The sequence below is a fragment of the Aeromonas sp. DSM 116730 genome, from assembly GCF_046581335.1.
GTDB classification, from domain to species: domain Bacteria; phylum Pseudomonadota; class Gammaproteobacteria; order Enterobacterales; family Aeromonadaceae; genus Aeromonas; species Aeromonas rivipollensis.
In genome coordinates this window covers 4,390,001-4,444,991 of sequence record NZ_CP144265.1, presented here as the reverse complement: position 1 = coordinate 4,444,991, position 54,991 = coordinate 4,390,001, and the positions used below count along the sequence as shown (strand labels likewise).

At 62.4% G+C, this 54,991-nt stretch carries 55 protein-coding genes (2 of these 55 cut by a window edge); 28 read left to right on the top strand and 27 right to left on the bottom strand.

Annotation, left to right across the window (positions count from 1 at the left end):
• Positions 1-1,420: the 5' portion of a guanosine-5'-triphosphate,3'-diphosphate diphosphatase gene (gene gppA / locus Aeroheme_RS20475; protein ID WP_111913021.1), read on the bottom strand. It extends 71 nt beyond the left edge of the window; only the first 1,420 of its 1,491 coding nucleotides appear in the window; it begins with the start codon at positions 1,418-1,420; its stop codon lies off the left edge, out of view.
• A 13-nt stretch (positions 1,421-1,433) separates the two neighbouring features.
• Positions 1,434-2,723: an ATP-dependent RNA helicase RhlB gene (rhlB, locus tag Aeroheme_RS20470; RefSeq protein ID WP_106885407.1), complete on the bottom strand. Its 1,290-nt coding sequence runs from the start codon at positions 2,721-2,723 to the stop codon at positions 1,434-1,436.
• 113 nt (positions 2,724-2,836) lie between these two features.
• Between rhlB and trxA the strand changes: the two genes are divergently transcribed.
• The 5 genes from trxA to fre all read left to right on the top strand — a co-directional run bounded on the left by trxA (position 2,837) and on the right by fre (position 8,104).
• Positions 2,837-3,163 carry a thioredoxin TrxA gene (gene trxA, locus Aeroheme_RS20465; protein WP_025328829.1) on the top strand — a complete coding sequence of 109 codons (327 nt, stop codon included), beginning with the start codon at positions 2,837-2,839 and terminating at the stop codon, positions 3,161-3,163.
• Positions 3,164-3,369: 206 nt separating this feature from the next.
• A complete protein-coding gene (gene rho, locus Aeroheme_RS20460) occupies positions 3,370-4,635 on the top strand; it encodes a transcription termination factor Rho (RefSeq protein ID WP_041206691.1) in 1,266 nt (421 codons plus the stop codon).
• A 108-nt stretch (positions 4,636-4,743) separates the two neighbouring features.
• Positions 4,744-5,748 (top strand): hypothetical protein, encoded by a 1,005-nt coding sequence (locus tag Aeroheme_RS20455; RefSeq protein ID WP_163155222.1) that lies wholly within the window; start codon positions 4,744-4,746, stop codon positions 5,746-5,748.
• A gap of 33 nt (positions 5,749-5,781) precedes the next feature.
• Positions 5,782-7,251, top strand: coding sequence for a 4-hydroxy-3-polyprenylbenzoate decarboxylase (gene ubiD / locus Aeroheme_RS20450; protein WP_025328827.1), 1,470 nt, complete (start codon positions 5,782-5,784; stop codon positions 7,249-7,251).
• Between the two features lie 154 nt (positions 7,252-7,405).
• Positions 7,406-8,104: an NAD(P)H-flavin reductase gene (fre, locus tag Aeroheme_RS20445; protein WP_025328826.1), complete on the top strand. Its 699-nt coding sequence runs from the start codon at positions 7,406-7,408 to the stop codon at positions 8,102-8,104.
• Between the two features lie 179 nt (positions 8,105-8,283).
• Here the strand turns inward: fre and ubiK are convergent, their stop codons facing one another.
• The gene (gene ubiK / locus Aeroheme_RS20440; protein ID WP_025328825.1) at positions 8,284-8,541 is read right to left on the bottom strand and encodes a ubiquinone biosynthesis accessory factor UbiK; all 258 of its coding nucleotides are present in this window, start codon (positions 8,539-8,541) and stop codon (positions 8,284-8,286) included.
• A gap of 302 nt (positions 8,542-8,843) precedes the next feature.
• On the opposite strand from ubiK, the gene Aeroheme_RS20435 reads away from it, so the two are divergent.
• The gene (locus Aeroheme_RS20435; RefSeq protein ID WP_411166470.1) at positions 8,844-11,264 is read left to right on the top strand and encodes a VolA/Pla-1 family phospholipase; all 2,421 of its coding nucleotides are present in this window, start codon (positions 8,844-8,846) and stop codon (positions 11,262-11,264) included.
• A gap of 204 nt (positions 11,265-11,468) precedes the next feature.
• Here Aeroheme_RS20435 and glpG read toward each other — a convergent pair whose 3' ends face one another.
• Both glpG and glpE read right to left on the bottom strand, forming a co-directional pair.
• On the bottom strand, positions 11,469-12,302 hold the full coding sequence (gene glpG / locus Aeroheme_RS20430; protein WP_234677020.1) for a rhomboid family intramembrane serine protease GlpG: 834 nt from the start codon (positions 12,300-12,302) through the stop codon (positions 11,469-11,471).
• Between the two features lie 29 nt (positions 12,303-12,331).
• Positions 12,332-12,655 (bottom strand): thiosulfate sulfurtransferase GlpE, encoded by a 324-nt coding sequence (gene glpE / locus Aeroheme_RS20425; RefSeq protein ID WP_025328822.1) that lies wholly within the window; start codon positions 12,653-12,655, stop codon positions 12,332-12,334.
• Between the two features lie 167 nt (positions 12,656-12,822).
• Between glpE and Aeroheme_RS20420 the strand changes: the two genes are divergently transcribed.
• Positions 12,823-13,416, top strand: coding sequence for a LysE family translocator (locus Aeroheme_RS20420; RefSeq protein ID WP_025328821.1), 594 nt, complete (start codon positions 12,823-12,825; stop codon positions 13,414-13,416).
• Here the strand turns inward: Aeroheme_RS20420 and Aeroheme_RS20415 are convergent.
• From Aeroheme_RS20415 to Aeroheme_RS20390, 6 genes are all read right to left on the bottom strand, one after another.
• Positions 13,395-14,240 carry a helix-turn-helix domain-containing protein gene (locus Aeroheme_RS20415; protein WP_411166469.1) on the bottom strand — a complete coding sequence of 282 codons (846 nt, stop codon included), beginning with the start codon at positions 14,238-14,240 and terminating at the stop codon, positions 13,395-13,397. The genes Aeroheme_RS20420 and Aeroheme_RS20415 overlap by 22 nt on opposite strands.
• A gap of 2 nt (positions 14,241-14,242) precedes the next feature.
• The gene (locus Aeroheme_RS20410) at positions 14,243-14,944 is read right to left on the bottom strand and encodes an ABC transporter ATP-binding protein (RefSeq protein WP_106885413.1); all 702 of its coding nucleotides are present in this window, start codon (positions 14,942-14,944) and stop codon (positions 14,243-14,245) included.
• A gap of 10 nt (positions 14,945-14,954) precedes the next feature.
• Positions 14,955-15,740 (bottom strand): high-affinity branched-chain amino acid ABC transporter ATP-binding protein LivG, encoded by a 786-nt coding sequence (livG, locus tag Aeroheme_RS20405; RefSeq protein WP_106885414.1) that lies wholly within the window; start codon positions 15,738-15,740, stop codon positions 14,955-14,957.
• Positions 15,737-17,005 carry a high-affinity branched-chain amino acid ABC transporter permease LivM gene (locus tag Aeroheme_RS20400; RefSeq protein WP_411166468.1) on the bottom strand — a complete coding sequence of 423 codons (1,269 nt, stop codon included), beginning with the start codon at positions 17,003-17,005 and terminating at the stop codon, positions 15,737-15,739. The genes livG and Aeroheme_RS20400 overlap by 4 nt, the downstream gene beginning before the upstream one ends.
• On the bottom strand, positions 17,002-17,928 hold the full coding sequence (gene livH / locus Aeroheme_RS20395; RefSeq protein WP_111913037.1) for a high-affinity branched-chain amino acid ABC transporter permease LivH: 927 nt from the start codon (positions 17,926-17,928) through the stop codon (positions 17,002-17,004). Before livH ends, Aeroheme_RS20400 begins: the two co-directional genes overlap by 4 nt.
• Before the next feature lie 66 nt (positions 17,929-17,994).
• The gene (locus Aeroheme_RS20390; protein ID WP_162520030.1) at positions 17,995-19,116 is read right to left on the bottom strand and encodes a branched-chain amino acid ABC transporter substrate-binding protein; all 1,122 of its coding nucleotides are present in this window, start codon (positions 19,114-19,116) and stop codon (positions 17,995-17,997) included.
• A gap of 435 nt (positions 19,117-19,551) precedes the next feature.
• Between Aeroheme_RS20390 and Aeroheme_RS20385 the strand changes: the two genes are divergently transcribed.
• Positions 19,552-20,556 (top strand): substrate-binding domain-containing protein, encoded by a 1,005-nt coding sequence (locus Aeroheme_RS20385; protein ID WP_106885418.1) that lies wholly within the window; start codon positions 19,552-19,554, stop codon positions 20,554-20,556.
• Positions 20,557-20,632: 76 nt separating this feature from the next.
• Here the strand turns inward: Aeroheme_RS20385 and norR are convergent, their stop codons facing one another.
• Positions 20,633-22,156: a nitric oxide reductase transcriptional regulator NorR gene (gene norR, locus Aeroheme_RS20380; protein WP_411166467.1), complete on the bottom strand. Its 1,524-nt coding sequence runs from the start codon at positions 22,154-22,156 to the stop codon at positions 20,633-20,635.
• Between the two features lie 171 nt (positions 22,157-22,327).
• Here norR and norV point away from each other — a divergent pair, with 171 nt between their 5' ends.
• The 10 genes from norV (at position 22,328) to Aeroheme_RS20330 (ending at position 32,662) form a co-directional block, all read left to right on the top strand.
• Positions 22,328-23,863, top strand: a complete 1,536-nt coding sequence (gene norV, locus Aeroheme_RS20375) for an anaerobic nitric oxide reductase flavorubredoxin (RefSeq protein WP_411166466.1) — start codon at positions 22,328-22,330, stop codon at positions 23,861-23,863.
• Entirely contained in the window at positions 23,860-25,026 is a 1,167-nt protein-coding gene (gene norW / locus Aeroheme_RS20370) for an NADH:flavorubredoxin reductase NorW (RefSeq protein ID WP_411166465.1), read from the top strand. Before norV ends, norW begins: the two co-directional genes overlap by 4 nt.
• Before the next feature lie 51 nt (positions 25,027-25,077).
• On the top strand, positions 25,078-25,431 hold the full coding sequence (locus Aeroheme_RS20365; protein WP_111913045.1) for a DUF1971 domain-containing protein: 354 nt from the start codon (positions 25,078-25,080) through the stop codon (positions 25,429-25,431).
• 141 nt (positions 25,432-25,572) lie between these two features.
• Positions 25,573-26,790, top strand: coding sequence for a 4Fe-4S binding protein (locus Aeroheme_RS20360; protein WP_411166464.1), 1,218 nt, complete (start codon positions 25,573-25,575; stop codon positions 26,788-26,790).
• A gap of 133 nt (positions 26,791-26,923) precedes the next feature.
• Positions 26,924-27,007, top strand: coding sequence for a tryptophanase leader peptide (tnaC, locus tag Aeroheme_RS20355; protein WP_080675260.1), 84 nt, complete (start codon positions 26,924-26,926; stop codon positions 27,005-27,007).
• 202 nt (positions 27,008-27,209) lie between these two features.
• Positions 27,210-28,676, top strand: a complete 1,467-nt coding sequence (gene tnaA / locus Aeroheme_RS20350; RefSeq protein WP_290069987.1) for a tryptophanase — start codon at positions 27,210-27,212, stop codon at positions 28,674-28,676.
• A gap of 69 nt (positions 28,677-28,745) precedes the next feature.
• The gene (locus Aeroheme_RS20345; RefSeq protein WP_106885424.1) at positions 28,746-29,960 is read left to right on the top strand and encodes an aromatic amino acid transporter; all 1,215 of its coding nucleotides are present in this window, start codon (positions 28,746-28,748) and stop codon (positions 29,958-29,960) included.
• Between the two features lie 238 nt (positions 29,961-30,198).
• A complete protein-coding gene (locus Aeroheme_RS20340; RefSeq protein ID WP_106885425.1) occupies positions 30,199-31,416 on the top strand; it encodes an aromatic amino acid transporter in 1,218 nt (405 codons plus the stop codon).
• 160 nt (positions 31,417-31,576) lie between these two features.
• Positions 31,577-31,957 (top strand): amino acid-binding protein, encoded by a 381-nt coding sequence (locus Aeroheme_RS20335; protein WP_106885426.1) that lies wholly within the window; start codon positions 31,577-31,579, stop codon positions 31,955-31,957.
• A 24-nt stretch (positions 31,958-31,981) separates the two neighbouring features.
• Positions 31,982-32,662 (top strand): ArsR/SmtB family transcription factor, encoded by a 681-nt coding sequence (locus Aeroheme_RS20330; RefSeq protein WP_106885427.1) that lies wholly within the window; start codon positions 31,982-31,984, stop codon positions 32,660-32,662.
• A 160-nt stretch (positions 32,663-32,822) separates the two neighbouring features.
• Here the strand turns inward: Aeroheme_RS20330 and Aeroheme_RS20325 are convergent, their stop codons facing one another.
• A complete protein-coding gene (locus Aeroheme_RS20325) occupies positions 32,823-33,050 on the bottom strand; it encodes a lipoprotein (protein ID WP_159392280.1) in 228 nt (75 codons plus the stop codon).
• 521 nt (positions 33,051-33,571) lie between these two features.
• Positions 33,572-34,522, bottom strand: a complete 951-nt coding sequence (locus tag Aeroheme_RS20320; RefSeq protein WP_404839715.1) for a transposase — start codon at positions 34,520-34,522, stop codon at positions 33,572-33,574.
• 263 nt (positions 34,523-34,785) lie between these two features.
• Here Aeroheme_RS20320 and Aeroheme_RS20315 point away from each other — a divergent pair, with 263 nt between their 5' ends.
• On the top strand, positions 34,786-35,100 hold the full coding sequence (locus Aeroheme_RS20315; protein ID WP_411166463.1) for a hypothetical protein: 315 nt from the start codon (positions 34,786-34,788) through the stop codon (positions 35,098-35,100).
• 75 nt (positions 35,101-35,175) lie between these two features.
• Here the strand turns inward: Aeroheme_RS20315 and glyS are convergent, their stop codons facing one another.
• A complete protein-coding gene (gene glyS, locus Aeroheme_RS20310) occupies positions 35,176-37,245 on the bottom strand; it encodes a glycine--tRNA ligase subunit beta (RefSeq protein ID WP_411166462.1) in 2,070 nt (689 codons plus the stop codon).
• Positions 37,246-37,254: 9 nt separating this feature from the next.
• Complete coding sequence (gene glyQ, locus Aeroheme_RS20305; RefSeq protein ID WP_005320598.1) at positions 37,255-38,178, bottom strand: glycine--tRNA ligase subunit alpha; 924 nt, start codon at positions 38,176-38,178, stop codon at positions 37,255-37,257.
• 221 nt (positions 38,179-38,399) lie between these two features.
• On the opposite strand from glyQ, the gene Aeroheme_RS20300 reads away from it, so the two are divergent.
• A complete protein-coding gene (locus tag Aeroheme_RS20300; protein ID WP_411166461.1) occupies positions 38,400-38,981 on the top strand; it encodes a DNA-3-methyladenine glycosylase I in 582 nt (193 codons plus the stop codon).
• 63 nt (positions 38,982-39,044) lie between these two features.
• On the opposite strand, the gene Aeroheme_RS20295 is transcribed toward Aeroheme_RS20300, so the two are convergent.
• On the bottom strand, positions 39,045-39,605 hold the full coding sequence (locus Aeroheme_RS20295; RefSeq protein WP_411166460.1) for a cysteine hydrolase family protein: 561 nt from the start codon (positions 39,603-39,605) through the stop codon (positions 39,045-39,047).
• 293 nt (positions 39,606-39,898) lie between these two features.
• Between Aeroheme_RS20295 and Aeroheme_RS20290 the strand changes: the two genes are divergently transcribed.
• The 4 genes from Aeroheme_RS20290 to Aeroheme_RS20275 all read left to right on the top strand — a co-directional run bounded on the left by Aeroheme_RS20290 (position 39,899) and on the right by Aeroheme_RS20275 (position 41,755).
• Complete coding sequence (locus tag Aeroheme_RS20290) at positions 39,899-40,153, top strand: hypothetical protein (protein ID WP_106885432.1); 255 nt, start codon at positions 39,899-39,901, stop codon at positions 40,151-40,153.
• A gap of 175 nt (positions 40,154-40,328) precedes the next feature.
• Positions 40,329-40,571 carry a hypothetical protein gene (locus Aeroheme_RS20285; RefSeq protein ID WP_106885433.1) on the top strand — a complete coding sequence of 81 codons (243 nt, stop codon included), beginning with the start codon at positions 40,329-40,331 and terminating at the stop codon, positions 40,569-40,571.
• Between the two features lie 120 nt (positions 40,572-40,691).
• Positions 40,692-40,934 carry a hypothetical protein gene (locus Aeroheme_RS20280; RefSeq protein WP_005323913.1) on the top strand — a complete coding sequence of 81 codons (243 nt, stop codon included), beginning with the start codon at positions 40,692-40,694 and terminating at the stop codon, positions 40,932-40,934.
• Positions 40,935-41,098: 164 nt separating this feature from the next.
• Positions 41,099-41,755: an OmpA family lipoprotein gene (locus tag Aeroheme_RS20275; protein WP_106885434.1), complete on the top strand. Its 657-nt coding sequence runs from the start codon at positions 41,099-41,101 to the stop codon at positions 41,753-41,755.
• Between the two features lie 77 nt (positions 41,756-41,832).
• On the opposite strand, the gene Aeroheme_RS20270 is transcribed toward Aeroheme_RS20275, so the two are convergent.
• On the bottom strand, positions 41,833-42,177 hold the full coding sequence (locus tag Aeroheme_RS20270) for a RidA family protein (RefSeq protein ID WP_262113954.1): 345 nt from the start codon (positions 42,175-42,177) through the stop codon (positions 41,833-41,835).
• Positions 42,178-42,198: 21 nt separating this feature from the next.
• A complete protein-coding gene (gene tusA, locus Aeroheme_RS20265; RefSeq protein ID WP_106885436.1) occupies positions 42,199-42,444 on the bottom strand; it encodes a sulfurtransferase TusA in 246 nt (81 codons plus the stop codon).
• A 281-nt stretch (positions 42,445-42,725) separates the two neighbouring features.
• On the opposite strand from tusA, the gene Aeroheme_RS20260 reads away from it, so the two are divergent.
• Positions 42,726-42,917 (top strand): hypothetical protein, encoded by a 192-nt coding sequence (locus Aeroheme_RS20260; RefSeq protein ID WP_025328793.1) that lies wholly within the window; start codon positions 42,726-42,728, stop codon positions 42,915-42,917.
• A 45-nt stretch (positions 42,918-42,962) separates the two neighbouring features.
• Here Aeroheme_RS20260 and Aeroheme_RS20255 read toward each other — a convergent pair whose 3' ends face one another.
• The 8 genes from Aeroheme_RS20255 to Aeroheme_RS20220 all read right to left on the bottom strand — a co-directional run bounded on the left by Aeroheme_RS20255 (position 42,963) and on the right by Aeroheme_RS20220 (position 52,465).
• On the bottom strand, positions 42,963-44,219 hold the full coding sequence (locus Aeroheme_RS20255) for an ABC transporter substrate-binding protein (RefSeq protein WP_234691437.1): 1,257 nt from the start codon (positions 44,217-44,219) through the stop codon (positions 42,963-42,965).
• On the bottom strand, positions 44,216-44,350 hold the full coding sequence (locus tag Aeroheme_RS20250; RefSeq protein WP_267966785.1) for a hypothetical protein: 135 nt from the start codon (positions 44,348-44,350) through the stop codon (positions 44,216-44,218). Before Aeroheme_RS20250 ends, Aeroheme_RS20255 begins: the two co-directional genes overlap by 4 nt.
• Positions 44,347-44,481 carry a hypothetical protein gene (locus tag Aeroheme_RS20245; RefSeq protein WP_290030811.1) on the bottom strand — a complete coding sequence of 45 codons (135 nt, stop codon included), beginning with the start codon at positions 44,479-44,481 and terminating at the stop codon, positions 44,347-44,349. Before Aeroheme_RS20245 ends, Aeroheme_RS20250 begins: the two co-directional genes overlap by 4 nt.
• 5 nt (positions 44,482-44,486) lie before the next feature.
• Positions 44,487-45,932 carry an ATP-binding protein gene (locus Aeroheme_RS20240; RefSeq protein ID WP_106885438.1) on the bottom strand — a complete coding sequence of 482 codons (1,446 nt, stop codon included), beginning with the start codon at positions 45,930-45,932 and terminating at the stop codon, positions 44,487-44,489.
• Between the two features lie 51 nt (positions 45,933-45,983).
• On the bottom strand, positions 45,984-46,706 hold the full coding sequence (locus Aeroheme_RS20235; protein WP_025328790.1) for a response regulator: 723 nt from the start codon (positions 46,704-46,706) through the stop codon (positions 45,984-45,986).
• A 284-nt stretch (positions 46,707-46,990) separates the two neighbouring features.
• The gene (gene fadA, locus Aeroheme_RS20230) at positions 46,991-48,154 is read right to left on the bottom strand and encodes an acetyl-CoA C-acyltransferase FadA (protein WP_411166459.1); all 1,164 of its coding nucleotides are present in this window, start codon (positions 48,152-48,154) and stop codon (positions 46,991-46,993) included.
• Positions 48,155-48,175: 21 nt separating this feature from the next.
• Positions 48,176-50,323 (bottom strand): fatty acid oxidation complex subunit alpha FadB, encoded by a 2,148-nt coding sequence (gene fadB, locus Aeroheme_RS20225; protein WP_411166458.1) that lies wholly within the window; start codon positions 50,321-50,323, stop codon positions 48,176-48,178.
• Between the two features lie 204 nt (positions 50,324-50,527).
• Positions 50,528-52,465 carry an acetoacetate--CoA ligase gene (locus Aeroheme_RS20220; protein ID WP_411166457.1) on the bottom strand — a complete coding sequence of 646 codons (1,938 nt, stop codon included), beginning with the start codon at positions 52,463-52,465 and terminating at the stop codon, positions 50,528-50,530.
• A gap of 197 nt (positions 52,466-52,662) precedes the next feature.
• Here Aeroheme_RS20220 and pepQ point away from each other — a divergent pair, with 197 nt between their 5' ends.
• The 3 genes in view from pepQ to Aeroheme_RS20205 are tightly spaced (at most 36 nt apart) and all read left to right on the top strand, a layout consistent with a single transcriptional unit that may run on beyond the window.
• A complete protein-coding gene (pepQ, locus tag Aeroheme_RS20215; protein WP_168236159.1) occupies positions 52,663-53,985 on the top strand; it encodes a Xaa-Pro dipeptidase in 1,323 nt (440 codons plus the stop codon).
• Entirely contained in the window at positions 53,985-54,602 is a 618-nt protein-coding gene (locus tag Aeroheme_RS20210; protein ID WP_411166456.1) for a YigZ family protein, read from the top strand. The genes pepQ and Aeroheme_RS20210 overlap by 1 nt, the downstream gene beginning before the upstream one ends.
• Positions 54,603-54,638: 36 nt before the next feature.
• Positions 54,639-54,991: the start of a TrkH family potassium uptake protein gene (locus Aeroheme_RS20205; RefSeq protein ID WP_106885444.1), read on the top strand. The gene runs 1,105 nt beyond the window's last position; the window shows 353 of its 1,458 coding nt (coding positions 1-353); the start codon lies at positions 54,639-54,641; its stop codon lies beyond the right edge, outside the window.

Sequence of the window (54,991 nt, the reverse complement as noted above, 5' to 3'; positions counted from 1 at the left end):
CGCGCAGGTAGTGTTCGTCCATCCACCCCTTGGGCAGGGTCAGGGTCAGCGACTCCTCCTCGGCCTGCAGGGTGAAGCTGGGCACTGTGCCCTGGGTGCGGCGCATGCAGAGGATGAGCGCGATGCGCAGGATGCGGGCCAGCCGGATCGCCTGACGACCGGTGACGGCGCCCTGCTTCTCCAGGGTGTCCAGCTTGAATTCGTCCCGCTGGTTGAACAGCAGGGCCGACAACAGCTTCTTCTGCGCCGGGGTGAAGCCCGGCATGTCGATGTTGTCGATGATGTAGGCGGCGTGTTGCGGCGCCTTCTTGTACTCGATGCAGAGACCGATCTCGTGCAGCAGGGCCGCATAACGCAGGATGGGGCGGCCGTAACGCTTGGAGAGTCGCCAGGCCGGTTGCAGCTGGTTGAAGGCCTCGACGGCGGTGTCGCGCACCCGCTCGGCGTGCTCTTTATCCAGCTGATAGCGGCTGATCAGGCTGTCGGCGGTTCTGTCCCTGGCATCACAGTCGTGATTGTTGCCGAGCAGGCCGTAGATAAGGCCTTCCCGCAGGGCGCCACCCGCCAGCGTCATGCTCTCTATGTTCAGGGTCTCGAAGATGGCGATCAGGATGGCGAGGCCGGAGGGGAACACGGTCAGCCGCTCGGCGGCCAACCCTTCCAGCTGCAGCCGATCCAGCCTGCCGCAGGCGATGGCCTGACCCATCAGCTCCTGCAGCTTGGGCAGGGTGACCCGCTCGCTCTTCCCTTGCGCCAGCATGATCTCCTGCAGCGCCTGGACAGTGCCGGAGGCGCCGACGCAGGTGCGCCAGCCGAGAGCGCGGTAATCTTCCGCCACTTTCTCCAGTACCGTCTTGGCGGCGGCAATGGCCTGCTGGAAACGGGCCTCGGAGAGCTCGCCATCACCGAAGTGATTGTTGAGCCAGGTGACGCAGCCCATGTGCAGGCTGTTGAGCAGTTTGGCTTCGCTGTGTTCGCCTATCACCAGCTCTGTGCTGGCGCCGCCGATGTCGATCACCAGGCGGTTGCCTTCCCCGGCGGAGGTCCAGGAGACCCCCTCGTAGATGGTCTTGGCCTCTTCCTCGCCCGAGATGATCTCGATGCTGTGGTTGAGCACCCGTTCCGCTTCGCTCAGGAACTCGTCGACGTTGGTGGCGAGGCGCAAGGTGGCGGTACCCACCACCCGGATGTTGTCGGACGGAATGTCCTGCAACTGCTCGGAGAACAGACGCAGGCAGTCCCAGCCCCGCTCCATGGCGGCACGGCTGAGACGAAATTCCGGGTCGAGACCGGCGGCGAGGCGCACCTTGCGCTTGACCTTGGTGACGGTGCGCAGGGCACCGGCGACCTCGCGCACCACCAGCATGTGAAAGCTGTTGGAGCCGAGGTCGATGGCGGCATAGAGCGGCGAGTTGTGCAACTGGGCCAGTCCCTTAGTTCTTGCGTGGCGGACGGCGGCGGTTGTTGCTGTTGCCACCACCCTGGCGATCCCGCATGTTGCGGTTCACCGGCTGGCGGTTGCGGAACACCCGTTTCGGGGCTGTCACATCATCCAGCAGGGAGTCGCGATCGTACTTGCTGACCGGGATGGCGTGATGGATGTACTCCTCGATGGCCGGCAGGTTGAAGGCATAGTCTTCACAGGCCAGGCTGATGGAGTGACCGCTCTTGCCGGCACGACCGGTACGACCGATACGGTGTACATAGTCTTCGGCGTCGTCGGGCAGGTCGTAGTTGAAGACGTGGGTCACGTCGGGGATGTGCAGACCACGGGCGGCCACGTCGGTGGCGACCAGGATGTCCAGGGTGCCCTTGGTGAAGTCTTCCAGGATCTTCATCCGCTTCTTCTGCGGCACGTCACCGGTCAGCAGGCCGACGCGGTGGCCGTCATTCTCCAGCCACGCATGCACGTCTTCGCAGACATGCTTGGTGTTGGCGAAGACGATGGCTTTTTCCGGCCACTCCTCTTCCATCAGGGAGAGCAACAGCAGCATCTTGTCTTCGTTGGAGGGGTAGAACAGCTCCTCCTTGATGCGCACGCCCGTCATCTGTTCCGGCTCTATCTGCACGTGTTCCGGGTGGTTCATGTGCTCGTAGGCCAGCTCCTGCACCCGCAGGGAGAGGGTGGCGGAGAACAGCATGCTCAGACGCTCGGTGGCGGGGGGCATGCGGCGGAACAGGAAGCGGATGTCCTTGATGAAGCCGAGATCGAACATGCGATCCGCTTCATCCAGCACCACGACCTGGATGTTGCCCAGATCGATCACCTTGGACTTGAAGTAGTCGATGATGCGGCCTGTGGTACCGATCAGGATGTCGACACCCTGTTCCAGCACAGCCAGCTGCTTGTCATAGCCTTCGCCACCATAGGCGAGACCGAGCTTGAGCCCGGTGGAGGCAGACATGCCTTCTGCATCGTTGTAGATCTGGACCGCCAGCTCCCGGGTCGGGGCCATGATGATGGCGCGGGGCTGGTTGACGAGGCGCGGCCTGGTCAGGGGATGGGTCAATAAATAGTTGAAGGTCGCGGCCAGGAAGGCAAGGGTCTTGCCGGTTCCCGTCTGGGCCTGACCGGCGAGGTCATGGCCTTCTACCAGCAGGGGCAGAGACAGTGCCTGGATGGGCGTACAATAGTGAAATCCCTTTGATTCCAGACCAGCCAGAACTTCGGGTTCGAGGCCCATTTGGGCGAATTTTTCGGTCGTTAGATGTGTTTTGCTCATGGCGGTAGGTTATCAGGTTAGGCTTGCAATAATAAACAGGATCATTTCAAATAGGGCAACTATTGCCTTTGTTGAACCATCAATAAAGCCTTAATTACTGACTGGAGTTGGAGATGAGTGACAAGATTGTTCAGCTGAGCGATGCCAGCTTCGAGGCCGATGTAATCAAAGCCGACAGCCCCGTTCTGGTCGATTTCTGGGCTGAATGGTGCGGTCCGTGCAAGATGATTGCCCCGATCCTGAACGAAGTCGCCCAAGAATATGCCGGTCGCGTGACAGTGGCGAAATTGAACATCGATCATAACGCCGACACTCCGCCCAAGTATGGCATTCGCGGTATCCCGACCCTCTTGCTGTTCAAGAATGGCGAAGTGGCAGCGACCAAGGTCGGCGCCCTGTCCAAGACTCAGCTGAAAGAGTTCCTGGACGGTAACCTGTAATAATCAAGAAGGAGCGCATTGCAATAATGCGCTCCTTGTGTTTTATCACCTAGACGCTCATCCCGATTGGTGCTAGTTTATCGCTCGTTTGCTAACCTTTTTGCCTGACTCCTTGCTTAACAGCAGCCTGGCAAGTCAAATCCGATCAGCATCAATCCAGCAGACTGTCTCCTCATTTCAATCCTTGCTTACAGACTTTCACCACTATGAATCTGACTGAACTAAAGAACACTCCTGTGTCTGAGCTGGTACAGCTTGGCGAATCCATGGGGTTGGAAAATCTGGCTCGGGCGCACAAGAAAGACATCATCTTCGCGATCCTCAAGGCGCACGCCAAGGGTGGCGAGGATATCTTTGGCGACGGTGTGCTGGAAATCCTGACCGACGGCTTTGGCTTCCTGCGCAGTGCAGACGGCTCCTATCTGGCCGGCCCGGACGATATCTACGTCTCCCCGAGCCAGATCCGCCGTTTCAACCTGCGAACCGGCGATACCGTTTCCGGCAAGATCCGGCCACCGAAAGAGGGCGAACGTTATTTCGCGCTGCTCAAGGTCAACGAGGTCAACTACGACCGCCCGGAAAACGTCCGCAACAAGATCCTGTTCGAGAACCTGACTCCGCTGCACGCCAACGAGCGTCTGCGCATGGAGCGTGGCAACGGCTCGACCGAAGACATCACAGCCCGCGTGCTGGACCTGGCTGCCCCCATAGGTAAAGGCCAGCGTGGCCTGATCGTGGCGCCGCCCAAGGCCGGTAAGACAATGCTGCTGCAGAACATCGCCCAGAGCATCGCCTACAACCACCCGGACTGTGAACTGATCGTGCTGCTCATCGACGAGCGTCCCGAAGAAGTGACCGAGATGCAGCGCATGGTGAAGGGTGAAGTGATCGCCTCTACCTTCGACGAACCTGCTTCGCGCCACGTTCAGGTTGCCGACATGGTGATCGAGAAGGCCAAGCGTCTGGTCGAACACAAGAAGGATGTGGTCATCCTGCTGGACTCCATTACCCGTCTGGCGCGTGCCTACAACACCGTCATCCCCTCATCCGGCAAGGTACTGACCGGTGGTGTGGATGCCAACGCCCTGCACAGGCCCAAGCGCTTCTTCGGTGCCGCCCGTAACGTTGAGGAAGGCGGCAGCCTGACCATCATCGCCACCGCACTGGTGGATACCGGCTCCAAGATGGATGAAGTCATCTACGAAGAGTTCAAGGGTACCGGTAACATGGAACTGCACCTCTCGCGCAAGATTGCCGAGAAGCGTGTCTACCCGGCCATCGACATCACCCGCTCCGGCACCCGCAAGGAAGAGCTGCTGACCGCGCCGGACGAGCTGCAGAAGATGTGGATACTGCGCAAGATCATTCACCCCATGGGCGAGATCGACAGCATCGAATTCCTCATCGACAAGCTGGCAGCCACCAAGACCAATGACGAGTTCTTCGACTCCATGAAGCGTCAGCAGAAATAACTGCATCTTGGAATGACAGAACCGCGGCCCAGGTCGCGGTTTTTGTTTATCTATTTCACGGCTGGCTTAGTAGTATGTGAGCCTCGATGTCACAAGGACAGGGACGTCATGAAGCTGGTATTTCTCATAGGGCTCTGCTGGATGCTGGCCGCCCCGGTGCAGGCCGATTCGCTCCCGCCGCAGCGGGCGCCGCTGGTGGCTGACGAGGGGTTGCAAGGTCACAGTGAATATCTGAACGGCCGGCTGGCCCTCGGCCAGTTTGACGCCATGGATGCCCTGCTGGAGAGTCTGGCGGTGGGGCAGCGGGAGTATTTGCTGCATCAGCTGCTGAGCGGGCTCAAGTCATCGAATGCCCCCAGCCCCGATCTGCTGGCCTGGGTGCGCAAGCAGGCCGCCAAGGCGCCGCAATGGCTGGTGGAGGGGGAGGTGGACGGCTTCCTGGTCCAGCTGCCCGCCTATGATTTTGCCGCCGAGGCCCGGCTGGTGCTCAACCACTGGCAGCAGCTGGCCTGGCAGGACAACTACCGCCAACTGCTCGAGCAGAACCGCTTCGACTACAAGCAGGTCTACTACAGCCGCAACCCTGAGCTGACCCGGCAGCAGCAGGCGCTGCTGAGCGTGCTCGATGATCAGCCCACCCCGGTGCTGCGGCGCGAGGCCGACCGGCTCGCCTCCCTCAACCTCTTCCTGCCTGACAACCAGTTGCTGCTGCACCTCATCGAGCGGACCGGCGATACCGCGCTCTACCTGAAGCTGTGGCGTCAGCCTGTGGATCACGACAGCCTGACGGCCCTGCACTCCATTCCCCGCTTCCATACCGGCCAGGAGGCGAGCGATCTGCTGATCGCCGCCAGCCGCAACGGGCGGTTGATGATCCCCGCCCTGCAGCAGCTCAGCCGGCTCTCTCCGCTGCCGGACGGTGCCCAGCAATATCTGCTGGCGGAGCTAGGCAAGCACCAGTATGGCGGCCTGGTGGCCGGTCTCTTGCTGCAAATGGACGAGCCCAGGCTGCTGGGTCAGCTGGCGGACAGGCTCACCCGGCAGGAGCGACGTCACGCCTCGTCCGTCATGCTGCCCGATACGGGTACACCGGATGCGCGGCCAGGGTTATAATGCGGAACCTCCTGACCCCGCTAGGGTACCTGCATGAAATACAAGGACTTGCGTGATTTCATCGCGCAGCTGGAACAAACCGGACAGCTCAAGCGCATCAGCCGCGAGATAGACCCCTATCTGGAGATGACCGAGATCAGCGACCGCACCCTGCGTGCGGGCGGCCCGGCCCTGCTGTTCGAGAATCCCAAAGGCTACTCCATGCCGGTGCTGACCAACCTGTTCGGCACCCCGGATCGGGTCGCCATGGGCATGGGCCAGCCCAACGTCGGTGCCCTTCGCCAGGTCGGGGTCTGGCTCTCCTACCTGAAAGAGCCCGAGCCGCCCCGTGGTCTCAAGGAGCTGATGGAGAAGCTGCCGATCTTCAAGCAGGTGCTCAACATGCCGACCAAGCGGCTCTCCTCCGCCCCCTGTCAGCAGGTGGTGCTGGAGGGGGACGCGGTGGATCTGGACCAGATCCCCATCCAGCACTGCTGGCCCGGCGATGTGGCGCCCCTGGTGACCTGGGGGCTGACCATTACCCGAGGCCCCTACAAGAAGCGCCAGAACCTCGGCATCTACCGTCAGCAGAAGATCGGCAAGAACAAGCTCATCATGCGCTGGCTGGATCACCGCGGCGGCGCCATCGATTTTCGCGAGTGGCAGGAGGCCCACCCGGGTGAACGTTTCCCGGTGGCGGTGGCGCTCGGCGCCGATCCTGCGACCATACTCGGCGCCGTGACGCCGGTGCCGGACAGCCTCTCCGAGTACGCCTTCGCCGGCCTGCTGCGGGGCAGCCGCACCGAGGTGGTGAAGGCCCTGAGCTGCGATCTCGAGGTGCCCGCCAGCGCCGAAATCGTGCTGGAAGGCTATCTGGAGCCGGGGGAGATGGCACCCGAGGGTCCCTACGGGGATCACACCGGCTACTACAACGAGGTGGACGAGTTCCCGGTGTTCACCATCACCCACATGACAATGCGCCGCGATGCCATCTATCACAGCACTTACACCGGCCGTCCGCCCGATGAGCCGGCTGTGCTCGGGGTGGCGCTGAACGAGGTGTTCGTGCCGCTGCTGCAGAAGCAGTTCCCCGAAATCGTGGACTTCTACCTGCCGCCGGAAGGCTGCTCCTACCGGATGGCGGTGGTGACCATCAAGAAGCGCTATCCCGGCCATGCCAAGCGGGTGATGCTGGGGGTCTGGTCCTTCCTGCGCCAGTTCATGTATACCAAGTTCGTGATCGTCTGCGACGACGACATTAACGCCCGGGACTGGAAGGACGTGATCTGGGCCATCACCACCCGGATGGACCCGGCGCGGGACACCACCTTGATCGAACACACGCCCATCGACTATCTCGACTTCGCCTCGCCGGTCTCGGGGCTCGGCTCCAAGATGGGGCTGGATGCCACCAACAAGTGGCCGGGGGAGAGCAACCGGGAGTGGGGTCAGCCCATAGTCCAGGACGAGGCGGTGAAGCAGAAGATCGACGGGATCTGGGACGAGTTGAAGATCCTCGACTGAGCGACCCGCCCGGGTTGGCGGCCATGTCGACGCAAAAGTGCGGTATTGCCGTGCCGAATTGGGTATGCTCGACTGACTTGACCACAAGCTGGTCGCCAGAAAACAGTGAAACCATGAGCGAAGCGGGCCGGGCAGGCCCCTCACAAGGACAAGAATGCAACGTATCAAGTGCCGCGTAGAGGAACTGCGCGAATATGTCGACACCATCTGGCACGTGGCCCTGACGCCGCAGCAAGCGGTGAGCTTCAAGCCTGGCCAGTATCTGCTGGTGGTGATGAGCGATTCGGACAAGCGCCCCTTCTCCATCGCCAACTCGCCGACCCGCTCCGGTGTGCTGGAGCTGCAGATCGGTGCCACCCCGGAGAACGCCTACGCCGGTCAGGTGCTGGCCCGCATGCGCGAGCAGGGGGAGATCGAGATCGAACTGGCGGCGGGCAAGGCCTTCCTGCGTGACGAATCGCCGCGCCCCCTGATCCTGATGGCGGGTGGCACCGGCTTCTCCTACGCCCGCGCCATCCTGGAGTATCTGATCGATACCGGCAGCAAGCGCCCGGTGTTCCTCTACTGGGGCGTGCGCCAGGCGCACTGGCTCTATGAACAGGGGCTGATGCAGCAGTGGGAGCGCGACTATGCGCCGCTGACCTTCATCCCCGTGGTGCAGGAGCCACAAGCTGACTGGACCGGCAAGACCGGCCTGGTGCACAAGGCCATCATGGATGACTTCGTCAGCCTGCATGACTACGACATCTATGTGGCCGGTCGCTTCGAGATGGCGGGTGCCGCCCGCGAGGAGTTCAAGGTGCTGGGGGCTGAGCCAGAGCGCATCTTCGGCGACGCCTACGAGTTCATCTGATCACCGTCTAGCCGAGGAACGCCGATCTGCTCCCTTCTCCCCTCGCGGGAGAAGGGGTGGGGATGAGGGGGTGAGCAACCTGGTTTGCCAGCCCGTATCGGCCCCCCTCGGGCATCAGAAACAACAAACCCCAGCCAGGCTGGGGTTTGTTTTATGTGCCGACGGGACGTCGAGCCGTATTACTCGCCCTTGGCGCCGAGTTGCTGTTCCAGCTGGGCCAGCTTGGCCTCGAGGGCAGTCAGCTTCTCCCGGGTGCGCAGCAGCACCTTGGTCTGCACGTCAAACTCTTCGCGGCTCACCAGATCCAGCTTGTTCAGCTGGGCCTGCAGCACCTGACGGGTCTTCTTCTCCACCTCTTCACCCATGCTGCGAATGCCGGGCGGCAGGGCGTTGTGTATCTGTTTGGCGATCTCTTCCAGTTTTTTCGGGTCGATCATGGGGTTCTCCTTAAGCAATGGCGCCATTCTACCGACAAATCCCCCCCTTTGCCGAGATCGGGGTGGCTTTTTGCGCCACTGGCGCTGAAAGGTTCTGGTCGGGTCTGGTGATAAGGGGAAGGTTGTTACCCTCTGGCGCCGGGGATCAATTCCAATTCCTTGATGTTGTACACAAAAAAATCAGATCAGATGACCGACCAGAGGCTTATTAATTGTTGCGTTGCTGTTAATATGACTCGGTCGGGTTTGGACCCTACCCCGTCAGGCTCATCATGGATAACAACATATAAAGAGATAAGGATATGAAAAAGAAGCTAATTTACGCGGCAGTCGTCAGTGCGCTGCTGAGCGGTTGTGGTGGCAGTGACGAAAACAAAGGCGATACCTCAAGCTATCTCGATTATTTGCTGAGCGGCACCAATGCGGCGCGCCCCAGCGCCCTGGCCGCCCGTGCCAGTGACGGCACCCTGAAGTTCTCGACCGAAACGGCCGATCTCTCCAATCCAGTCTCAGCCCTCTCCACCCTGGATGGCTGGTCCACTACCCAGGCGATCCAGATAGTGCCAGTGACTGCCTCGGGCATCACAGTCAAGGCGCCGTCCGCCGCCGAATTCGGTGCCTCAGTGGCCCCGCTCTACCTGCTGGAGCTGGAATTCGACAGCGCCGCCCTGCGCCCGAGTGGTGTGAAGAAGGTGCTGGCCTACGGGGTGGACTTCGTGGTCGCCGAGTCGGCGGGCAAGCTGAACCTGGTGCCGCTCAAGCCGCTCAATCCCTCTTCCTACTACATGATAGTGGCGACCGATTCGCTCAAGGACAGCAGCGGCAACCCTCTGCGGGCGGGCAGCGACTATAGCAACTACAAGAGCACCACCGGCAGCAATGCCCAGGAGCAGACCATCAGCGGCCTGATAGCGCTGCAGGAAGAGCTGTTCAAGGCGGCCACCGGCATCACCAGCGATCATGTGATCTTCTCCGACTGGTTCGGTACCCAGTCCGGTGCCGACGTGCTGGTAGCGGTGAAGGGCGCGGCCGCTTCCGTGCTCAAGAGCCCGACCCTGGACGCTGCCGCCCTGTGGAAGCAGGATGCCCTGGGCAACACCAGCCTGCCCGGCACCTACACCCTGGCCGTGACCGGCAGCAATACCTTCCTGACCCAGCTGGATGCGGAGCAGTTCCTGCCGCAAGAGCAGAAAGATGCCATTGCCGCAGCCTTCGGCACCGGCACCCCGCTCAACGGCCTGGCCAAGGCGGCCACCGTCTACAGCGGTACCGTCAAGCTGCCCTACTTCCTCTCCTCACCGGCCACCGCCGGCTCCTGGGACAAGGCCAGGACCCAGTCCTGGCATGGTGCCATCCCCAGCCTCTATGCCATCGCCAATGCGCTGAAGGCACAGGATGCCGAGGTGATCGGCGGTCTGGTGGGCGCCGGTGTGGATCCGGCCCTGCTGGGCGAGCTCATCGCCGATCCGAGCCGTCAGGCCGAGTTGCTGGCGGAGGCGAGCAAGCTGATCGGGGTGACCCTCACCTCCGGCGGCAAGGCGCTGGATCCCGAGATGAACATAGGCCGCTTCAACCCGCTGCCCAAGCTGGAAGAGGTGCAGTCCGTGCCGATGCGGATCTTCGCCGCAACCAATGACCTGAAGACCATCACAGATGTGATCATCTATCAGCACGGCGTCACCTCGGTGAAGGAGAACGCCTACGCCCTGGCGCTGGGCCAGATCGGTGCCGGCGCCCAGGCAAAGAAGAACGTGGCCGTGGTGGTGATCGACCATCCGTTGCACGGGGAGCGTGGCTTCGCCCTGACCGGCAGTCCGGACTCGGTCACCACGGATAAAAACCCGACTCCCTACCTGAACCTGAGCTATCTGACGGTGGCGCGGGACAACCTGAAACAGAGCGTGGCGGATCTGCTGGGCCTGCGTCTGGCGGTGGGTCTGGCCAATAAGGCAGGAGCCATCGGGACTGCCGGCAACCTCAAGGTGCACTTCCTGGGTCACTCCCTGGGTGCCATCGCCGGGGCCAACCTGCTGGCGGTGGCCAATCAGCCCATCGGCAACGCCCAGGCGGATGCCCTGTTCAAGTTCACCACCGGTGGCCTGGCCATGCCGGGGGGCGGCATTGCCCCGCTGCTGCTGAACTCGCCGACCTTCGGACCGACCATCCAGATGAGCGTGCTGACCGGTGGCAGCGCCGCCCTGAAGACGGCCTTCACCGCCTATGCGCCGAACTGCAAGACGGCGGCGCCGACCTGCTTCGTCAACGAGTTCCTGCCGAGCCTGGACGCTGCCACCCAGGCGAGCGCGGCCGGTACCCTGCAGAGCTACAGCTTCGCGGCCCAGTCGGTGCTGGATTCGGCTGATCCGATCAACCTGGGTCGCGGGATAGCGGCGGACTTCCCGCTATTTGCCACCGAAGTCGTCGGCGACGGCGCCCTGAGCCTGTCGGATCGGGTGATCCCGAACAGCATTGCCACCGCCCCCCTGGGTGGCACCGAGCCGCTGTTCAAGGTGCTGGCCCTGCAACCCCTGAGTGCGACCGGTGCGGCCAACCACCACGCCACCCGCTTCGTGGCCGGTGGTCACAGCTCGCTGCTGGCACCGGACGAGAACTTCGATCCGACCGGCGCCGTCACCACAGAGATGCAGACCCAGTTCGGCAGCTTCTTCGCAAGCGGCGGTAATGCGGTCAAGGTGACCGACGCCAGCCTGCTCAAGCAGTAAACCAGCTGGATCATAAAAACGCCGCCCTTAGGGGCGGCGTTTTCGTTTCTGGTGATGGTGCCAGCGAGGAAGTGCGTCACGCTGGTCTGTGATGCCTGTCCAGCCAGCCTTGCAGCAGGCCGCGACCAGCAGACCGACCAGATGGGCCATGTTGGCGGTAGCTATGGCTGCCGAGCGGGCCGTAGCAATCGCGACGATGAGACGTCAGGCGGGCCTGTGATGCCTGTCCAGCCAACCTTGCAGCAGGCCGACCAGCAGGCCGACCAGATGCGCCATGTTGGCGGTGGGAGTGCCGAGCATGTCGAAGAAGCCGAGCACCAGCCAGATCAGCATGAAGCCCATCAGGGCCGGCGGCATGGTGAGGCCGCAGGCGGGCTGCAACCTGGCCCGCATCCAGCTGTAGCCGAGCAGGGCATAGACCACCCCGGAGAGGCCGCCAAAGCGCGGGCCACTCACGAAGAACTCGGCGATATTGGGCAGCGCAGCCCCGACCAGCAGCAGGATAAACAGCTTGCCGCTGCCGAGCCGCTGCTCGATCTGGCCGCCGAGATACCACCACCACAGCAGGTTGAACACCAGGTGCAGCACCGAGAAGTGGATAAAGGCCGGGGTGACGTAGCGCCAGGCCTGCCAGTCGGTGAACTGGGCCAGGGTCGGGTGGAACGCCAGCTCGTCGAAGATGGGCAGGCCTATGGCGTCGAGGGCATAGATGGCCAGGCAGGCGATGATGACCACCAGGGTCAGGGGGCCTGCCTGATGGAGGAAGTCGGTGACGGGATCCGTCATCCCCTTACTGTAGTCGATGCGGGCATCCGCCCGGCCGGACTGCCAGGAGGCTTCCATGTAGCGGGGGTGGTTGGGCTCGGCCAGAAAGCGCTTCACCTCCAGCTGGGCCTGGGCGAGGCGCTGCTCGTTCGCCAGCCAGACGGAGACACCGAGCTCGGACTGGGTCAGCTCGCACGAGATGCCCAGGGTGGCGAGGTAATCCACCAGCGCCTGGGCCATGCGGGCGTCACCCAGTACCAGCAGCTGGATCATGCCGGCCGGGGAGGAGTGGCCCGCCCCTGTCATGCGTCGCCTGCCTGGATCGGGAACTCCCTGCGCCAGGCCTCGAAGCCGCCGTCCAGGCTGTAGACGGCGTCATAGCCCTGTTGCAGCAGATACTGGGCCGCTCCCTGGCTGCTGTTGCCGTGATAGCACATCACGATCACCGGGGTATCGAAGTCCACCTCGTTCATGAAGCGAACCAGGGAACCGTTGGTGAGGTGGAAGGCGCCGACCGCGTGGGCCGTCTCGAAGGATTGGGGATCGCGAATGTCCACGAGACGGGCCTCACCGGCCTCCAGCTTCTGGTGGGCATCCTGGGCGCTGATATGGGCAAACTGGTCCATTGAGATGTCCTGCAAATAGATGATTGAGGGCCAGTTTACCGCAAGCCGTGGCTAGCGCTAAGCCCGCAATGTGCCTTGCCATGTGCCGCGGGATCGCAATTTCCTTCAATATCGGCTCGGGCGGGCCGGGTAGGCTGGTGGCTCAATCCTTTGCGTGAGCATCATCCATGGAAATCAGTCTGTTGTTGTCCATGTCCGGGTTTGCCCTGGCCATGTCCATCTCCCCGGGGCCAGTCAACCTGGTCGCCCTCGGCACCGGTGCCCGCTACGGCTTCCCGGCCAGCCTGCGCCACGTGGTGGGGGCGACCCTGGGCTTCATCCTGCTGCTCCTGCTGATGGGGCTGGGCCTCGGCGGTGCCCTGTCCCGGTGGCCGGTGGCGGCGGGCGCCATCCACTGGGGCGGCGTGCTCTTTCTCTGTTACATGGCCTGGCAGCTGCTGGTGGACAGGGGGCAGCTGGAGCGGGTCGAGGGGGCGCCACCCGCCTTCTGGTACGGGGCCCTGATGCAGTGGCTCAATCCCAAGGCCTGGCTGGCGGCCAGCATGGGGATGGGGGCCTACGGGGTCGCGGGCGGGCTGGGGCAGATCGCCCTGTTTACCTCTGTCTATCTGGTGATCTGCCTCGGCTCAATCGCCTGCTGGGCCTATGCCGGCAGTTGCATGCAGGGGTTGCTGCTCGTGCCTCGCCGACTGCGCTGGTTCAACCGGGCCATGGCGCTCTTGCTGCTGCTCAGCGCCGCCTATCTGGTGCGTTCAGCCTGACGGGCGAGCTGGGTCCTGTACTGGCCCGGGGTGGCGGCGACCCTGCGCTTGAACTGGCGCTGGAAGTGGGCCTGATCCGCAAAGCCGCTGGCCAGGGCGACCTCGGCCAGGGGCTGCCCCTGTTTGAGCAGGGTGCGGGCGTGGCGGATGCGCCTGTCCAGCAGATAGGCGTGGGGGGTCATGCCGTAATGGTGGCTGAAGGCGCGCACGAAGTGGGAGGGAGTGAGCCCGGCCACGGCGCTCAGCTGTGACAGGCTGAGGGGGCTGGCGCTGTCGTCCTGCATCAGCTCGGCGGCCCGTTGCAGGTGCTGGGGCGGGCGATCGTCCCAGCGTGCCGGGGTGAGCCTGGCCAGCAACTGGCGACTGAACAGGTGGCAGGCCACCTCGCGGGCCAGGGGATCCGGCGCCTGCACCAACTGGTGATGGAGGTGCTGCAAGCCCTGGTAGAGCAGGGGATCCCGGCTCGCCGTCATGTCGAAGGGCCTAAACTCGCTGCCGAGGCCGGCCTCCTCCTGCTGACCGCGCAGCCAGTCGGTATCGAGGTAGAACATCAGATAGGACCAGGGCTGGTCGGCGATGGGGTTGCAGGCGTGCACCTCCTCCGGATTCATCAGCACCAGGGAACCCGGGCCGACCTCCTGCCTGCTGCGCTGGTTGAGGTAGTGGCTGTGGCCGCCGGTGATGGCGCCGATGGAGAAGTGGGCGTGGCTGTGCTTGTCGTAGCAGACGTGGCGGCCATCCTGCACCGCCCGCGCCTCGATGAAGGGCAGGGCAGGGTCGTGCCAGAAGCTGTGTCTGTCCGGCCCTGCCTCTGTCCTGCTCATGATCAGCCGCCGAGATAGGCCTGGCGCACTGCCGGGTTGGCGAGCAGGGCCGCCCCCGTGTCTTGCAGCACCACCCGGCCGTTTTCCAGCACATAGCCCCGATCCGCCAGCTTGAGCGCCTGGTTGGCGTTCTGCTCCACCAGGAAGATGGTCATCCCCTTCTGGCGCAGCTGCTCTATGGTGTCGAAGATCTGCTGGATGATGATGGGGGCCAGCCCCAGGGAGGGTTCGTCCAGCAGAAGCAGGCGCGGCTTGCTCATCAGGGCCCGGCCTATGGCCAGCATCTGCTGCTCGCCGCCGGACATGGTGCCCGCCCGCTGCTCCAGCCGCTCGTGCAGCCGGGGGAACATGGTGAACACCTGATCCAGCAGGGCAGGTTGCTCGGCTTTGTCGACGAAGAAGGCCCCCATCAGCAGGTTCTCCTGCACCGTCAGGCGGGCGAAGATGCGGCGCCCCTCAGGCACCACTGCGATGTCCTTGCGCATGATGCGGGCCGTGCTGAGGGAGTCTATCTGCTCCCCCTCGAACCAGATGCTGCCGCTGCTGGGCTTGGGTTCGCCGCAGAGCGTCATCAGCAGGGTGGTCTTGCCGGCACCGTTGGCGCCGATCAGGGTGACGATTTCCCCCTCTTTTATCTCGACGCTGACGTCGTGCAGCGCCTGGATCTTGCCGTAGTGGGTCGATACGTTGCGAAGTTCTAACATCTTGATTTCCTTACGACTCGCCCAGATAGGCCTTGATCACGGCCGGGTTGTTGCGGATCTCGTCCGGTTTGCCATGGGCCAGCGGGGTACCCTGATTCACCACGAAGATGCGGTTGGAGATCTCCATCACCAGCTTCATATCGTGCTCTATCAACAATACTGACACCCCAAACTCGTCCCTCAGGTTGGAGATGAGGTCGTTGAGCTCGTCGGTCTCGTGCGGGTTGAGGCCGGCGGCCGGCTCATCCAGCATCAGCAGCTCGGGCCGGGTCGCCATGCAGCGGGCGATCTCGAGGCGACGCTGCTGACCATAGGCCAGGTTGCCGGCGGGGCGGTTGGCGAGATCCTTGAGACCCACCTTCTCCAGCCAGAAGGCGGACTGCTCCAGCCCCTCTTTCTCGGCGCGGCGGAAGCTCGGGGTCTTGAACAGGCCGGCGATGAAGCCGGTATTGAGATGCCTGTGCTGGGCCACCAGCAGGTTCTCCACCGCCGTCATCTCCTTGAACAGGCGTACGTGCTGGAAGGTGCGCACTATGCCCTTGCGGGCGATGAGGTGGCCGGGCAGCCCCTGGATCTCCTCGCCACGGTAGCGGATGGTACCGCCGGTAGGACGGTAGAAACCGGTCAGGCAGTTGAAGATGGTGGTCTTGCCCGCCCCGTTGGGGCCAATGATGGAGATCACCTCGCCCTTGTCCACATCCAGCTTGACGCCGTTGACCGCCAGCAGGCCGCCGAAGCGCATCGACAGGTCAGAGACGTCGAGCAATTTGTTGTTGGTATTGTTCAGCTTGCTCATTTGCGCAGCTCCATATGGGGTCGGCTCATGGGCAGCAGTCCCTGCGGCCGCCAGATCATCATGAACACCATCAAGAGGCCGAACATCAGCATGCGGTACTCGTTGAACTCACGGGCCAGCTCCGGCAGTACCGTCATCACGATGGCTGCCAGCACCACCCCGATCTGGGAGCCCATGCCCCCCAGTACCACGATCGCGAGGACTATGGCCGACTCGATGAAGACGAAGGACTCCGGGCTGATGAAGCCCTGGCGCGAGGCGAAGAAGCTGCCGGCGAAGCCCGCGAAGCAGGCGCCTATGGTGAAGGCGGTCAGCTTGATGATGGTGGGGTTGAGCCCCAGCGACTTGCAGGCGATCTCGTCTTCCCGCAGCGCTTCCCAGGCACGGCCCAGCGGCATGCGCAGCAGACGGTTGATGACGAACAGGGTCGCCACCACCAGCACCAGCGCCATCAGGTAGAGGAAGATCACCTTGTGGTTGGCGTTGTAGGCGATGCCAAAGAAGTCGTGGAAGGTGCCAAAGCCCCCATCCTTGACGGTGCGGTTGAACTCCAGGCCGCCCAGGGTCGGCTTGGGAATGCCGGAGATCCCGTTCGGGCCGCCGGTCAGAGTGGTCATGTTGTTGAGCAGGATGCGGATGATCTCGCCAAAGCCCAGGGTGACGATGGCCAGATAGTCCCCCCGCAGCCGCAACACTGGGAAGCCGAGTAGGAAGCCGAAGGTGGCCGCCATCAGGCCGGCGATGGGCAGGCACTCCCAGAAGCTCAGGCCGAAGTAGGTGTTGAGTAGGGCGTAGCTGTAGGCGCCGACCGCGTAGAAGCCGACGTAACCGAGATCCAGCAGGCCGGCGAGGCCCACCACCACGTTGAGCCCCAGCCCCAGCATGATGTAAATCAGCGCCAGGGTGGCGAGATCGATGGCACCGCGGGACGCCATGAAGGGCCAGCTGACCGCAAACAACAGCACCAGGATGGCGGTGAGGTTGTAGAGCTTGGGCGCCTCCTCCGGGCTCGGCAGCACCAGCTTGGTGAAGCCGACGGAGAAGCCGCTGATGGAGGCCTGGAACAGGCGGCTGATCTGGCCACGCAGCATCTGGAACCAGAAGACGATGGTGGCGCCCCCCAGCAGCCAGGCCAGGGAGATATCGAGCCGGCTCACCACCAGCAGGCGGGAGCCATCGGTCTCCAGCTTGAAGCCGAGCAGCCAGAAGGAGAGCACCAGCAGCATCAGGCTGGCGATACAGGCATGGATAAATTGTTTTTTCATACCTTCTCGACCTCCGGGCGACCCAGAATGCCAGTAGGCATAAACAGCAACACGAAGATAAGCAGGGCGAAGGCCATCACATCCTTGTACTCGGTGCTGAGGTAACCGGCGGTGAGCGCCTCGACCACGCCGAGCAGCAGGCCGCCGATCACGGCGCCAGGAATGCTGCCGATGCCGCCCAATACCGCTGCCGTAAACGCCTTGAGACCGGCCATAAAGCCGAGATAGGGGTTGATGACGCCGTAATACATGCCGAGCAGCACGCCCGCGACGGCGGCCAGGGCGGCCCCCAGCACGAAGGTGATGGAGATGACCACATGGGTGTCTATGCCCAGCAGGTTGGCCATCTTGATGTCTTCCGAACAGGCGCGACAGGCGCGGCCCATGCGGGAGCGGTTGATGAACTGGGTCAGCGCCAGCATGGTGATGAAGGTCACCACGAAGATGATGAGCTGCATGTAGGAGAGGCTGGCCTGGAAGCCCTCCTCACCGCCCAGGGTCCAACCCCCGGAGATCAGGGTGGGCATGGCGATATCGCGCGAGCCCTGTGCCATTCGCATCATGTTCTGCAAGAAGATCGACATGCCGATGGCGGAGATGAGGGGGATGAGGCGATTGCCGCCCCGCAGCGGGCGATAGGCGACCCGCTCTATGGTCCAGCCATAGCTGCCTGTGATGAGGATACTGATCAGAAAGGCGCCGCCCAGCAGCAGCACTGTGCTGTCGATGCCCATCATCATGAGCCCGGCCATCACCATGAAGGCGACATAGGAGCCGATCATGTAGACCTCGCCGTGGGCGAAGTTGATCATGCCTATGATGCCGTAGACCATGGTGTAGCCGATGGCGATCAACGCATAGGTGCTACCTATGGTTAACCCGTTCAGCAGCTGCTGAACCAGATAAAGAAGGTGTTCGGACATACTGCGTTCCCTGTACTTGCCCGCAAAGAAAGGAGGGGGTGACGCTTGTCACCCCCGACCGGCAGATTATTTGAGTTGAGTGGAGGTACCGTCGGCGTGCCACTGGAAGACACCGAACTCGAAGCCCTTGAGGTCACCGTTCGGTGCCCAGGTCAGGGGACCCATGACGGTGTCGATCGGTGCGGCCTTCATGGCGGCAGCCACGGCAGCGGGATCATCCTCGCCCGCCTTGGCGATACCGGCTGCCAGAGCTTGCATGGCCGCGTAGGTGGTCCAGACGAAGGGACCCGAGGAGTCCTGACCCTTGGCCTTGAAGGCTTCTACTATGGAGGCGTTGGCAGGCAGCAGGTCGTACTTGTTCGGCAGGGTGACCAGCAGGCCTTCGGAGGCCGGGCCGCCGATGGCGGAGATGTCCTTGTTACCCACACCTTCCGGACCCATGAACTTGGCTTTCAGGCCTTTCTCGCCAGCCTGGCGCAGGATCAGGCCCAGCTCCGGGTGGTAGCCGCCGTAGTAGACGAAGTCCACGTTCTCTTTCTGCAGCTTGGCGATCAGGGCGGAGAAGTCCTTGTCCCCGGCGGTGATGCCTTCGAATGCCACTACCTTGACGCCAGCCTTGTCCAGCGCCGCCTTGACGCTGGAGGCGATGCCTTCACCGTACTGCTTCTTGTCGTGGATGACGGCCACGCGCTGGGGTTTGACCTGCTCGATGATGTACTTGGCGGCGGTCGGGCCCTGGTCGCTGTCGAGGCCAATGGTGCGCATGGTCAGCTGGTAGCCACGCTCGGTGATCTTGGGGTTGGTGGAGGCCGGGGTCACCATCAGCACACCTTCATCTTCATAGATGTCAGAGGCGGGCAGGGTGTTGTCTGAGCAGAGGTGGCCGACCACGAACTTGACGCCGTCGTTGATCACCTTGTTGGCGATGGCCACGGCCTGCTTGGGATCGCAGGCGTCGTCATAGATGACGGCTTCGATCTGTTTGCCCTTGATGCCGCCCGCCTTGTTGATCTGCTCGACCGCCATCTTGCCGCCGGTGAACTGCATGTCACCGTACTGGGCGACCGGGCCGGTCAGGGGACCGGCGATGCCAATCTTGATGGTATCGGCCGCATTGGCCATGGAGACTGATCCAAACAGAGCCAAAGAAACCGCTGCCCTGACTGCCATTTTGCTCAAGTTATTCATTGATTCGTCCCTTAATCAGTGGATTGTTTCATTTTCCGTGTGTCATTCCGAGCCTGTGTCCCGCCAGCCCGGCAATAGATAAGGTTCTATCATTCCTCGCCGTGCAATAACAAGATGTTAAAGATACTAACCGGAACGGCTTGGGTAGGGCTTTTATGAAACAAATGCCCTGCTTAAGTTTGGATTTTGGAGTTTAATATCGCATATGTCGATTAACATACTGACAACAAATTGTCACGGTGACAATTTTCAGAGTAAAAAACTGACGATATTTCATTCTGCGTCCGCTCTCATTTTGACCAAATTCCGTTTGCGCAAAAAGAAATGACCGCCTAGATTAGCCAAGATTGACAATTCGCTGGCAGCTCTCGTTAAAACCAAGCCTTTATTCGGGAAATCTGCTACTGTTCCGCCTTTGTTATTCAGGAGACAGAGATGGCCACTATCAAGGATGTCGCCTCCAGGGCAGGCGTATCCATCTCCACCGTCTCACATGTACTCAATCACACCCGTCGGGTCAGCGAAGATGCAACCCAGAAAGTGCTTGAGGCGGTGGCAGAACTCAACTACGCGCCCAATTCGGTAGCGCGCAGCCTCAAGATCAACTCGACCAAGACCATAGGCATGCTGGTCACCACCAGTGCCAACCCCTTCTTCGCGGAAGTGGTGCAAGGGGTGGAAGCCTACTGCTTCGAACAGGGTTACAGCCTGATCCTGTGCAACACCGAGAACCAGCCCCCCCGTCAGCAGCACTATCTGCGGATGTTGATGGAGAAGCGGGTCGACGGTTTGCTGGTGCTGGGGACCGACATCGACACCCCGCTGCGGGACATGCTGCGGATCCACAAGAACGTGCCCCAGGTGGTACTGGACTGGGGAACCGAGTGCGACTTTGCCAACGTGATCAACGACAACGCCCGCATAGGTGCGCGCCTGGCCGTGCGTCATCTGCTGGAGCAGGGTCACACCGAGATCGTCTGCATCACGGGCCAGATCGACAAGCCGACCACCCAGCAGCGCTTGGACGGGGTGCGTGACGCCCTGGGAGAGCATGGCCTGACCCTGAAGGACGAGCAGATCTTCGAAGGGGACTACGAGAGCCAGAGCGGCTACGACGCCATGCAGCGGATCCTGGCCCTCAAGCCCCGCCCGACGGCGGTGTTTGCCTTCGACGATCCCATGGCGATCGGTGCCATCTGCGCCGCCTGGGAAGCCGGGGTCAAGGTGCCGGACGACATCTCCATGATCGGCTACGACGACGTGGAGATGGCGCGCTTCTCCAGCCCGCCGCTCACCACCATTCGCCACCCCAAGGCCGAGCTGGGCCTGCTGGCGGTGCAGCATCTGGTGAGCCGGATCCGCAACAAGGCCCTGGAAGTCGAGTCCATGACGGTTCAGCCTGAGCTTATTGTTCGTCGCTCGGTCAAGTCTCTGCGCTGATCGCCCGGCCTCAGGCACCACGAAAAACCCCCTCCCTCGCGAGGGGGTTTTTGTTTTTGGGGCCCAGCGCCGCCCCTCAGGGCTTGAGGCCGAGCCGCCGGGCGAGTCGGTGCAGGTTGCCGCCGTCCAGCGCCAGAGCCCGGGCGGTGGCGGCCCAGTTGCCGTCCAGGGCCGCCAGGGTCTGCTCTATCAGCTGGAGCTGGAAGGCGTCGGTGGCGGCGCGCAGGCCGAGGCCGGTGGCGACGGACGGGGCCGGGGTGGCCGTGCTGGCGGCAGGTGGCGGCGAGACCGCCGCCCCCAGATTGAAGTGGTGAGCGTCCAGGGCCGGGGACTGGCTGCCCTGTTCGGCCCTGGCCAGCACGGCGGCTCTGTGGATGGCGTGCTCGAGTTCGCGCACGTTGCCCGGCCAGTCGTGACCCTCTAGCAGTGCCAGCACCCCAGGCAGGATGCGCAGCCGCTCCAGCCCCAGGCTGACCCGGCAGCGTTCGCAAAAATAACCGGCCAGCAGGGGAATGTCGCCGGGGCGTTCCCGCAGCGCCGGGGCCTGGATCGGGAAGACGCTCAGCCGGTGGTAGAGGTCGGCCCGAAACTGCCCCTCGACCACAGCCTGCTTCAGATCCCGGTTGGTGGCGGCCAGGATGCGCACATTGACCTTGAGGGGGGTGTCGTCACCTATGCGCTGCAGATCCCCGTATTGCAGCACCCGCAGCAGCTTGGCCTGCAGCGCCAGCGACAGCTCGCCAATCTCGTCCAGGAACAGGGTGCCCTTGTCGGCCAGCTCGAACTTGCCCGCCCTGTTGTGGATGGCGCCGGTGAAGGCCCCCTTCACGTGACCGAACAGCTCGCTTTCGGCCACCGACTCCGGCAGGGCGGCGCAGTTGAGATAGACCAGGGGCGCACTGGCGCGGGGTGAGCCCTGATGCACCGCCTTGGCGATCAGCTCCTTGCCGACCCCCGTCTCCCCCAGGATCAGCACGTTCAGCTCCGAGCTCGCCACCACGTCTATCTCGTGGCGCAGCCGGGCCATGGCGGGGGAGTGGCCTATCATCTCCGGCTGGCCCTCGGCATGGGGGGCTGAGGCGAGGGGCTCGCTGCTCTGGCGGGCGAGGCGTTCCAGCAGCAGGGCGTTGCTGAGGGCGGCGGCGGCCAGGGCCCCCACCAGTCGCAACTCCTCGTCGCTGATGCCGTCGAACTGGGTCGGGTTCATGCCATCTATGGTCAGGGCGCCGATGAGCGTCTGATCCGAAAACAGTGGCAGGCCGACGCAGGCGTGCACCTTGAAGTCGTCGTGATCCGGGATCAGGCCGTCATAGGGGTCGGGCAGGGAGCTGTCGGCAGGGAAGCGCACCACGTCGCCAGCCCGGGCTATGGCCTCCATGCGCGGGTGATCCTTGAGGGCGAAGCGGCGGCCCAGCACGTCCTGCATAAGGCCGTCGATGGCGAGCGGGATGAACTGGCCCCCCTCGTAGCGCAGCAGGGCAGAGGCGTCCGAGTGCAGCAGGCTGCGCACGCTCTGGATCAGACGGTGGAACCTGTCCTGATGGGAGATGCCGAGTTGCAGGTCGAGGGCGATGCGCGCCAGGCTGTCGGTCGAGATCACGATGATTGTCCAAATGACAGTGTATTTGTTATTTTGACTATAGAGAGAGGCTGTCTAAATGACAATGTCAGATATTGTAATCTAGTAAAAACAATAAGTTATAAGTTGGCACGTCCGCTGCAATAGGGAATTCAGTCACACATTCACTATTGCCTGCTGAGGAACTGCCTGATGAGCATTCACGTCAAGAACAACATCCACTGGGTCGGCCAACGGGACTGGGAGGTGCGTGACTTCCACGGCACCGAGTACAAGACCCACAAGGGCACCAGCTACAACAGCTACCTCATCCGCGAAGGGAAGAACGTGCTGATCGATACCGTCGATCACAAGTTCAGCCGCGAGTTCGTGCAGAACCTGGCGGCGGAGATCGATCTCGCTTCCATCGATTATGTGGTGATCAACCACGCCGAGGAGGATCACGCCGGCGCCCTGACCGAGCTGATGGCCCGTATCCCCGGCACCCCCATCTACTGCACCCACAACGCCATCGACTCCATCACAGGTCACCATCATCATCCGGAGTGGAACTTCCAGCCGGTGAAAACCGGCGACAGCCTGGACATAGGCAACGGCAAGCAGCTGGTGTTTATCGAGACCCCCATGCTGCACTGGCCCGACAGCATGATGACCTATATGACGGAAGATGCGGTGCTCTTCTCCAACGACGCCTTCGGCCAGCACTACTGCGACGAGCACCTGTTCAACGACGAGGTGGATCAGACCGAGCTGATGGAGCAGTGCCAGCGCTACTACGCCAATATCCTCACCCCCTTCAGCCCCCTGGTGACCGCCAAGATCCAGGAAGTGCTCGGCTTCAACCTGCCGGTGAGCATGGTGGCCACCTCCCACGGCATCGTCTGGCGCGAGGATCCCACCCAGATCATCCTCAAGTATCTGGAGTGGGCTGACCACTATCAGGAGGATCGCATCACATTGTTCTACGACTCCATGTCCAACAACACCCGCATGATGGCCGACGCCATCGCCCAGGGCATCCACGAGGTGGACCCGGGGGTGGCGGTGAAGATCTACAACGTGGCCCGCCACGACAAGAACGAGATCCTGACCCAGGTGTTCCGCTCCAAGGGGATACTGGTGGGTTCCTCCACCATGAACAACGTCATGATGCCCAAGGTGGCTGGCATGCTCGAGGAGATCACCGGCCTGCGTTTTCGCAACAAGCGGGCCTCGGCCTTCGGCAGCTACGGCTGGACCGGTGGCGCCGTGGACAGGATCCAGACCCGGCTGATGGACGCGGGTTTTGACATCAGCCTCTCCCTCAAGGCCAAGTGGCGGCCGGATGGCTCGGCGCTGGCCCTGTGCCGCGAGCATGGCCGCCAGCTCGCCCGTCAGTGGGCGCTGCATCCGCTGGAAGCGCCCCGTCCGATCATCACAACTAGCGCCGCAGCGGCTCCGGTAGTTAAGGTGGGTGTCCCAGTTTTTTCCACAACTCAGACTGCGGTGACGCCTGCCCCCGTGATCGCCAAGGCGCCGCAAGCCGCACCGGCCGCCGGTGAATGGGACGACGACCAGCCCATGCTCTGCACCGTCTGCCAGTGGGTCTATGACCCGGCACTGGGCGAGCCGGATCAGCTGGTGGCACCGGGCACTCCCTGGGCCCAGGTGCCTGACAGCTTCCTCTGCCCCGGCTGCGGCATCGGCAAGGAGGTGTTCGAGCCCTGCGCCGTGGAGGTCTGTGTATGAACGCAGCAACCCTGAGTGACGCCGGTGTCTGCCGGGAGATACTGGTGATCGGCAGCGGCTTCGCCGCCCAGCAACTGGTCAAGAGCCTGCGCAAGCTGGACGGCGAGCGGCCCATCCGCCTCATCACCGCCGACAGCGGCGACGAGTACAACAAGCCGGACCTGAGTCACGTGGTGAGCCGGGGTTGCGCCGCCGCAGCCATGACCCGGCTGACTGGCAGCGACTTCGCCGAGCAACAGCGCATCACGCTGCTGCCCCACTGCCAGGTTCTCGGCATAGATCCCGCCCGGCGCACCCTGTTGACCTCGCAGGGCAGCTTCCCCTATGGCCAGCTGGTGCTGGCCACAGGCGCCAGCGCGGCGCGCCCCGAGATACCGGGCAGCGAGCATCTGGTGACCCTCAACAGCCAGCAGGAGTACGCCGCCGCCGAGGGGCTGATCCAGCAGGCCAGACGCATCATGATATTGGGGGCCGGGCTGATTGGCTGCGAGCTGGCGATGGACATGGCGAGCGATGGTCGCGAGGTGACTCTGGTGGATCTGGCGGGTAGTCCGCTCAGCGCCCTGTTGCCTGCCGCCCTGACCCAGCCGTTGCAACAGGCGCTGCGCAGTCAGGGAGTCAGGCTGCAATTCGGGACGGGTCTCGCCAGGATAGATGCCCAGCCGGGGGATGGTTGGCGCGTCACCCTGACCGACGGGCGCACCTGCGAGCAGGATCTGGTGATCGCCGCCATAGGCCTTACGCCCAATCTGGACCTGGCCCGTGGGGCCGGGCTGGCAGTGGAGCGCGGCATCCTGGTCGACGATCGGCTGCAAACCAGCGATCCCCATATCTTCGCGCTGGGGGATTGCGTGCAGTGGCGGGGTCAGCTGCTTCCCTTCCTGCAACCAATAGTGCTGGGGGCCAATACCCTGGCCAAGACCCTGCTCGGTACCCCGACCCTGCTGACCCTGCCCCCCATGCTGGTGAAGGTGAAGACCCCGCGTTACCCCTTGCAGCTGGCGGGCCGCACCCAGGGCGAGGATCTCGCCTGGCAGTGCCGCTGGAACAGCCACGGCATGGTGGCCGAGGCGCACGGCGAGGATGGCGAGCTGTGCGGCTTCGTGGTGGGGGGCGATCAGATGAGCGCCGCCTTCCCGCTGCTGCGCCAGCTGCCCCGCTGATCCACTTTATCGATTGAGGCCGGGCCGACCGGCCATCTGAGGAGAATGTCCATGTCACTGCACCTTATTCCCGCCCATTCTATTCCTACAGATTGGGTGGTTCGTCGCTCCACCCCCTTCTTCACCCGCGCCAACGTGCCCCAGGCCCTGCTCAGTCACCACAACACGGCAGCCGGGGTGTTCGGCCAGCTCTGCGTGATGGAGGGCACCGTCACCTATCACGGCTTTGCCGACGAACAGGCCGAGGAGCCGGAGCTGAGTCTGGTGATCCGGGCCGGCCAGTTTGCCACCAGCCCGCCCCGGTACTGGCACAGGGTCGAGCTGTCGGAAGATGCCCGCTTCAATATCCACTTCTGGGCCGAGCAGGGTTCGTCGGATCAACCCCTGTTCAACAGCCGAAAATAATAAGGTTCAACAGCCGCAAAGGGTGAGAACGGGTGGGGCCAATCCGGGTGAATGGCCCCTCTGCCCATGCAGATCAAAATAATCAACTCAGATGTTCGTTATCCTGCCCCCTTATCCGAATGAGTTCTGTGAGGGAGATGCATGAGCCTGATTGAAGCCATGACCATGGTGGCTGGCCTGGTCTATCTGGTGCTGCTGGCGTGGCAGGCGCGATCGGGCTGGCAGTGGCGTCTTGCCCTCGGCCTGCTGCTCATGCTCTGGTTGCTGGTGGCGGACAGCCTGCTCTGGATCGGGTTGGGGCTGGTGGTCGTCCCCCTCGCCCTGTGGCACAGATACAGGCCGCTGCCGGTACTCGGCGGGATCAACAGCCAGTCGCTGCGGGCCTGGACCCGCCAGCTGCTGCTGCTCTGCTGGGGGCTGGTGACTGTGCAGTACGGCGTCCATATCTGGCAGCTGGGGCAGGGGATCCCCCCCTGGCTGGTGCGTCCGGATGTGGTGGACGGCTTCCTGCCCATCGCAGGCGGTCTCGGGCTGCGGGCCTGGCTCGGGCAGGGGCTGGTGGATCCGCACCATCCGGCGGCCACCATCACAGTGCTGGTGCTCTGCCTGTCGGCCCTGCTGCTGGGGCGGGCATTCTGCGCCTGGTTCTGCCCGCTAGGGCTGGTGGGTGAGTGGCTGCATCGACTGCGTACTCGCCTGTTGCCGGGGGAGTGGGTGCCGCCCCGCTGGCTGGATTGGCTGCTGCGGGCCCAGAAGTTTCTGGTGCTCGGTTTCCTGCTCTTCATCATATTGCTGGCGGTACCCGCCGCCGCCCTGCCCGGCTACCTCGCCAGCCCCTACCATCAGGCCGCTGACATGAAGATGGGGGCCTTCTTCTTCAACCTGACCCTGATTTCGGGCCTCTGCCTCGGCTGGGTGCTGCTGCTCACTGTTGCCTTCCGACAGGGATTCTGTCGCTACCTCTGCCCCTACGGCGCCTGGCTCTCTTTACTCGGTCTGCTGACACCGCTGCGCATTCGCCGTGACCCGGCCCGCTGCCTGCGAAGTGTTGGCCATGACTGCGACAGGTGCAGCCGGGCCTGTCCTTCCCGCATCCAGGTGCACCAGCTGATCGCGGTGCAGAGCCTCGAGTGCAGCAGCTGCCTGAGCTGCGTCGCCGCCTGCCCCAAAAGCGCCGATGCACTGTACCTGGGCAGCAAGGCACGCAGGCTGGAGCCCCAGTGGCTGCTGGGTCTGCTCTGCCTGTTGCTGCTGGTGTTGCCGCTGCTCGCTTACGGCCTGCTGGATATCTGGGTCAGCCAGACGCCGCTCGCCGACCGCTACGAGTTGCTGCAACGGCTGCCCTGGTTGAATCATTGAGCCGTCGGCGGGGGTGTATAAAAATCCCCCGCCAAACTGTTAGCGCCATCCCAAATTGCTCATGTCGCAATTGATCCTTGGGCGGGGCCCCCCATAATGGATTGCGTTATTGGTCGTTGTTAATTTCAACCAGATGAGCAACAACATGAATATCATGATCACCTCACCCAAGTGGTTTACCCTGGATCATAAAATCGCGTTCTTCTTCCCGCTGTAATATCCCCCGCGGCGCTTGTGCATTTATATGGATGCAACGAGTCCGTCTGAATTCCTGATCTGAAATAATCTGCACTGGCGCTCGCCTTATTTATTGGCGAGGCGATGTCGTGCACCCGATCTCATTATTCGCCAGCTGCCAACCATTATTGATGGCGGGTGATGAGACTCATCCTGAATATTTAAAGCTAGGGTGTCTATCCATGGAAAACTTCAAGCATCTTCCCGAACCGTTCCGCATTCGTGTCATCGAGCCGGTCAAGCGCACCACCCGCGCCTACCGGGAGGAGGCCATCATAAGGGCGGGCATGAACCCCTTCCTGCTGGACAGCGAAGACGTCTTCATCGACCTGTTGACCGACAGCGGCACAGGCGCCATCACCCAGGACATGCAGGCCGCCATGCTGCGCGGCGACGAGGCCTACAGCGGCAGCCGCAGCTACTATGCCTTGCAGCGGGCGGTGCAGGAGATCTTCGGCTATTCCCTCACCATCCCCACCCACCAGGGGCGTGGCGCCGAGCAGATCTACATTCCCGTGCTCATCAAGAAGCGGGAGCAGGAGAAGGGGCTGGATCGCAAGAAGATGGTGGCGCTCTCCAACTACTTCTTCGACACCACCCAGGGCCACACCCAGATCAACTGCTGCGTGGCGAAGAACGTCTACACCAAGGAGGCGTTCGACACCTCTGTCACCGCCGACTTCAAGGGCAACTTCGATCTGGTCAAGCTGGAGGAGGCCATCCTGGAGGCGGGGCCAGCCAACGTGCCCTACATCGTCAGCACCATCACCTGCAACTCCGCCGGGGGCCAGCCGGTGTCGATTGCCAACCTCAAGGCGGTCTACGAGATAGCCCGGAAATACGACATTCCCGTCATCATGGATTCGGCCCGCTTCGCCGAGAACGCCTACTTCATCCAGCAGCGCGAGCCCGGCTACGCCGACTGGAGCATAGAGGCCATCACCATGGAGTCCTACAAGTACGCCGACGGCCTCGCCATGTCGGCGAAGAAGGATGCCATGGTGCAGATGGGGGGCCTGCTCTGCTTCAAGGACGATAGCATGCTGGATGTCTACACAGAGTGTCGCACTCTCTGCGTGGTGCAGGAGGGCTTCCCGACCTACGGCGGTCTGGAGGGGGGCGCCATGGAGCGGCTCGCGGTGGGGCTGCGGGACGGCATGCGTCAGGACTGGCTGGCCTATCGCATCGGCCAGGTGCAGTACCTGGTGGACGGCCTGGAGGCCATCGGCGTGGTGTGCCAGCAGGCGGGGGGGCACGCGGCCTTCGTGGACGCGGGCAAGCTGCTGCCCCACATCCCGGCGGGTCAGTTCCCGGCCCATGCCCTGGCGTGCGAGCTCTACAAGGTGGCCGGCATCCGGGCGGTGGAGATCGGCTCCCTGCTGCTGGGGAGGGATCCCGCCACCGGCAAGCAGCACCCCTGCCCGGCGGAGCTGCTGCGCCTCACCATACCGCGCGCCACCTATACCCAGACCCACATGGACTTTGTCATCGAGGCCTTCGGCGAGGTGAAGAAGAACGCCAGGAATGTGAAGGGGCTCGACTTTATCTATGAGCCGGCGGTGCTGCGCCACTTCACCGCCAGATTGAAGGAGATCGAGCCTCAGGGTCAGGCGGTCAGCAAGAAGAGTGAAAAATTAATAGAAGCATAACGAGTCAGGGGCACTTAATCAGGTGCCCCTTTTTTTCACAGCTCTGTGAAATTTCGGGAGTGATAACACATGACATCGAAACCATCCGTGACGGGAGGGGCCTGCATTATTGCCAGCGTCTGTGTCGGCGCCGGCATGCTGGGGTTGCCAAGTGCGGGGGCGGGCGCCTGGACCAGCTGGTCCTCGCTGGCCATTATTCTCACCATGATCATCATGACGGTCTCCGGCTGGATGTTGCTGGAAGCCTTCAAACCCTATGAATTGACCGCCTCCTTCAATTCGGTGACCAAGGATCTGCTCGGTCACAAGATAAATATCTTCAACAACCTGACCGTCTATTTCGTCGGCGGCATTCTGCTGTACGCCTATATCACCTCCTCGGGTCTGATCCTGAGCGGCTTGCTCGGCATCAATAGTCAGCTGGCCTCGGTGTTGTTCGTGCTGGTCTTCTCCTGTTTCGTCTGGCATTCGACCCGGGCGGTGGATCGGATTTCGATCGTCTTGATCGCCTTTATGGTGCTGAGCTTCGTGTTCGGGGTGTCGGGCCTTGCCGCCAACATAGACGCGACCATGCTGTTCCACTCCCTCACCGAGGAGCTGGGTCAGGCGCCCTATGCTCTGGCCATGCTGCCGGTGGCGCTCACCTCCTTCGGCTACCACCACTCGGTGGCGTCGATGCGGGCCTATTACGGCGAGGAGCAGAAGGCCAAGCAGGCGATCCTGGGGGGCACCCTGATCGCGCTGGCGCTCTACCTGCTGTGGCTGCTGAGCATCTTCGGCAACCTGCCTCGCAATGCCTTCGGCCCCATCATCGCCAAGGGGGGCGACGTCGATGTGCTGCTCGGGGCGCTGGCCTCGGTGATCGAATCCAGGCGGGTATCCAACGCCATCAACCTCTTCTCCATGGCGGCCATTCTCTCCTCCTTCATCGGGGTGGGCCTGGGGGTGTTCGACTATCTGGCGGATCTGTTCAAGTTCGACAACAGCCGCCAGGGCCGTGCCAAGTCCTGGGGCGTCACCTTCCTGCCGCCTCTGGTGTTCTCCTTGCTGTTCCCCTTCGGCTTCGTGGTGGCCATCGGCTATGCCGGGGCGGCGGCGACCGTCTGGGCCTGCATCATCCCCGCCCTGCTGGCGAAAAAATCCCGGGAGCTGGCGCCACAAGGGGGCGGCTTCAAGGCCCCCGGTGGCCAACCCATGGTGGTGGCCGTCATCCTGTTCGGGGTGCTGACGGCCATCTTCCACCTGATGGCCATGGCGGGCATGCTGCCCATCTATACCGGTTGACCTCAACCCTCCGGCAAGCCGACAGGGGGCGCCTGCGGGCGCCCCCTGTGGTGTCTGGCGCCTGAACCACCCCGAACAGGGGAGCAATGGCCGTATATCGCCCCCATTTCCCATCAATTCGCCCCCGGATTTGATACCCGAAGGCATGAAGGGTAAAGTCCCCCGGCGCCAGCATTGGCGAACGCAGGAGAAGCACGGCGGCGCGCCGTGACCAGTCAACAATCCGTTTGGGGGAGTAATGGAACAGAAACCATCGTTGGTGGGCGGGGCATGCATCATTGCCGGCGTCTGTGTGGGAGCCGGTATGTTGGGACTGCCGAGTGCGGGCGCGGGTGCCTGGAGCCTCTGGTCCATGCTCGCGGTGGCGCTGACCATGGTGGTGATGACGGTCTCTGGCTGGATGCTGCTCGAATCCTACAAGGGCTATCCGCTGCGCGTCTCCTTCGATACCGTGACCCGGGATCTGCTGGGAGAGAAGGTCAATGCCCTCAACAACCTCAGCGTCTATTTCGTCGGCGGCATTCTGCTCTACGCCTACATCACCTCGGCCGGTCTCATCATAGATGGCATGACGGGAATGGGCAGCCACTGGGCTTCCGTGCTCTTCACCCTGGTCTTCTCCGTGCTGGTGTGGCACTCCACCCGGGCGGTGGACCGCATCTCTGTGCTGCTGGTGATCCTGATGGGGCTGAGCTTTGCCTTCGGCATCTCTGGCCTGTCGATGAACATCCGCCTCGATCTCTTGCTCGACAGAGTCGGCAGCGAGACCCACTACGCCCCCTATGCCCTGGTGATGCTGCCGGTGGCGCTCACCTCCTTCGGCTATCACCACTCGGTGTCGTCCATGCGGGCCTACTACGGCGAGGAGCGCCGCGCCAGCCGCGCCATCCTGGGAGGGACCGTCATCGCCCTCACCTTCTACCTCATCTGGCTGGTGAGCGTGTTCGGCAACCTGCCCCGCAGCGAGTTCGGCCCGGTGATCGAGCAAGGGGGCAACGTGGATGCCCTGCTCAAGGCCCTGGGCTCGGTGATCGAATCCAAGGCGGTGGCCAATGCCCTCAACGCCTTCTCCATGGCGGCCATTCTCTCCTCCTTCATCGGGGTGGGCCTGGGGGTGTTCGACTATCTGGCGGATCTGTTCAAGTTCGACAACAGCCGGGGCGGCCGCGCCAAGTCCTGGGGCGTCACCTTCCTGCCGCCTCTGGTGCTCTCCCTGCTGTTCCCGTTCGGCTTCCTGGTGGCCATCGGCTATGCGGGCGCCGTGGCCACCCTGTGGACCTGTATCATACCGCCGCTACTGGCCTGGAAGGTGCGCAAGGCGGCACCTGCTGGCAGCGCGGGCTTCCGCGCTCCCGGCGGTATCCTGATGATAGGGTTGGTGATCCTGTTCGGGGTGCTGACCGCCGCCTTCCATCTGCTCAACATGGCGGGGCTGCTGCCTGTCTATACCGGCTGATCGGCATCCCTTGCGATCTTATGTAGAAATAGCGGCGCCTTTGGGCGCCGTTTTGCTTGGGTCGTCACGGGCAGAAGGGGTGGACACTTCGTCCGCCATCGAAGCGTTGCCCTGGCAGTGCCATTACTCTGGAGTCTCTTGTCATCGAGGAGAGTCAGAGATGTACGATATTCACGTGATGCTGCCCGATAACCCGGGCACACTGGGGCAGTTCGGGAGCTTGATGGGGCGGGCCGGTGTCAGCCTGGAAGGGGGCGGCATGTTCACCCTGGGGGGCGCAGGTCATGCCCACTTTCTGGTGGGGGATGGCGCCGCTGCGGCCCGGGCCGCCGAGCAAGGGGGGCTGGAAGTGGTGGCGGTGCGCGAGGTGCTGGTGCGCCGCCTCAAGCAGGAGGTGCCGGGGCAGCTGGGGGCCATCTGCAGCGCCTTGGGGGATGCCTCTGTCAACATCATCACCCTGTACAGCGACCATGCCAACCAGCTGATCCTGGTGACCGACAACATCGACAAGGCCCGCAGGATCACGGCCGAGTGGCAATGACAGGGGCAAGCAGAGAGTAGCGAGATGAGCAAGCTGGAGAGCCTGGAACAAGGATTGGCGCAGGTGGCGGCCGCCATAGCCGATGGCAGTCGCGCCCGCATGTTGTGCGCCCTGATGGATGGGCGCGCCTGGACGGCGACCGAGCTGAGCCTGATGGCCGAGGTGTCGGCGTCAACCGCCAGCAGCCACCTGGCCCGGCTCCAGCAACAGGGGCTGACGGCCTGTGTCCGGCAGGGCAAGCATCGCTACTACCGCATCGCGAGCCATGAGGTGGCGCTGGTGGTGGAGCAACTGATGGGGCTGGTGGACATGGGCACGGGGGCGCTCAGGAGCAAGACCCCGGAGCGGCTGCGCTTTGCCCGTAGCTGTTATGACCATCTGGCGGGCGAGCTGGGGGTGAGGCTTCATGACGGCCTGATGAGCCAGGGCTGGCTGGAGGCTGAGGGCTATGGGCTGACCCCGCAGGGGGAGCAACATCTCGGTCAGCTTGGCATCGACTGCATGGCGACTGGCAAGCGCCCCTTCGCCTGCCACTGTCTCGACTGGAGCGAGCGACGCATGCATCTTGGTGGCCAGCTAGGTGCCCGCCTGCTCAGCCATATGCTGGACAAGGGGTGGTTGGTACGCGGGCTGGAGAGCCGTGAACTGACCCTGACCCCCAAGGGGCAGCGGCAGTTGCAACGGCAGCTCGGCATCGTGCTTTGAGGAGTCACAGCCTTGCCGGGGGGGCTGTGAGTCGGGAGCTTGGCCACAGGTTGATTGATTGCGGCCTTTCCATTGCGGCTTAAGGATTGAAAGCCCCAAACATGGTCATCATATGGGGTTTTTACATTGGGCAGATATTGTTTCAGGCGGTCATAGGGGGTTATTCAACCGGGGTCAGACGGAAGCCTTTGCCTTGCATGCACAGGTTGATCAGCTCTGCCTGCTCTTCATCCTCGATCTTGTTGAGTTTGACCTGATATTGGCACTCGGATAAGGCATCTGTTCTTTGGGCTTCTGAGGCACCCGCTTTCGTATATTCGCTGCTGGGAGTGGAGGAGCAAGCGCTCAGTACCAGAATGGCGCCAAGAAGGATAAGGTGACGTTTCATGAAAGTGCCCTTTGCAGTGATGCATATTGAAAATGCTGCCAATATGTTTTTCTATCACTTGACCCGACAGCTATTCCGGTCAATCCAATGACAGATGTTTCGCCATTATATAGCCCCCTGACTTTCAGATATTAACCGGGGCTGAATGAAGGCGCAGAAAGCATGATTGCCTTGCCGTCCAATCCATCCCCTCCAAAACATAACCCCACCGATAGACACCGAGGATCGGCATCCTCTCCTCCCTGAATTGGTCTCTTAATTGGGACACCCACCAATTCTCTCATTTGGACACCGGTCTCTTATTTGGGACACCCACCTGATGGGAAATGGCGGATAACCTGAAAACCCCATTTGTGTGCAGGCTGATTCCGGGGATGGAAGGCATGAAACTGCGGTGGTAGTGCGAGCTGTGAGCTTGAGCGAGCGTCAGTGGCTGCCAGTTGGTAATCAGTGCCCGTACAGTGTCAAAGAGGGCCGCTGTCATTGATGGATGGGTGGTGAACTCGCGAGTTTTTCAGGTATCAAGGACTGGGTTGGTAACATCGCGTCTGGCCACAATGGGCGGCGTAGCGCTGGCAGCAAAGCTTGTCACCAATGGCTCTGATACCGTGGCGCCGAAACAGGGTGACTTGCCCCAACCATTGTCCCTCTTCTATGCCCAGGCGCTGGAGCACAGGTGCGAGATGATGCGGGATATGGCCATGCTTATCGAGGCGAATGGCTCGCCCAGTCCAATCCACCAGCGCCAGATAATCGGTAAAGCAGCAGGGGAGCGCCTCTGGCTTACCTTCTCTCGCAAAAGGCAGCAGCAAGGGGGTCTGTGTGGCTAGATCAGCGGCTTGCTCGATACGCTGCTGGATGCTGGTGAAGTCGCTCTCCTCCGGTGTGGTCGCGATGCCAGCTCGAATGGGATTGAGGTCGACATAGGTCATGCAGGCCAGCAGTGCCGACTCGGTGAGCAGGGCCTGGCTTTTGAAGCGCCCCTCCCAGAAGTGGCCCTTGCAGCCGTCTTCCTGATTGGCCTGGCGGGCCAGCGACTCGTTCAGCAAGCGCACCAGCCAGCTGATGGAATGGAGGCGCTCCCGCCACTGGGCGATCAGCTGCTGCACAACGTCCAGCTCGGGTGCTATCAGTTCCTCTCCCTGATACCAGCGCCGCACCAGCAAGGACCACTGGAACAGGCGAGACCAGCGCTCTGCCACTTCCCGTTCACTCCACTCATGGGCAATGTTGGCCTGCACCTTGAGTACCAGGTGATAGTGATTGCTCATCACGGCATAGGCGCAGATGCCGATGGCAAAGACCTGCGACAGCTGGCCCAGCTTGTCGGCAACCCATTGGCGTCTGTGCTCGTAGCTTTGGCCTGAGTGAGCATCCTGGCCGCAGAGAAAGGCGCGCCGGACGCAGCGGCTGACCACGTGGTAGTAAGGCGTATCGGCGAGGCTGATCTGGCGTGAACGGGCGATGGTCATGGCGGCTCTCTCCTCGGGTCTCACGGTTTAAGAAAGGTGGAGGAGGCGTGAGTTGTCAAAGCTGGAGCTAGGTGGGTGTCCCAGCTTTTGGCTTTCACGCGAACATCCGATTACGCCTGACGGCTAATCGAACCTACGGATTTTCAATACCCCAGCATTCATGGAGTAATAATCCTCCCTTTATGGAGACTTGTGAGTTGCAACATGAAAAAACTATAGGTTGATGATTATATTGAGTTTCCTGTCATTTAAAAGGAGGGGTTATGCAAGAAGCTCAATTTATTGATGTAATTCATGCCAAAACAAAAATAAGGCTAACTTTCTTTTCTAAAGAGGACGGTAGGCCCTTAGTGCGTTTATGTGCTCCTATGGACTTCGGCCCCAGTCGCCGAGCTCACAATAAAGACAACCGTTATCATCTTTGGGATTATGAAAGTGATGAGAAGAACCATGTGCTCTCACTTTTGCCAGGTCAAGTCTCAAAAATGGAATTTTTAAACCAGAATTTTTGCCCAAGCGAATTTGTGACATGGCCACCAAATTGGTTTGTACCAAGAGATTGGGGACAATATAGCTAGTCAATACTTGGATATTTCAAAACAAAAACGGCGCCTTAACGGCGCCGTTTTTTATTTCAATCAACCCAACCCAAATTACTGCAGCAGGGAGATATCCGCCACTTGCAGAAACAGGTTGCGCAGGTTGTTCAGCAGCGCCAGACGGTTGGCCTTGAGGGCTTCGTCTTCAGCCATCACCATCACCTCGTTGAAGAAGGTGTCGACCGGTTCGCGCAGGGCGGCCAGACGGGTGAGGGCGGCCTGATAGTCACCGGCGGCGAACAGCGGAGCCAGTTCGGCTTGCAGTGCAGCAACCTGGGTGGCCAGCGCTTTCTCGGCGGCATCCTGCAACAGTTCCGGTTTGACGGCAGTCGGCAACTCGCCTTCGACCTTGGCCAGAATGTTGCTCACGCGCTTGTTGGCGGCGGCCAGGGCCAGGGCGGCATCCAGGGTGCGGAAGTGGCTGACGGCCTTGACGCGACGATCGAAGTCGAGCGGACGGGTCGGGCGGCGGGCCAGTACGGCCAGCACCACATCGGCACCGATGCCTTCGTCCTGATAGGCGGCGCGGAAGCGGCCCAGCATAAAGTCGACCACGTCGGTAACGACGGTCTTGTTGGTCAGCTTGTCGCCGTAGACGCGAACGGCCTCTTCCACCAGTTCAACCAGATCCAGGTCCAGCTGCTTCTCGGTCATGATGCGCAGGGCACCGATGGCGGCGCGGCGCAGGGCGAAGGGATCCTTGTCGCCTTTGGGCAGCATGCCGATGCCGAAGATGCCGGCCAGGGTGTCGAGCTTGTCGGCCAGCGCGACGGCGCAGGCTTCCAGAGCGGACGGCAGAGCATCACCGGCGAAGCGCGGCATGTACTGCTCGTTGAGGGCCACGGCCACCACTTCGTCTTCGCCATCGTGACGGGCGTAGTGCATCCCCATGACACCCTGGGTGCTGGCGAACTCGCCGACCATGTTGGTCATGAGATCACACTTGGAGAGCAGGCCGGCACGCTTGGCCTGAGCCACGTTGGCACCGATGCGCTCGGCGATAAAGCCGGCGACGGTCTCGATGCGCTCGACCTTGGCCTTGACGGTACCGAGCTGTTGCTGGAACAGCACGGTTTCGAGGCGCGGCAGGCGGGAGGCCAGGGTCTGCTTGAGGTCGGTCTTGAAGAAGAACTCTGCGTCAGACAGACGGGGGCGAACCACCTTCTCGTTGCCGCTGATGATCTGGCTCGGGTCCTTGGACTCGATGTTGGTGACGAAGATGAACTTCGGCAGCAGCTTGCCGCTCTTGTCGTAGACCGGGAAGTACTTCTGGTCACCCTTCATGGTGTGCACCAGCGCTTCAGCCGGAACGGCCAGGAACTTCTCTTCGAAGTTGGCGGTCAGCACCACAGGCCATTCGACCAGGGCGGTGACCTCTTCCAGCAAGGCGTCGTCCAGATCGGCAACGCCACCGAAGGCGGCGGCAGCCGCTTCGACGTCAGCCTTGATCTTGGCCTTGCGAGCCATAAAGTCGGCCACCACCATGCCGCGCTCCAGCAGGATCTGCGGGTACTGGTCGGCATTGTCGATGGTGAACTCGCTCTCGCCCATAAAGCGGTGACCGCGAATGGTGCGGGCGGAGTCGATACCCAGAATGTGAGCGGGCACCAGATCCCCATCCAGCAGCAGGGTCACGGTGAACACCGGACGCACGAACTGGATGGTCTTGTCGCCCCAGCGCATCATCTTGGGGATGGGCAGCTTGGCCAGTGCAGAGGCAACCAGCTCGCCCAGCAACTCTTTGGCCGGACGACCTTCGACCTTGGCGGTGTGGACCAGCCACTCGCCCTTGTCGGTGACCAGACGCTCGGCCTGTTCCACCGTGATGCCGTTGCCACGGGCCCAGCCTTCGGCAGCCTTGGTCGGCTTGCCTTCGGCATCGAACGCCTGAGAGACGGCCGGGCCGCGCTTCTCGACGCTCTTGCTCGGCTGCTCGCTGGCCAGCGCGTGTACCTTCAGCGCCAGGCGGCGCGGTGAGGCGAACCACTCGACGTCGCCGAAGGCCAGGTCGGCCTTGGTCAGCTCGGCTTTGAAGTTGTCGGCAAAGGCTTCGGCCAGGGAGCGCAGGGCTTTTGGCGGCAGCTCAGCTGTGCCGATCTCTACCAGAAATGTATGTTGTGCCATGTCCGTTCCTTAACCTTGCTTGTTCTCAGTGCGCTTGCACATGGGGAAGCCCAGCGCTTCGCGGGAGGCATAGTACGCCTCGGCCACGGCCTTGGTCAGGGTGCGAATGCGCAATATGTAGCGCTGACGCTCGGTGACCGAGATGGCCTTGCGGGCATCCAGCAGGTTGAAGGAGTGGGCGGCTTTCAGAATGCGCTCGTAAGCGGGCAGCGGCAGCGGCGTTTCCAGTGCCAGCAGGTGCTGGGCTTCCTTCTCGTACTGCTCGAAGCAGTGGAACAGGAAGTCCACATCGGCGTGTTCGAAGTTGTAGGTGGACTGCTCCACTTCGTTCTGGTGGAACACATCGCCATAGGTGGTCTTGCCCAGGGGGCCATCGGACCAGACCAGGTCATAGACGCTGTCCACGCCCTGAATGTACATGGCCAGACGCTCGAGACCATAGGTGATCTCGCCGGTCACCGGCTTGCACTCGAGGCCGCCAACCTGCTGGAAGTAGGTGAACTGAGTCACTTCCATGCCGTTGAGCCAGACTTCCCAGCCCAGACCCCAGGCACCCAGGGTCGGGTTTTCCCAGTTGTCTTCCACGAAGCGGATGTCGTGGATCTCGGGGTCCATGCCCAGCTCCTTCAAAGAGCCGAGGTAGAGTTCCTGGATGTTGTCGGGGGACGGCTTGATGATCACCTGGAACTGGTAATAGTGCTGCAGGCGGTTCGGGTTCTCACCGTAGCGGCCGTCGGTGGGACGGCGGGACGGTTGCACGTAGGCGCAGGCGATGGGCTCCGGGCCCAGGGCGCGCAGGCAGGTCATGGGGTGGGAGGTACCGGCACCCACTTCCATATCCAGCGGCTGAATGATGGTACAGCCCTGGCGGGACCAATAGTCCTGCAGCTGCAGGATCAGGCCCTGAAAGGTTTTGACATCGAATTTTTGCATAGTGTTTTTCGCGCGAAGTGAAATCAGAGCAAGATTTGCTGAATGTGAACCGAAGGAGTATACCGTCTGGCATGGTCGGATAATAGGCGAAATTATAGGGGATTCATGGGGCGGGGCTGCGCCGGGCCTGGTTGGCCCGGGATGAAAGCCCCATGATGTCGCCGACGATATCCCCCTGTCGGACAGAGAGTCGGACAGAGAAAAATAACAGGAGACGAGGAATGGAACTGCGCTGCGCCTGGGTGACCAAGGACCCGGAATATATCGAATACCATGACAGACAGTGGGGGCGGCCGGTGCGCGACCCGCGCGAGCTGTTTGCCAAGCTCTGCCTCGATGGCCAGCAGGCGGGGCTCTCCTGGATCACCATTCTCAAACGCACCGACAGCTATTACCGCGCCTATGCGGACTTCGATCCCACCCTCATTGTCCGGTTCGACGAGCAGGATGTGGCGCGGCTGATGCAAGACACCGGCATCATCCGCAATCGCCTCAAGGTGCAGTCGATCATCAAAAACGCTCGCGCCTATCTGGCACTGGAGGCGCAGGGCATCGACTTCGCGGACTACCTGTGGGGCTTCGTCGGCGGTGTCCCCATGGTCAACCAGCGCCAGGGCAACGGCGATATCCCGGCTACCTCGCCGGAGTCGGATGCCATGGCCAAGGCCCTCAAGAAGCTCGGTTTTACCTTCGTCGGCAGTACCATCTGCTACGCCTTCATGCAGGCGGTGGGCATGGTGAACGATCATCTGGTGACCTGCCCCTGCCACGCCGAGTGCCAGCAGTCAGGGGCGCCGGAATAAGCGGTCGGGAGCTGAGCGAAAAAGGGAGGCATGCTGCCTCCCTTCTTCGTTGTGGGGCCGTCATCAACCGGGTTGAAGGGAGTGGCTCAGCGCCTCGCACAGCTCGTCGCTGCTCATCAGCCGCACGAAGGGGCCGGCCAGGGTGGCGTTGTGGTGGGCGATGATCTGGGTTGCAGCAAGTTGTGGGGTATCCATGCAGGTGTGGGCATCGCTCACCAGCACCACGGCGTAGCCGAGATCTGCCGCCGCCCGGCAGGTGGTATCGATGCAGTACTGGGTCTTCATGCCGGTGACTATCAGGGTCTGCACCCCGCCCTCCTTCAGCCAGCCATCGAGGCCGGTGCCATGAAAGGCGTTGGGTCTGTGCTTGTCGAACACCCGATCGGCCTTGTCGACCGCCAGTTCAGGTGCCAGTTGCCAGAACGGACTGCCGGCGGCTATGGGGCTACCGGCCGGGCCCGTGTGGCGCACCGCCAGCACGGGGGCTCCGGCGGCGCGGGCCGCCTGACTCAGGCGATTGATGTTGGCCAGGGTCTCGGCACCGGCATGGGGCGCCTCCGGGCCGTGAAGAAGGCCGACCTGGAGGTCGATGACGAGCAGGGCGGGGTGGGGCAGGGATGACATGGGCATGGCTCCGTGAGGAATGTCCCCCACTCTGGGGTCACCGGCCGTCGAGCGGCAACCCCGCATCTGGGGGGAGGCAGGCGCTGCCCCACCTTGCCCGCCCTGCCGCCGCGATGACGCCGCCCTATCCTCCTTGCCCTTATGCCGGCGTCGGGAGTGATGAGCGATCACCTCGTCGGCCGCTGCTGCCAGGCCAGGTGTCAGCGGGGAAGGGGCTTATTTCCGCTGTTCGGTACAGCTGGCATACAGTCACTCCTGCTCAAAATCGGTCCATCAACATTGAGGGTTAATCCATGTCACTGAATTCATCTCGCATTCGCACGGCCGGCAGTCTGATCCTGGCGGCTTGCTCTCTGCTGGCCGTCCTGCCTGCTCATGCGGCCGATCGCCAGGACTCCCGCGATGTGCGTCAGGAGGTGCGTCCCGAGGTCCGCGATGCCAAGCAGGATTGTCGCGAAGCCGACCAGAAGGACAACTACGAGTGCCGTCAGGACAAGCGTGAAGTCAAACAGGACGTCAGAGAGAAAGCCAACGACGTCAAACGCTGATGAGCGCGCCCGATTAGCCCGCAAGCGGCATATCGGGCTCTCAGCCGAGCCGGCTCGCCGCCCCCAAGGGCCTGCGAGCCTGCTGGCGGGTAACTCGCCAGACACCACCACCCGTGAATTCATATAAATCAGTTGCCGGATGCCCCGCCATCTCGTCGACCCCGTGGAGTTAATCATGAAGAAATGTGCCTTTATCTTGCTGGCTGCCAGCGCCCTGCTCTCCTCGTTGCCGGCGCAGGCAACCGAACAGGCCGCAGAGCGCCGTGATGCCCGTGACGTGCGTCAGGACACCCGGGATGAATCCCGCGATGCCAAGCAGGAGTGCCGTGAAGGCGTGGTCGGCAATGCCGATTGCCGTCAGGATCATCGCGACAGCAAGCAGGAGGGCCGAGACGAGGCCCGCGACGTCAAATATTGATCCTGACAAGCCGCCTCCCTGTCGGGTCGCCATGCTGGCGCCCGTCCCGCGGTTATCTTGACCCCAGTGTATAATTCAGACATCCCAAGCCGGTGTATTTCGTTTAGCCAAGGAGCCACCATGAAGAAGACAGTATTCGCGCTGCTTGCAGCCACAGCCTTGTTGGCTGCCCTGCCTGCACAGGCAACCAAACAGGCCCAGGAGCGTCGCGAAGCCCGCGATGTGCGTCAGGATACCCGTCAGGAATCCCGCGACGCCAAGCAGGAGTGCCGCGAAGGCCTGGTGGGCAATGCCGATTGCCGTCAGGAGCACCGCGACAACAAGCAGGAAGGGCGTGACGAGGCGCGCGACATCAAATATTGATGTCCGGCCTGCCCGGGCAGGCAGCACTCATGCCGTGCACGGCATGACACGGGGGGCTTTGGCCCCCCTGTTCATATCCGCAATGCGCGCGTCACACTCTGGCGCCTCTCTGGGTTAGAATGCGCGGCCATCGGCTAGAGTCGTTCTTTTTCAGAGGTTTTTTCATGCATTTCAAGAAACTGGTTCCTGCACTTGCCCTGACCATCGCCATGACAGGCTGCACCACCAATCCCTATACCGGTGAATCCCAGACCTCCAAGGGCGCCTGGGGCGCACTGGCCGGTGCCGCCACCGGCGCTGCCGTGGGCGCGCTCTCCTCCAGCAAGGGTGATCGCAAGAAGGGCATACTGACCGGTGTGGCCGCTGGCGCCGCCCTGGGTGGTGGCATCGGTTACTACATGGATGTGCAGGAAGCCAAGCTGCGCGAGAAGCTGCAGGGCACAGGTGTCAGCGTGACTCGCAACGGCGATCAGCTGATCCTCAACATGCCGAACAATGTCACCTTCGACAGCTCCAGCGCCCAGCTCAAAGCCGCCGGTGCCAATACCCTGTCCGGCGTGGCCATGGTGGTTGCCGAGTTCGACAAGACCCGCCTGAACGTGGTCGGTCACACCGACAGCACCGGCTCCCGCGAGCTGAACATGAAGCTCTCCGCCCAGCGTGCCGACGCCGTCGCCGCCCAGCTGATCGGTCAGGGCGTGACCGGCAGCCGCATCGCCACCAGCGGCGTGGGCCCGGATCAGCCGGTTGCCACCAACAGCACCGCCGCCGGCAAGGCCCAGAACCGTCGTGTGACCATTACCCTGACCCCGACTGCCTAAGTCGCCCGGTTACCGGTAACGAAAAGGCCCCGCCAGTGATGGCGGGGCCTTTTGCTATCCCAGGCTGGGCGGGCGGCTCAGATCGCCGCGGTCAGCTGCACTTCCACCTTGTAGCCTTCGTGGGCCAGGCGGGCCTGCACGCAGGCGCGAACGGGCGCTGTGCCGGCCGGTATCCAGGCATCCCACTGGGCGTTGAAGGCGGCTATGTCGCCAATGTCCTTGAGATAGATGTTGGCCATCAGGATCTTGTCGACCCCGGAACCGTTGGCTTCCAGCAGGCGTTGCAGGCTGCTCAGCACTTCGCGGGTCTGCTGGTGAATGTCGGCCTCGTCGGTGGCGGGGACTTCCACCACATAGAGGGTGCCGTTGTGGATGACAACATCAGACCAGCGGGCCGTGGTGCCGATTCGGGTAATCGTCATGGATTGCTCCGGTACAGGGGCTCATTGACCCTTGCGGATCAGATAGCGATAGGGGGCCTGCTCTGTCTCGCTGGCGATCAGGGTGTGATCCATGAAGCGGCAGAAACTCGGGATGTCGCGGGTGGTGGAAGGGTCGTCGGCACTGACCAGCAGGGTCTCGCCTTCGGCCATCAGCCGCACTTTCTTGCGAACCATCATCACAGGTTCAGGGCAACGAAGCCCGATTGCGTCCAACGCGTGAGTCGCATTGCAGAATAAATTACTCATTAATAATCAACCTTCAGCCGCACCTTCTTGCGCGCTATCGTCACGGGCTCGGGGCAACGAAGCCCGATTGCGTCCAACTCATGAGTTGCGTCGCAGAATAAAGCACTCATCAATATTCAACCTTCAACCAATTCAGCTGCCAATGATACTCAAGGCGAAAAAATAATCAAACCTCAGGGTCTTCGAGCAGCATATGTAACCAAAGTGTGATCCAGCTCTATCCAGACCTTGCCCGATGAGTAATATAAAAATTGAACCATATTCAACAAGGAGGTGTGAATATGCAGGTCTCCTACGGCAGATTGCAAGCCTACGCAGGCATGGGGTTCCTGTCGTTCGCCATGATAGTGCTGGGCAGCCCGATCGGAAACACCGGCACCTGGTTCGGGTCCATGGTGATGATAGGGCTGGGGCTCTGGATCGAGCTCAGCGACTACTACGACGAGGATGAGGACGAGAACGATCAATCCTGAATCGGATGACGATTCACCCACAAAGGCGGAGCTATTCCGCCTTTGTCATTTCTGCTCCGCGCCCGAGCGGGTCGAGCGCATGGCCCGCTCCAGCTGCTGCGCCGTCTGCTCCGAGTTGGCCTTGGGGTCGTTGAAGAAGCTGCTCAGCACATCCATGATCCCCTGGCGCATGTTGGTCGGCACGGCCATGCCCTCCGCCATGCTGGGCAGCAGGTTGCCATCCCGTTCTGCCAACTGGAAGTCATGGTAGGAGCGGATGGCGCAGCGATCGAACTTGCTCATGTCAGGCTGGGTGAGGGCTGGGATGGAGCCCTTCACCCGGTTGAACTCCTCCTGGAATCGTGGCGTCATCAGCAGGCGGGCCAGCTCGCCCTGGGCTTGCAGCTGGGCCGGATCCCGCTGCTTGAACATGGCGATGGAGTCCAGGTTGTAGCTGAAGAGGCCTTGGCTTCCCGGGCTTGGCAGGCAGTCGATGTCCTCTCCGGGTCTGTAGTTGCCGGCGCTCAGCTCCCCCTTCACCCAGTCCCCCATGATCTGCATGGCGGCGCCGCCGCTCTCCAGCAGGTTGGTGGCCTGGTGCCACTTCAGGCCGGCGTATTTTTCCGGCACATAGGCGCGCAGCTGCTGGAAGCGGGTCAGCACCCGCACCATGTCGGGGCCGGTCAGGGTGGCGCTGTCCTGCTCCAGGAAGGCCTTGCGATAGAAGGCCTTGCCCCCTTCACCGAGTGCCACCGTCTCGAACAGCACCGCCAGCTGCCAGGGCTCGTTGCCGATGGCCAGCGGCGTGACGCCCTGCGCCTTGAGCTGCTCCGCAACCGTCATGAAGTGCTCCCAGTCGGTGGGGGGCGTCAGTCCCAGCCGCTCGAACAACTTGCGGTTGAGCCACAGCCAGTTGACCCTGTGGATGCCGGTGGGCACCGCCATCAGGGCGCCGTTCTGGCTGAGGGTGTCACGGACCATGGGGGAGAGCTGCGGGTACCAGCCGAGGTGCTCGGCCATGGGGCTGAGGTCGCGCAGGAAACCCAGGCTGGCCCACTCGTGCAGCTCATAGCCCTTGAGGTGCGCCGCCTCCGGCGGATTGGCTGCCAGCGCCCGGCTTTTCAGCACCGTCATGGCGCTCTTGCCGCCGCCGCCCTGCACCGCGAAGTCGTTCCACTGGTTGCCCTGCTCGGCCCATTCCGACTTGAGCACTTCCACCGCCTTGGCCTCGCCGCCGGAGGTCCACCAGTGCAACACCTCCACCTGGGAGGCGGCGACGGGCAGGGAGAGCAGGGTGACAATGGCAAACGGGAACCACTTCATACTGTGACTGCCTTGATTGAAGGAGAGTGGCCGGTGCCGACCGCACGCCACCAGTGCAGCACCCCGACGCGCTGGGAGGCGGCGACGGGCAGGGAGAGCAGGGCGACAATGGCAAACGGGAACAACTTCATACTGTGACTGCCTTGATTGAAGGAGAGTGGCCGGTGCCGACCGCACGCCACCAGTGCAGCACCCCGATGCGCTGGGAGGCGCCGACGGGCAGAGACAACAGGGCGATGACAGAAAAAGACAACCACTTCATAAGCGTTACTGCCTTGGTAGGGAGAGGGTGGCCTGCAGGCCGCCCTGGGGGCGATTTTCCAGCACCAGATCGCCGCCGTGGGCGTGGGCTATGTTGCGGGCTATGCCAAGACCCAGCCCGGTTCCGGCGGAATCCGTACTTAGGCGGTAGTAGGGCTCGAAGATGCGCTCGAACTGATCCTCCGGCAGACCGGGGCCCTCATCCATGATGAAGAGGATCAGCATCTCTTCGTCATCCATCAGGATGACGCGCACCCGGTGGCCGTACTTGATGCCGTTGTCCACCAGGTTGCCGATGCAGCGCTTGAGGGCTAGCAGCTTGCCGCGATAGGGCCACTTGCAGTGCCCCTCTATGGTGAGCAGATCCTCGTGCAGGTTCATGGCCTCCGCCATCTGTTCCAGCAGGGCATTGATATCGATGAGCTCGAGGTTCTCGTGAATGTCGGTCTCTTTCACCGTCTGCAGCGCCCCCTTCACCATCAGCTCCAGCTCGTCCAGATCCTTGTTGAACTTGGCTATCTGGGCTTCGTCGTCGAGCAGTTCGACCCGCAGCCGCAGCCGGGTGATGGGGGTCTTGAGATCGTGGGAGATGGAGCTGAACAGCCGCTCCCTGTCGTCTATGAAGCGGCGGATGCGCTGCTGCATGATGTTGAAGGCGCGGGTCGCCGCCACTATCTCGGAGGCGCCCTCCTCCTTGAGCGAGGGCTGATCTATGTCCTTGCCGAGGTTGACCGCCGCCTTGGCGAGGCGACGCAGGGGCCGGGTCTGCCAGCGCACCAGCATGAAGGTGAAGAAGCAGAGGAAGACAGTCATCAGGGCGATGAAGCGCACCTGGTTGCTCGGCATGACGGTGTCATCCAGCGTCATGTAGGGGGCGGGCAGCAGGGCCGCCAGATAGAGCCACTCACCCGGCTCTATCTCGATCTGGGTCACCAGCACCGGCGGATTGATGGGCTCCAGCGACAGGGTATAGCGGGCCCAGGAGGAGGGCAGATCTGCCAGCAGGGTGTCGTTGTTGAAGACGTGCAGCTCCTCGGGCCGCGAGAAGTCCACCTTGATCGCCATGGCGTCGGAGAGCTTGCGGGTCAGCACCTCCTCCACCTCTTTGAGCACCAGCGTCTTGCGCTCGCTGTCCGGGATGGCGCTGATGTGGATCTCCTCTTCATTCAGGGAGACGAAGAAACGGCTGCCCCCCATGTTGCGCAGCTGATCCAGGGCTATGTGGCGGTATTGCAGCGGCAGAGACTTGAAGAAGTTGACTGTGGAGGCGGCGGAGAGCGCCAGGTTGCGGGTGGTGCTGAGCATGCCCTCCAGCTCCCGCTTCTGGATCTGCTGCATCCAGATGCCGGTGAGTATGGTCTGGGAGAGCAGGATGGCGAGCAGCAACAGCAGCAGCATCCGTGACAGCAGGGAGCGGGGGACCAGTGCCTGCCAGAATCGCCGACCTCTCATGGGCTCTCGTGCCTCTTGCCAGTCAGCATGCTGTTGCTACCTTTTTACCCTTCACGGGATCTCGTGTACTTCCGCGATCAGCATGTAGCCGCTGCCGCGTATGGTCTTGATGATGCGCGGGCTCTTGCCGTTGTCACCCAGCTTCTGGCGCAGACGGCTGATCTGCACGTCGATGCCGCGCTCCATGGGCAGGCTCTCGCGGCCACGGGTGGCATCCGAGATGGTGTCCCTGTCCAGCACCACGCCGGGCTGCTGCAGGAACATGCCGAGCAGCAGGGCGTCGCTGCCGGAGAGATCCAGCAGGCTGCCGTCGTCGTGGGTCAGCTGGTGACTCAGGGTGTCCAGGGTCCAGTCGGCGAAGCGCAGGCGGCGGCTCGGCTCTTTTTCTTTCTCCGGCTGGCGGAATTCGGCACGGCGCAGCAGCGCCTTGATGCGGGCCTGCAGCTCGCGCGGGCTGAACGGCTTGGCGATGTAGTCGTCTGCGCCGAGTTCGAGGCCGATCACCCGATCCGCCTCATCGGAGGCAGCGGTGAGCATGATGATGGGTACCTGGGAGTCGCGACGGATCTGCTGGCACAGGGTAAAGCCGTCGTCGCCTGGCATCATGATATCGAGAATGATGAGGTCCGGGCTGTGCAGGGCGAGTTGCTGGCGCATCTCGTTGCCCTCGGCCGCCGTCAGTACCTGAAAACCCGCCCGGGTCAGGTATTCGTTGAGCAGCTCGCGGATCTCCTGATCGTCGTCGACGATAAGCAGTTGTTTGCTCGTTGACATATGTATGTGCATCCACCCATTTTTTTGTGCAGATTGAACCTGTCGGGGGAGCAAAAAGCAAGCAAGGCCCCCCTCTAATGTGAAGTTATGGGCAATATAGCCCCCGAATCGGCCCTGATCGGGATAACGGAATAAAAAAGGCCGACCCAAACGGGCCGGCCAACACGCAGATTCCGACGGCAGGTGCGCACCCCGTGTGGCGCGCTCCACAGACTCGACAACGGGCCGGACGGGCCGACCCCAAAAAGACAATGCGGGCTCACGCTTGGTGTGAGCCGCTTAGATCACACCCGCTCGAACACTGTGGCTATGCCCTGACCCAGACCGATACACATGGTGGCGACCCCTAGCGTGGCATCTTTCTCCTCCATCAGATTGATGAGGGTGGTGGAGATGCGCGCACCGGAGCAGCCGAGCGGGTGGCCCAGCGCAATGGCGCCGCCGTTCAGGTTCACCTTCTCGTCGACCAGATCCTGCAGGCCGAGATCCTTGACGCAGGGCAGAGACTGGGCGGCAAACGCCTCGTTCAGCTCGAACAGGTCGATATCGCCAACGGTCAGACCGGCACGCTTGAGCGCTTTCTGGGTGGCCGGCACCGGGCCGTAACCCATGATGGCGGCGTCACAGCCGGCGATGGCCATGGCGCGCACCCGGGCGCGGGGGGTGAGGCCCAGCGCCTTGGCGCGATCCGCGCTCATCACCAGCATGGCGGCGGCGCCGTCGGACAGGGCCGAGGAGGTGCCTGCGGTGACTGTGCCGTTGACCGGGTCGAACACAGGGCGCAACTGGCTCAGGACATCGACCGTGGTCTCCGGGCGGATCACTTCGTCGTAGTCATAGAAGAAGCGGGCGCCGCTGGCATCATGGCCTTCCAGCCCGACGATCTCCTTGGCGAAGCGTCCTTCCAGGGTGGCAGCATAGGCGCGGCGGTGGGAGCGGGCGGCAAACTCGTCCTGCTGCTGACGGCTGATGCCGTGCAGCTTGCCCAGCATCTCGGCGGTCAGCCCCATCATGCCGGAGGCCTTGGCCACGGATTTCGCCATGCCCGGGTGGAAGTCGACGCCGTGGCTCATGGGCACATGGCCCATGTGCTCGACCCCACCGATGATGAAGATGTCACCATCACCCACCTGAATGGCGCGGGACGCATCGTGCAGCGCCTGCATGGAGGATCCGCACAGACGGTTGACGGTGACCGCCCCCACCTGCTTCGGAATACCGGCCAGCAAGGCGGCGTTGCGGGCTATGTTGAAGCCCTGCTCCAGGGTCTGCTGCACGCAGCCCCAGTAGATATCCTCGATCTCGTTCGGGTCGAGGTTGGGGTTGCGCAGCAGGATGGAGCTCATCAGGTGCGCGGACAGATCTTCTGCACGCACGTTGCGGAAGGCGCCGCCCTTGGACCGGCCCATGGGGGTCCGGATACAGTCGACAATGACTACGTCTTTCATGAATGGATCTCCTTTCCGCAATCAGTAGAAGGTTTTGCCCTGGGCGGCCATCTCGCGCAGCTTGTCGCTGACGCGGTAGAGCGGGCCCAGGTCGGCATACTGGTCGGCCATGGCCACGTAGCGATCCAGACCTATGGTGTCCAGATAGCGGAACACGCCGCCGCGGAAGGGAGGGAAGCCCAGACCGTAGACCAGCGCTATGTCGGCCTCGGCCGGCGTGGCGACTATGGCCTCTTCCAGACAGAGCACCACCTCGTTGATCATGGGGATCATCATGCGGGCTATGATGGCGTCCTTGTCGAACTCCTGCTTCGCCTTGGCAATGGGAGCCAGCAGCTCGTAAGCGGCCACATCGGCCACCTTCTTCGGCTTGCCCTTCTTGTCCTGCTCGTAGGCGTAGAAGCCCTTGCCATTCTTCTGACCGAAGCGGCTGGCGTCATACATCACATCGATGGCGGTACGACCTTCCTTGCTCATGCGCGCCGGGAAGCCTTGCGCCATGACGTCACCGGCATGGTGACCTGTGTCGATGCCGACCACGTCCAGCAGATAGGCGGGGCCCATGGGCCAGCCGAACTCCTTCTCCATCACCTTGTCGACCGCAGCGAAGTCGGCGCCATCGGCGACCAGCTTGTTGAAGCCGAAGAAGTAGGGGAAGAGCACGCGGTTGACGAAGAAGCCCGGGCAGTCGTTGACCACCACCGGGGACTTGCCCATGGCGGCGGCATAGGCCACCACGCGGTTGATGGTGTCGTCCGACGTCTGCTCGCCGCGGATGATCTCCACCAGGGGCATGCGGTGCACAGGGTTGAAGAAGTGCATGCCGCAGAAGTTCTCGGGGCGCTTCAGCCCCTTGGCCAGCAGGGAGATGGGGATGGTGGAGGTGTTGCTGGCGAGCACGGCGTCGTCGCCGATAACGCTTTCCACTTCGCCCAGCACGGCGGCCTTCACCTTGGGATTCTCGACCACGGCTTCGACCACCAGATCCACGTGCTTGACGCTGTCATAGCTCAGGGTGGGGGTGATGGCGGAGAGCACCTGGCCCATCTTGATGCCGTCGATGCGGCCCTTCTCGAGCTGGCCGTTGAGCAGCTTGGTGGCTTCGCCCATGCCAAGCGCCAACGCCTTCTCGTTGATGTCCTTCATCACCGCCGGAATGCCCTTGCTGGCGGATTGGTAGGCGATGCCGCCCCCCATGATGCCAGCACCCAGTACGGCGGCGTGGCTGGTGGCCTTGGCAGCTTGCTTGGCCGCCTTCTTGGCCAGCGCCTTGATGTGCTGATCGTTCAGGAAGATGCCGACCAGCGCCTTGGCTACGTCGGTCTTGGCCAGCTTGATGAAGCCTTGCGCCTCGATGTTGAGCGCCTCGTCGCGGCTCATGCCGGCGGCGGCCTCGACGGTTTTGACTGCTGTCATGGGCGCCGGATAGTGCTTGCCCGCCACGGCGGCAACCATGCCGGCGGCTGTGGTGAAGCTCATCATGGCTTCCAGCTTGGAGAGACGCAGCGGGGCCTTCTTGGCGGCGCGACGGCGCTGCCAGTCCAGCTTGCCCGCGATGGCATCTCTCATCATCTGCACGGCGGCGCTCTGCAGCGCAGCGGGGGCGACCACGGCGTCGATGGCACCTACCTTGAGGGCGTCATCGGCACGGTAATCCTTGCCTGTGGTGATCCACTCCAGGGCGTTGTCGGCGCCGATAAGGCGCGGCAGACGGACTGTGCCGCCAAAGCCCGGCATGATGCCGAGTTTGGTCTCGGGCAGGCCGATCCTGGCGGTGGTGTCAGCCAGACGGAAATCGGTGGAGAGTATGGTCTCGCAGCCGCCGCCCAGGGCGTGGCCCTTGATGGCGGACAGGGTCGGCACCGGCAGATCTTCGATGGCGCTGAAGATGTCGTTGGCTTTTTTCAGCCAGCCGAGCAGATCTTCTTGCGGCAGATCGAACAGTTCCAGGAATTCGGTGATGTCGGCGCCGACGATAAAGGCGTCTTTGCCAGAGGTGAGGATCAGACCTTTTAGTTCACGTTCTTGTTTTAATGCGGCGATCGCTTCGCTCAGCGAGAGCAGGGTAGCGCGATCCAGCTTGTTGACTGAACCCGGGGCATCAAACCTCAGCTCGGCAATGCCGTGTTCGAGGTAGCTGACCGACAGGGTTTCGCCTTGGTAGATCATGAGAGTGTCTCCTTGTTCCCACGCGGTGGGGGGCTTTGCTCCTTTCTCCCCAGCAGGGGGCGAGGCTCACTATTGATCCAAAAGGAGACATTTTCAACACCTATTTAAAACATTTGTTTAACAGATCTCGAGTAAAAGCTCCTCATCACAAAACGGGCAAAAGAGAGGCGCCTTGCGGCGCCTGCTCTGGATATGAGTCATTTATCAACTGGCCAGTTCCGGCCTGTTGCGATACTGGTTCAGTACCTCGGGGTCGGCGAGGGCATGGGTGTTGTTGACGGGCCTGTTGTGCACCACCTCCCGCACCGCCAGCTCGACTATCTTGCCGGACTTGGTGCGGGGGATGGCATCCACCTGCAGGATGCGGGCGGGCACGTGGCGGGCCGTGCTGTGCTCGCGGATCTGCTGGCGAATGCGCTCGCGCAGGGGCTCGTCCAGCTTTAGGCCGGGCTTGAGCTTGACGAAGAGCACCACCCGCTCGTCCTGCTGCCACTGCTGGCCGATGACGATGCTCTCCTCCACCTCGTCCAGCTGCTCCACGTAGCGGTAGATCTCGCTGGTACCGATGCGCACGCCCCCCGGGTTGAGGGTGGCATCGGATCGGCCGTAGAAGAGGATGCCGCCGCTCGGGGTCAGCTCTATCCAGTCCCCGTGGCACCAGATGTTGTCGAACCGCTCGAAGTAGGCGGCGTGGTACTTGTCGCCGTTCTCGTCGCCCCAGAAGTAGATGGGCTGGGCCGGGAAGGGCTTGGTGCAGACCAGCTCCCCCTTCTCGCCCTGTACCGGCTGGCCCGCCTCGTTGAACACCTGCACCGCGAGGCCGAGACCGCGGCCCTGGCTCTCGCCGCGATAGACCGGGCTGAGCGGGTTGCCGATGACGAAGCAGGAGCAGATGTCGGTGCCGCCGGAGATGGAGCTCAGTTGCACATCCTGTTTGATCCCCTGATAGACATAGTCAAACCCCTCCGGCGAGAGCACAGATCCGGTGCTGCAGATAAGCCGCAAGTGTGGCAAGTCGTGGGTGTTGATGGGGGTGTAGCCCTGCTTGTGCAGGGCATCCAGGTACTTGGCGGAGGTGCCAAACAGGCTGACCTGTTCGTCGCGGGCCAGATCCCAGAGTACGTTGCCGTCTGGGTAGAAGGGAGAGCCATCGTAGAGCACCAGAGTGGCGCCGGAGGCAAGCGCGCTCACCAGCCAGTTCCACATCATCCAGCCGCAGGTGGTGAAGTAGAACACCCGCTCCCCCGGCTTGACGTCGCAGTGCAGCTGGTGCTCTTTCAGATGCTGTAGCAGGGTGCCGCCTATGCCGTGGACTATGCACTTGGGTTTGCCCGTGGTGCCGGATGAATAGAGGATATAAAGAGGATCGTTGAAGGCCATGGACTCGAAGGCGAGCTGGGCCCCGGGCTGGCTCGCCAGCACCTGATGCCAGTCGTGACCGAGCTGCAGGGGGTTGCCGAGCAGAGGGATCATCACAGTCTGCTCTATGCTGTCGATTTGGCTCACTACGCTGGCGACCTTGGCCTGAATATCGATGGCCTTGCCGCCATAGCGGTAGCCATCCACCGCGAACAGCACCCGGGGCCGGGTCTGGCCGAAGCGCTCCACCACGCTGGCTTCACCGAAGTCGGGGCTGGTGGAGGTCCAGATAGCGCCCAGGCTGGTGGTGGCCAGCATGGCAACCACGGTTTCCGAAATATTGGGTAGATAGGCGGCGACCACGTCGCCACGGCCTATGCCCTGGCTGCGCAGCCACTGGGCCAGTCGGGCCACCCGATCGCCGAGCTCGGCCCAGCTCAGGGTCTGGCTCACCCCCCCTTCGAGGCGGGAGATGATGGCCGGGCTCTCGTCCTGGCGGCGCAACAGGTTCTCGGCGAAGTTGAGCCGGCTGTCGGGGAACCAGCGGGCGCGCTGCATCTCCTGGCGGTTCTCCGCCACTATGTCCCCCAGCTCTCCCTTGACGCCGCAGTGCTGCCACACCAGCGGCCAGAAACGGGTGGTCTTCTCCACCGACCACTGATAGAGGTCGGCGTAGCTGCGTAATTGCAGGCCGTGGAAGTGGTTGACCTCGGCCATGAACTGGTGGAGGTTGGAGTGCTGCATCCTGTCCTGATCCGGTTTCCACAGACAAAGGTTTTGCATGAATCGTTCCTGACTGCTGATATCTACTGTCTACCGGCAGTGTATTGAATTGTTTTTGATTTGTTAATGGTTGGTTTTCTGTTGATAACAAACACTTTGTAACGCATGCGTTACCTCACGAAGCGGCAGCTTGACGGGTCGAGCCGCCCCGAGCTTGGTGTTATGCTGCTATCACATTCACCTCGGAGCAGGACGCCATGAGCAGCTACAGCCAACTTTTTGCCCAGCACCTCGACACCCTGCAGCAGCGCACCCGCGACATTCTGCAACAACAGGGGCTCAGCGGACTGGCCATCCACTCCGGCCAGACCCACCGCATCTTCCTCGACGATCAGGATTACCCCTTCAAGGTCAATCCGCACTTCAAGGCCTGGTTGCCGGTGCTGGACAATCCCCACTGCTGGCTGCTGGTGGACGGGGTGAGCAAACCGGTGCTGCTGTTCTACCGGCCGGTGGACTTCTGGCACAAGGTGGCGGACCTGCCCAATGCCTTCTGGGTCGACTTCTTCGACATCCGCTTCCTGACCAAGCCGGAGCAGGTGGCGGATCACTTGCCAGCCGACAAGCAGGAGTGGGCCTATCTGGGCGGTCATCTCGAGGTGGCCCAGCTGGTGGGATTGGGGCAGCCCAATCCGGAGGCGGTGCTCAACTACCTGCACTACCATCGTGCCTACAAGACGCCTTATGAGCTGGAGTGTCTGCGGGCGGCGAATCGGCTCGGGGTGCGCGGCCACATTGCGGCCAAGGACTCCTTCATGGCGGGGGCGAGCGAGTTCGAGATCAACCTGGCCTACATGAAGGCAGTCGGGCAGGGGGCCAATGAGGCGCCCTATGGCAACATAGTCGCCATCAACCGCAACGCGGCCATCCTCCATTACACCCATCTGTCGACCCAGCGGGTACCGGATGCGGAGCGCCACTCCTTCCTGATCGATGCCGGGGCGGATTATCACGGCTATGCCTCCGACATCACCCGCACCTGGGCCTGGCGCCGGGGCGAGTTTGCCGATCTCATCGCGGCGCTGGATGCGCAGCAGCAGGAGATCATCGCGGAGATCAAACCCGGTCGCCGTTACAGCGAGCTGCATCTGCAGATGCACCACAGACTGGCGCGCTTGCTGCAGGCCACCGAGCTGGTGGACATGTCGGTGGACGAGATGATCCACACCGGTGTCACCAATGTGTTCTTCCCCCATGGCCTGGGGCACTTCCTCGGCCTGCAGGTGCACGATGCCGGTGGCTTCATGCAGGACGAGCGGGGTACCCACCTGGCGGCGCCCGAGCAGTTCCCCTACCTGCGCTGCACCCGGGTGATGGAGGTGGGGCAGGTGTTCACCATAGAACCCGGCCTCTACTTCATCGACAGCCTGCTGGAGCCGCTGCGTCAGAGCGAGCAGGGCAAGCGGGTCAACTGGAACAAGGTCGAGGCGCTGCGCCCCTTCGGTGGCATCCGGATCGAGGACAACGTCGTCCTGCATGGGGACGGGGTGGAGAACCTCACCAGGCAAGCAGGGCTCTGATGGCCGCAAACTATGCCATTCCGGCCGCGCCGCTGGAGCTTTGCGAGGAGATCAAGAAGAGTCGCTTCATCACCCTGATTGCCCATGCGCCGACGGTCGAGGCCGCCAAGGCCTGGATCGGCGAGGTGAAGCGGCAGCACCCGACGGCCCGGCACCATTGCTGGGCCTTTGTCGCCGGGGCTCCACAAGACAGCCAGGTCTATGGCTTCAGCGATGACGGTGAACCCTCGGGCACCGCCGGCAAACCCATGCTGGCCCAGCTGATGGGGGCTGGCATTGGCGAGATAGCGGCCGTGGTGGTGCGTTACTACGGTGGCGTCCTGCTCGGGACCGGCGGCCTGGTCAAGGCCTATGGCGGCGGGGTGGGGGCTGCGCTCAAGCGGCTCGAGACCCGCATCAAGCGCCAGCAAACCCCTTCCCTTATCTGCTGCGACTATGGCGACATGGGGGCGGTGGAAGCCCTGATCTCGACCCACCAGGGTCAGTTGCTGGCCGCCGATTATGGTCAGCAGGTTCGCCTGCAGGTGGCTTGGGATGCGGCCATCTGGAGTCAGGTGGATCAGGAAATGACAGACCGAACCCATGGCCGGGTATCTCTTCGCCCCTTAGATGGCTAGAATCCATCGCTCTTTTAGCCTGAAGGGGGAGCCGGAATGCAGATTCTGAGCATCATTCGTATCGTTGGTCTCTTGGTCGCGCTGTTCAGCTCGACCATGCTGTTGCCAGCGATGGTTGCTTTTGGGTATCGCGATGGTGGCGGTGCCGAGTTTGTGAACTCCTTCTTCATCGCCCTCCTGCTCGGTGCCCTGCTCTGGTTCCCCAATCGCCATCAGAAGAAAGACCTCAGATCCAAGGAAGGCTTCCTCATAGTGGTGCTGTTCTGGGTGGTGCTGGGCAGCGTGGGGGCCGTCCCCTTCATCATCAGCGACGTGCCGAACATGTCGGTCTCCGAGGCCTTTTTCGAATCTTTCTCCGGCCTGACGACCACGGGGGCGACAGTGCTGAC

What these genes read in the sequence shown, in the direction of transcription:
- Aeroheme_RS20340 (WP_106885425.1), top strand. Translation starts at nt 30,199, where the DNA reads ATGGAACAGAAACCATCGTTGGTGGGCGGGGCATGCATCATTGCCGGC.
- fadB (WP_411166458.1), bottom strand. Translation starts at nt 50,323, where the DNA reads ATGATCTACCAAGGCGAAACCCTGTCGGTCAGCTACCTCGAACACGGC.
- Aeroheme_RS20295 (WP_411166460.1), bottom strand. Translation starts at nt 39,605, where the DNA reads ATGTCATCCCTGCCCCACCCCGCCCTGCTCGTCATCGACCTCCAGGTC.
- Aeroheme_RS20400 (WP_411166468.1), bottom strand. Translation starts at nt 17,005, where the DNA reads ATGAAAAAACAATTTATCCATGCCTGTATCGCCAGCCTGATGCTGCTG.
- fadA (WP_411166459.1), bottom strand. Translation starts at nt 48,154, where the DNA reads ATGAAAGACGTAGTCATTGTCGACTGTATCCGGACCCCCATGGGCCGG.
- Aeroheme_RS20245 (WP_290030811.1), bottom strand. Translation starts at nt 44,481, where the DNA reads ATGAAGTGGTTGTCTTTTTCTGTCATCGCCCTGTTGTCTCTGCCCGTC.
- Aeroheme_RS20280 (WP_005323913.1), top strand. Translation starts at nt 40,692, where the DNA reads ATGAAGAAGACAGTATTCGCGCTGCTTGCAGCCACAGCCTTGTTGGCT.
- Aeroheme_RS20420 (WP_025328821.1), top strand. Translation starts at nt 12,823, where the DNA reads ATGGAAATCAGTCTGTTGTTGTCCATGTCCGGGTTTGCCCTGGCCATG.
- Aeroheme_RS20300 (WP_411166461.1), top strand. Translation starts at nt 38,400, where the DNA reads ATGGAACTGCGCTGCGCCTGGGTGACCAAGGACCCGGAATATATCGAA.
- Aeroheme_RS20410 (WP_106885413.1), bottom strand. Translation starts at nt 14,944, where the DNA reads ATGTTAGAACTTCGCAACGTATCGACCCACTACGGCAAGATCCAGGCG.
- Aeroheme_RS20260 (WP_025328793.1), top strand. Translation starts at nt 42,726, where the DNA reads ATGCAGGTCTCCTACGGCAGATTGCAAGCCTACGCAGGCATGGGGTTC.
- Aeroheme_RS20415 (WP_411166469.1), bottom strand. Translation starts at nt 14,240, where the DNA reads ATGAGCAGGACAGAGGCAGGGCCGGACAGACACAGCTTCTGGCACGAC.
- Aeroheme_RS20290 (WP_106885432.1), top strand. Translation starts at nt 39,899, where the DNA reads ATGTCACTGAATTCATCTCGCATTCGCACGGCCGGCAGTCTGATCCTG.
- norV (WP_411166466.1), top strand. Translation starts at nt 22,328, where the DNA reads ATGAGCATTCACGTCAAGAACAACATCCACTGGGTCGGCCAACGGGAC.
- Aeroheme_RS20455 (WP_163155222.1), top strand. Translation starts at nt 4,744, where the DNA reads ATGAAGCTGGTATTTCTCATAGGGCTCTGCTGGATGCTGGCCGCCCCG.
- Aeroheme_RS20365 (WP_111913045.1), top strand. Translation starts at nt 25,078, where the DNA reads ATGTCACTGCACCTTATTCCCGCCCATTCTATTCCTACAGATTGGGTG.
- Aeroheme_RS20285 (WP_106885433.1), top strand. Translation starts at nt 40,329, where the DNA reads ATGAAGAAATGTGCCTTTATCTTGCTGGCTGCCAGCGCCCTGCTCTCC.
- ubiD (WP_025328827.1), top strand. Translation starts at nt 5,782, where the DNA reads ATGAAATACAAGGACTTGCGTGATTTCATCGCGCAGCTGGAACAAACC.
- Aeroheme_RS20210 (WP_411166456.1), top strand. Translation starts at nt 53,985, where the DNA reads ATGGCCGCAAACTATGCCATTCCGGCCGCGCCGCTGGAGCTTTGCGAG.
- tnaA (WP_290069987.1), top strand. Translation starts at nt 27,210, where the DNA reads ATGGAAAACTTCAAGCATCTTCCCGAACCGTTCCGCATTCGTGTCATC.
- rho (WP_041206691.1), top strand. Translation starts at nt 3,370, where the DNA reads ATGAATCTGACTGAACTAAAGAACACTCCTGTGTCTGAGCTGGTACAG.
- ubiK (WP_025328825.1), bottom strand. Translation starts at nt 8,541, where the DNA reads ATGATCGACCCGAAAAAACTGGAAGAGATCGCCAAACAGATACACAAC.
- glyS (WP_411166462.1), bottom strand. Translation starts at nt 37,245, where the DNA reads ATGGCACAACATACATTTCTGGTAGAGATCGGCACAGCTGAGCTGCCG.
- fre (WP_025328826.1), top strand. Translation starts at nt 7,406, where the DNA reads ATGCAACGTATCAAGTGCCGCGTAGAGGAACTGCGCGAATATGTCGAC.
- tusA (WP_106885436.1), bottom strand. Translation starts at nt 42,444, where the DNA reads ATGAGTAATTTATTCTGCAATGCGACTCACGCGTTGGACGCAATCGGG.
- Aeroheme_RS20250 (WP_267966785.1), bottom strand. Translation starts at nt 44,350, where the DNA reads ATGAAGTTGTTCCCGTTTGCCATTGTCGCCCTGCTCTCCCTGCCCGTC.
- Aeroheme_RS20385 (WP_106885418.1), top strand. Translation starts at nt 19,552, where the DNA reads ATGGCCACTATCAAGGATGTCGCCTCCAGGGCAGGCGTATCCATCTCC.
- glyQ (WP_005320598.1), bottom strand. Translation starts at nt 38,178, where the DNA reads ATGCAAAAATTCGATGTCAAAACCTTTCAGGGCCTGATCCTGCAGCTG.
- Aeroheme_RS20235 (WP_025328790.1), bottom strand. Translation starts at nt 46,706, where the DNA reads ATGTCAACGAGCAAACAACTGCTTATCGTCGACGACGATCAGGAGATC.
- Aeroheme_RS20270 (WP_262113954.1), bottom strand. Translation starts at nt 42,177, where the DNA reads ATGACGATTACCCGAATCGGCACCACGGCCCGCTGGTCTGATGTTGTC.
- glpG (WP_234677020.1), bottom strand. Translation starts at nt 12,302, where the DNA reads ATGATCCAGCTGCTGGTACTGGGTGACGCCCGCATGGCCCAGGCGCTG.
- Aeroheme_RS20220 (WP_411166457.1), bottom strand. Translation starts at nt 52,465, where the DNA reads ATGCAAAACCTTTGTCTGTGGAAACCGGATCAGGACAGGATGCAGCAC.
- norW (WP_411166465.1), top strand. Translation starts at nt 23,860, where the DNA reads ATGAACGCAGCAACCCTGAGTGACGCCGGTGTCTGCCGGGAGATACTG.
- Aeroheme_RS20345 (WP_106885424.1), top strand. Translation starts at nt 28,746, where the DNA reads ATGACATCGAAACCATCCGTGACGGGAGGGGCCTGCATTATTGCCAGC.
- glpE (WP_025328822.1), bottom strand. Translation starts at nt 12,655, where the DNA reads ATGGACCAGTTTGCCCATATCAGCGCCCAGGATGCCCACCAGAAGCTG.
- livH (WP_111913037.1), bottom strand. Translation starts at nt 17,928, where the DNA reads ATGTCCGAACACCTTCTTTATCTGGTTCAGCAGCTGCTGAACGGGTTA.
- Aeroheme_RS20275 (WP_106885434.1), top strand. Translation starts at nt 41,099, where the DNA reads ATGCATTTCAAGAAACTGGTTCCTGCACTTGCCCTGACCATCGCCATG.
- pepQ (WP_168236159.1), top strand. Translation starts at nt 52,663, where the DNA reads ATGAGCAGCTACAGCCAACTTTTTGCCCAGCACCTCGACACCCTGCAG.
- Aeroheme_RS20255 (WP_234691437.1), bottom strand. Translation starts at nt 44,219, where the DNA reads ATGAAGTGGTTCCCGTTTGCCATTGTCACCCTGCTCTCCCTGCCCGTC.
- Aeroheme_RS20320 (WP_404839715.1), bottom strand. Translation starts at nt 34,522, where the DNA reads ATGACCATCGCCCGTTCACGCCAGATCAGCCTCGCCGATACGCCTTAC.
- trxA (WP_025328829.1), top strand. Translation starts at nt 2,837, where the DNA reads ATGAGTGACAAGATTGTTCAGCTGAGCGATGCCAGCTTCGAGGCCGAT.
- Aeroheme_RS20325 (WP_159392280.1), bottom strand. Translation starts at nt 33,050, where the DNA reads ATGAAACGTCACCTTATCCTTCTTGGCGCCATTCTGGTACTGAGCGCT.
- rhlB (WP_106885407.1), bottom strand. Translation starts at nt 2,723, where the DNA reads ATGAGCAAAACACATCTAACGACCGAAAAATTCGCCCAAATGGGCCTC.
- Aeroheme_RS20435 (WP_411166470.1), top strand. Translation starts at nt 8,844, where the DNA reads ATGAAAAAGAAGCTAATTTACGCGGCAGTCGTCAGTGCGCTGCTGAGC.
- Aeroheme_RS20240 (WP_106885438.1), bottom strand. Translation starts at nt 45,932, where the DNA reads ATGAGAGGTCGGCGATTCTGGCAGGCACTGGTCCCCCGCTCCCTGCTG.
- Aeroheme_RS20330 (WP_106885427.1), top strand. Translation starts at nt 31,982, where the DNA reads ATGAGCAAGCTGGAGAGCCTGGAACAAGGATTGGCGCAGGTGGCGGCC.
- livG (WP_106885414.1), bottom strand. Translation starts at nt 15,740, where the DNA reads ATGAGCAAGCTGAACAATACCAACAACAAATTGCTCGACGTCTCTGAC.
- tnaC (WP_080675260.1), top strand. Translation starts at nt 26,924, where the DNA reads ATGAGCAACAACATGAATATCATGATCACCTCACCCAAGTGGTTTACC.
- Aeroheme_RS20390 (WP_162520030.1), bottom strand. Translation starts at nt 19,116, where the DNA reads ATGAATAACTTGAGCAAAATGGCAGTCAGGGCAGCGGTTTCTTTGGCT.
- Aeroheme_RS20315 (WP_411166463.1), top strand. Translation starts at nt 34,786, where the DNA reads ATGCAAGAAGCTCAATTTATTGATGTAATTCATGCCAAAACAAAAATA.
- Aeroheme_RS20335 (WP_106885426.1), top strand. Translation starts at nt 31,577, where the DNA reads ATGTACGATATTCACGTGATGCTGCCCGATAACCCGGGCACACTGGGG.
- Aeroheme_RS20360 (WP_411166464.1), top strand. Translation starts at nt 25,573, where the DNA reads ATGAGCCTGATTGAAGCCATGACCATGGTGGCTGGCCTGGTCTATCTG.